This is a genomic window from Pseudomonas sp. 37 R 15, assembly GCF_900004865.1.
Classification (GTDB): Bacteria; Pseudomonadota; Gammaproteobacteria; order Pseudomonadales; family Pseudomonadaceae; genus Aquipseudomonas; species Aquipseudomonas fluorescens_AM.
On sequence record NZ_CVTV01000049.1, the window covers coordinates 389950 to 443650 of the forward strand.

63 protein-coding genes (2 of these 63 running past the window's edge) are annotated in these 53701 nt (G+C 58.0%); 37 read left to right on the plus strand and 26 right to left on the minus strand.

From position 1 onward, the window contains the following. Window positions 1-415, minus strand: partial view of a dihydroorotase gene (gene pyrC / locus BFQ04_RS17060; RefSeq protein WP_065951815.1) — the 5' portion only. 632 nt of this gene lie to the left of the window's left edge; the window shows 415 of its 1047 coding nt (coding positions 1-415); the start codon lies at window positions 413-415; the stop codon falls past the left edge of the window. A 156-nt stretch (window positions 416-571) separates the two neighbouring features. Between pyrC and BFQ04_RS17065 the strand changes: the two genes are divergently transcribed. The 3 genes from BFQ04_RS17065 to BFQ04_RS17075 all read left to right on the plus strand — a co-directional run bounded on the left by BFQ04_RS17065 (window position 572) and on the right by BFQ04_RS17075 (window position 4277). Beyond that, window positions 572-1480 (plus strand): flagellar protein MotY, encoded by a 909-nt coding sequence (locus tag BFQ04_RS17065; RefSeq protein WP_065951816.1) that lies wholly within the window; start codon window positions 572-574, stop codon window positions 1478-1480. 129 nt (window positions 1481-1609) lie between these two features. Beyond that, the gene (locus tag BFQ04_RS17070) at window positions 1610-2827 is read left to right on the plus strand and encodes an argininosuccinate synthase (protein WP_065886002.1); all 1218 of its coding nucleotides are present in this window, start codon (window positions 1610-1612) and stop codon (window positions 2825-2827) included. Between the two features lie 817 nt (window positions 2828-3644). Next, window positions 3645-4277 (plus strand): response regulator transcription factor, encoded by a 633-nt coding sequence (locus tag BFQ04_RS17075; RefSeq protein ID WP_003188986.1) that lies wholly within the window; start codon window positions 3645-3647, stop codon window positions 4275-4277. An 88-nt stretch (window positions 4278-4365) separates the two neighbouring features. Here BFQ04_RS17075 and BFQ04_RS17080 read toward each other — a convergent pair whose 3' ends face one another. The 4 genes from BFQ04_RS17080 to metG all read right to left on the minus strand — a co-directional run bounded on the left by BFQ04_RS17080 (window position 4366) and on the right by metG (window position 8477). Continuing rightward, window positions 4366-4548: a PA3496 family putative envelope integrity protein gene (locus tag BFQ04_RS17080; RefSeq protein ID WP_065951817.1), complete on the minus strand. Its 183-nt coding sequence runs from the start codon at window positions 4546-4548 to the stop codon at window positions 4366-4368. Between the two features lie 107 nt (window positions 4549-4655). Further along, window positions 4656-5294, minus strand: coding sequence for an endonuclease III (gene nth / locus BFQ04_RS17085; protein ID WP_065951818.1), 639 nt, complete (start codon window positions 5292-5294; stop codon window positions 4656-4658). 69 nt (window positions 5295-5363) lie between these two features. Next, on the minus strand, window positions 5364-6338 hold the full coding sequence (rsxB, locus tag BFQ04_RS17090; protein ID WP_065951819.1) for an electron transport complex subunit RsxB: 975 nt from the start codon (window positions 6336-6338) through the stop codon (window positions 5364-5366). Between the two features lie 87 nt (window positions 6339-6425). Continuing rightward, window positions 6426-8477, minus strand: coding sequence for a methionine--tRNA ligase (gene metG, locus BFQ04_RS17095; protein WP_065951820.1), 2052 nt, complete (start codon window positions 8475-8477; stop codon window positions 6426-6428). A gap of 170 nt (window positions 8478-8647) precedes the next feature. Between metG and apbC the strand changes: the two genes are divergently transcribed. Then, window positions 8648-9742, plus strand: a complete 1095-nt coding sequence (apbC, locus tag BFQ04_RS17100; protein ID WP_065951821.1) for an iron-sulfur cluster carrier protein ApbC — start codon at window positions 8648-8650, stop codon at window positions 9740-9742. A gap of 461 nt (window positions 9743-10203) precedes the next feature. On the opposite strand, the gene fdxA is transcribed toward apbC, so the two are convergent. The 10 genes from fdxA to BFQ04_RS17150 all read right to left on the minus strand — a co-directional run bounded on the left by fdxA (window position 10204) and on the right by BFQ04_RS17150 (window position 21226). Next, entirely contained in the window at window positions 10204-10527 is a 324-nt protein-coding gene (fdxA, locus tag BFQ04_RS17105) for a ferredoxin FdxA (protein ID WP_065951822.1), read from the minus strand. A 142-nt stretch (window positions 10528-10669) separates the two neighbouring features. After that, window positions 10670-13261, minus strand: coding sequence for a DNA mismatch repair protein MutS (gene mutS, locus BFQ04_RS17110; protein ID WP_065951823.1), 2592 nt, complete (start codon window positions 13259-13261; stop codon window positions 10670-10672). Between the two features lie 216 nt (window positions 13262-13477). Beyond that, the gene (locus BFQ04_RS17115; protein ID WP_065951824.1) at window positions 13478-13867 is read right to left on the minus strand and encodes a tautomerase family protein; all 390 of its coding nucleotides are present in this window, start codon (window positions 13865-13867) and stop codon (window positions 13478-13480) included. 7 nt (window positions 13868-13874) lie between these two features. Further along, a complete protein-coding gene (locus BFQ04_RS17120; RefSeq protein WP_083217998.1) occupies window positions 13875-14501 on the minus strand; it encodes an FMN-binding negative transcriptional regulator in 627 nt (208 codons plus the stop codon). Window positions 14502-14530: 29 nt separating this feature from the next. Next, entirely contained in the window at window positions 14531-15787 is a 1257-nt protein-coding gene (locus BFQ04_RS17125; RefSeq protein WP_065951826.1) for an NAD(P)/FAD-dependent oxidoreductase, read from the minus strand. Further along, window positions 15780-17081 carry a SidA/IucD/PvdA family monooxygenase gene (locus BFQ04_RS17130; RefSeq protein WP_065951827.1) on the minus strand — a complete coding sequence of 434 codons (1302 nt, stop codon included), beginning with the start codon at window positions 17079-17081 and terminating at the stop codon, window positions 15780-15782. Before BFQ04_RS17130 ends, BFQ04_RS17125 begins: the two co-directional genes overlap by 8 nt. Further along, the gene (locus BFQ04_RS17135) at window positions 17078-18457 is read right to left on the minus strand and encodes a diaminobutyrate--2-oxoglutarate transaminase family protein (protein WP_065951828.1); all 1380 of its coding nucleotides are present in this window, start codon (window positions 18455-18457) and stop codon (window positions 17078-17080) included. The genes BFQ04_RS17130 and BFQ04_RS17135 overlap by 4 nt, the downstream gene beginning before the upstream one ends. A 14-nt stretch (window positions 18458-18471) precedes the next feature. Beyond that, window positions 18472-19515, minus strand: coding sequence for an aromatic ring-hydroxylating dioxygenase subunit alpha (locus tag BFQ04_RS17140; RefSeq protein ID WP_065951829.1), 1044 nt, complete (start codon window positions 19513-19515; stop codon window positions 18472-18474). A 37-nt stretch (window positions 19516-19552) separates the two neighbouring features. Then, complete coding sequence (locus BFQ04_RS17145; RefSeq protein WP_065951830.1) at window positions 19553-20404, minus strand: isocitrate lyase/PEP mutase family protein; 852 nt, start codon at window positions 20402-20404, stop codon at window positions 19553-19555. Between the two features lie 51 nt (window positions 20405-20455). Then, on the minus strand, window positions 20456-21226 hold the full coding sequence (locus BFQ04_RS17150) for a sulfite exporter TauE/SafE family protein (RefSeq protein ID WP_065951831.1): 771 nt from the start codon (window positions 21224-21226) through the stop codon (window positions 20456-20458). 103 nt (window positions 21227-21329) lie between these two features. Between BFQ04_RS17150 and BFQ04_RS17155 the strand changes: the two genes are divergently transcribed. After that, complete coding sequence (locus tag BFQ04_RS17155; protein ID WP_065951832.1) at window positions 21330-22220, plus strand: LysR family transcriptional regulator; 891 nt, start codon at window positions 21330-21332, stop codon at window positions 22218-22220. Between the two features lie 83 nt (window positions 22221-22303). Here the strand turns inward: BFQ04_RS17155 and BFQ04_RS17160 are convergent, their stop codons facing one another. Together BFQ04_RS17160 and BFQ04_RS17165 are read right to left on the minus strand one after the other, a co-directional pair. Next, the gene (locus BFQ04_RS17160; protein ID WP_065951833.1) at window positions 22304-22675 is read right to left on the minus strand and encodes a hypothetical protein; all 372 of its coding nucleotides are present in this window, start codon (window positions 22673-22675) and stop codon (window positions 22304-22306) included. Continuing rightward, window positions 22668-23156, minus strand: a complete 489-nt coding sequence (locus tag BFQ04_RS17165; protein WP_065951834.1) for a Panacea domain-containing protein — start codon at window positions 23154-23156, stop codon at window positions 22668-22670. The genes BFQ04_RS17160 and BFQ04_RS17165 overlap by 8 nt, the downstream gene beginning before the upstream one ends. A 255-nt stretch (window positions 23157-23411) precedes the next feature. On the opposite strand from BFQ04_RS17165, the gene BFQ04_RS17170 reads away from it, so the two are divergent. The 23 genes from BFQ04_RS17170 to recX all read left to right on the plus strand — a co-directional run bounded on the left by BFQ04_RS17170 (window position 23412) and on the right by recX (window position 39755). Beyond that, window positions 23412-24155 carry a LexA family transcriptional regulator gene (locus BFQ04_RS17170; RefSeq protein WP_175413294.1) on the plus strand — a complete coding sequence of 248 codons (744 nt, stop codon included), beginning with the start codon at window positions 23412-23414 and terminating at the stop codon, window positions 24153-24155. A gap of 593 nt (window positions 24156-24748) precedes the next feature. After that, window positions 24749-25087 (plus strand): phage holin family protein, encoded by a 339-nt coding sequence (locus BFQ04_RS17175; protein ID WP_065951835.1) that lies wholly within the window; start codon window positions 24749-24751, stop codon window positions 25085-25087. 19 nt (window positions 25088-25106) lie between these two features. Further along, the gene (locus BFQ04_RS17180) at window positions 25107-25622 is read left to right on the plus strand and encodes a hypothetical protein (RefSeq protein WP_065951836.1); all 516 of its coding nucleotides are present in this window, start codon (window positions 25107-25109) and stop codon (window positions 25620-25622) included. 3 nt (window positions 25623-25625) lie between these two features. Then, window positions 25626-26234, plus strand: a complete 609-nt coding sequence (locus tag BFQ04_RS17185) for a phage baseplate assembly protein V (RefSeq protein WP_065951837.1) — start codon at window positions 25626-25628, stop codon at window positions 26232-26234. A 12-nt stretch (window positions 26235-26246) separates the two neighbouring features. Then, window positions 26247-26579 (plus strand): phage baseplate protein, encoded by a 333-nt coding sequence (locus BFQ04_RS17190; RefSeq protein WP_065951838.1) that lies wholly within the window; start codon window positions 26247-26249, stop codon window positions 26577-26579. Next, window positions 26576-27571: a baseplate J/gp47 family protein gene (locus BFQ04_RS17195; RefSeq protein ID WP_065951839.1), complete on the plus strand. Its 996-nt coding sequence runs from the start codon at window positions 26576-26578 to the stop codon at window positions 27569-27571. Before BFQ04_RS17190 ends, BFQ04_RS17195 begins: the two co-directional genes overlap by 4 nt. Beyond that, the gene (locus tag BFQ04_RS17200; RefSeq protein ID WP_065951840.1) at window positions 27568-28296 is read left to right on the plus strand and encodes a phage tail protein I; all 729 of its coding nucleotides are present in this window, start codon (window positions 27568-27570) and stop codon (window positions 28294-28296) included. Before BFQ04_RS17195 ends, BFQ04_RS17200 begins: the two co-directional genes overlap by 4 nt. After that, window positions 28293-28823, plus strand: coding sequence for a phage tail protein (locus BFQ04_RS17205; RefSeq protein ID WP_065951841.1), 531 nt, complete (start codon window positions 28293-28295; stop codon window positions 28821-28823). Before BFQ04_RS17200 ends, BFQ04_RS17205 begins: the two co-directional genes overlap by 4 nt. Before the next feature lie 47 nt (window positions 28824-28870). Beyond that, the gene (locus tag BFQ04_RS17210) at window positions 28871-29653 is read left to right on the plus strand and encodes a phage tail protein (RefSeq protein ID WP_065951842.1); all 783 of its coding nucleotides are present in this window, start codon (window positions 28871-28873) and stop codon (window positions 29651-29653) included. Window positions 29654-29664: 11 nt separating this feature from the next. Beyond that, the gene (locus BFQ04_RS17215; protein WP_065951843.1) at window positions 29665-29967 is read left to right on the plus strand and encodes a hypothetical protein; all 303 of its coding nucleotides are present in this window, start codon (window positions 29665-29667) and stop codon (window positions 29965-29967) included. Window positions 29968-30054: 87 nt separating this feature from the next. Further along, complete coding sequence (locus BFQ04_RS29685) at window positions 30055-30228, plus strand: hypothetical protein (RefSeq protein WP_175413291.1); 174 nt, start codon at window positions 30055-30057, stop codon at window positions 30226-30228. A gap of 2 nt (window positions 30229-30230) precedes the next feature. After that, a complete protein-coding gene (locus BFQ04_RS17220; RefSeq protein ID WP_065951844.1) occupies window positions 30231-31397 on the plus strand; it encodes a phage tail protein in 1167 nt (388 codons plus the stop codon). Beyond that, a complete protein-coding gene (locus tag BFQ04_RS17225; protein WP_065951845.1) occupies window positions 31397-31903 on the plus strand; it encodes a phage major tail tube protein in 507 nt (168 codons plus the stop codon). The genes BFQ04_RS17220 and BFQ04_RS17225 overlap by 1 nt, the downstream gene beginning before the upstream one ends. A gap of 52 nt (window positions 31904-31955) precedes the next feature. Further along, the gene (locus tag BFQ04_RS17230; protein WP_065951846.1) at window positions 31956-32537 is read left to right on the plus strand and encodes a phage tail assembly protein; all 582 of its coding nucleotides are present in this window, start codon (window positions 31956-31958) and stop codon (window positions 32535-32537) included. A gap of 128 nt (window positions 32538-32665) precedes the next feature. Beyond that, complete coding sequence (locus tag BFQ04_RS17235) at window positions 32666-34888, plus strand: phage tail tape measure protein (protein WP_065951847.1); 2223 nt, start codon at window positions 32666-32668, stop codon at window positions 34886-34888. Continuing rightward, window positions 34888-35271 (plus strand): phage tail protein, encoded by a 384-nt coding sequence (locus BFQ04_RS17240; protein ID WP_065951848.1) that lies wholly within the window; start codon window positions 34888-34890, stop codon window positions 35269-35271. Before BFQ04_RS17235 ends, BFQ04_RS17240 begins: the two co-directional genes overlap by 1 nt. Next, window positions 35264-35476, plus strand: a complete 213-nt coding sequence (locus BFQ04_RS17245) for a tail protein X (protein WP_065951849.1) — start codon at window positions 35264-35266, stop codon at window positions 35474-35476. The genes BFQ04_RS17240 and BFQ04_RS17245 overlap by 8 nt, the downstream gene beginning before the upstream one ends. 9 nt (window positions 35477-35485) lie before the next feature. Continuing rightward, window positions 35486-36487: a contractile injection system protein, VgrG/Pvc8 family gene (locus BFQ04_RS17250; RefSeq protein WP_065951850.1), complete on the plus strand. Its 1002-nt coding sequence runs from the start codon at window positions 35486-35488 to the stop codon at window positions 36485-36487. Window positions 36488-36509: 22 nt separating this feature from the next. Then, window positions 36510-37067, plus strand: a complete 558-nt coding sequence (locus BFQ04_RS17255) for a glycoside hydrolase family 19 protein (RefSeq protein ID WP_065951851.1) — start codon at window positions 36510-36512, stop codon at window positions 37065-37067. Next, on the plus strand, window positions 37055-37555 hold the full coding sequence (locus BFQ04_RS17260; RefSeq protein WP_065951852.1) for a lysis system i-spanin subunit Rz: 501 nt from the start codon (window positions 37055-37057) through the stop codon (window positions 37553-37555). The genes BFQ04_RS17255 and BFQ04_RS17260 overlap by 13 nt, the downstream gene beginning before the upstream one ends. Window positions 37556-37636: 81 nt before the next feature. Further along, window positions 37637-38137 (plus strand): CinA family protein, encoded by a 501-nt coding sequence (locus BFQ04_RS17265; protein WP_065951853.1) that lies wholly within the window; start codon window positions 37637-37639, stop codon window positions 38135-38137. Between the two features lie 83 nt (window positions 38138-38220). Then, window positions 38221-39279 (plus strand): recombinase RecA, encoded by a 1059-nt coding sequence (recA, locus tag BFQ04_RS17270; protein WP_005785454.1) that lies wholly within the window; start codon window positions 38221-38223, stop codon window positions 39277-39279. Window positions 39280-39287: 8 nt separating this feature from the next. Beyond that, window positions 39288-39755 carry a recombination regulator RecX gene (recX, locus tag BFQ04_RS17275; protein ID WP_065886030.1) on the plus strand — a complete coding sequence of 156 codons (468 nt, stop codon included), beginning with the start codon at window positions 39288-39290 and terminating at the stop codon, window positions 39753-39755. A 70-nt stretch (window positions 39756-39825) separates the two neighbouring features. Here recX and BFQ04_RS17280 read toward each other — a convergent pair whose 3' ends face one another. After that, entirely contained in the window at window positions 39826-40938 is a 1113-nt protein-coding gene (locus BFQ04_RS17280; RefSeq protein ID WP_065951854.1) for an LOG family protein, read from the minus strand. A 295-nt stretch (window positions 40939-41233) separates the two neighbouring features. Next, window positions 41234-41668 carry a PA3611 family quorum-sensing-regulated virulence factor gene (locus BFQ04_RS17285; protein ID WP_065886032.1) on the minus strand — a complete coding sequence of 145 codons (435 nt, stop codon included), beginning with the start codon at window positions 41666-41668 and terminating at the stop codon, window positions 41234-41236. 178 nt (window positions 41669-41846) lie between these two features. On the opposite strand from BFQ04_RS17285, the gene BFQ04_RS17290 reads away from it, so the two are divergent. From BFQ04_RS17290 to BFQ04_RS17305, 3 genes are all read left to right on the plus strand, one after another. Beyond that, on the plus strand, window positions 41847-42566 hold the full coding sequence (locus BFQ04_RS17290; protein WP_065951855.1) for a tRNA-uridine aminocarboxypropyltransferase: 720 nt from the start codon (window positions 41847-41849) through the stop codon (window positions 42564-42566). Between the two features lie 252 nt (window positions 42567-42818). Beyond that, a complete protein-coding gene (erdR, locus tag BFQ04_RS17300; RefSeq protein WP_003189050.1) occupies window positions 42819-43469 on the plus strand; it encodes a response regulator transcription factor ErdR in 651 nt (216 codons plus the stop codon). 76 nt (window positions 43470-43545) lie between these two features. Then, window positions 43546-43908, plus strand: a complete 363-nt coding sequence (locus BFQ04_RS17305; RefSeq protein ID WP_003189051.1) for a diacylglycerol kinase — start codon at window positions 43546-43548, stop codon at window positions 43906-43908. Window positions 43909-43911: 3 nt separating this feature from the next. Here the strand turns inward: BFQ04_RS17305 and BFQ04_RS17310 are convergent, their stop codons facing one another. Further along, entirely contained in the window at window positions 43912-44838 is a 927-nt protein-coding gene (locus tag BFQ04_RS17310; protein WP_010212678.1) for a LysR family transcriptional regulator, read from the minus strand. Window positions 44839-44962: 124 nt separating this feature from the next. Between BFQ04_RS17310 and fpr the strand changes: the two genes are divergently transcribed. Then, a complete protein-coding gene (gene fpr / locus BFQ04_RS17315) occupies window positions 44963-45742 on the plus strand; it encodes a ferredoxin-NADP reductase (RefSeq protein WP_003172178.1) in 780 nt (259 codons plus the stop codon). 120 nt (window positions 45743-45862) lie between these two features. Here the strand turns inward: fpr and tsaA are convergent, their stop codons facing one another. The 5 genes from tsaA to rimO all read right to left on the minus strand — a co-directional run bounded on the left by tsaA (window position 45863) and on the right by rimO (window position 49835). After that, window positions 45863-46558: a tRNA (N6-threonylcarbamoyladenosine(37)-N6)-methyltransferase TrmO gene (gene tsaA / locus BFQ04_RS17320; RefSeq protein WP_065951857.1), complete on the minus strand. Its 696-nt coding sequence runs from the start codon at window positions 46556-46558 to the stop codon at window positions 45863-45865. 70 nt (window positions 46559-46628) lie between these two features. Continuing rightward, window positions 46629-47090 (minus strand): DUF1456 family protein, encoded by a 462-nt coding sequence (locus tag BFQ04_RS17325; RefSeq protein WP_005785469.1) that lies wholly within the window; start codon window positions 47088-47090, stop codon window positions 46629-46631. A 70-nt stretch (window positions 47091-47160) separates the two neighbouring features. Next, the gene (locus tag BFQ04_RS17330; RefSeq protein ID WP_065951858.1) at window positions 47161-47871 is read right to left on the minus strand and encodes an rRNA pseudouridine synthase; all 711 of its coding nucleotides are present in this window, start codon (window positions 47869-47871) and stop codon (window positions 47161-47163) included. Window positions 47872-47938: 67 nt separating this feature from the next. Next, window positions 47939-48406, minus strand: coding sequence for a GNAT family N-acetyltransferase (locus BFQ04_RS17335; protein ID WP_065951859.1), 468 nt, complete (start codon window positions 48404-48406; stop codon window positions 47939-47941). 103 nt (window positions 48407-48509) lie between these two features. Continuing rightward, a complete protein-coding gene (gene rimO, locus BFQ04_RS17340; RefSeq protein ID WP_065951860.1) occupies window positions 48510-49835 on the minus strand; it encodes a 30S ribosomal protein S12 methylthiotransferase RimO in 1326 nt (441 codons plus the stop codon). Window positions 49836-50024: 189 nt separating this feature from the next. Between rimO and BFQ04_RS17345 the strand changes: the two genes are divergently transcribed. From BFQ04_RS17345 to BFQ04_RS28685, 5 genes are all read left to right on the plus strand, one after another. Then, on the plus strand, window positions 50025-51644 hold the full coding sequence (locus tag BFQ04_RS17345) for a recombinase family protein (RefSeq protein ID WP_065951861.1): 1620 nt from the start codon (window positions 50025-50027) through the stop codon (window positions 51642-51644). A 64-nt stretch (window positions 51645-51708) separates the two neighbouring features. Beyond that, window positions 51709-51960, plus strand: a complete 252-nt coding sequence (locus tag BFQ04_RS30475) for a DUF1654 domain-containing protein (protein ID WP_065951862.1) — start codon at window positions 51709-51711, stop codon at window positions 51958-51960. A 70-nt stretch (window positions 51961-52030) separates the two neighbouring features. Beyond that, on the plus strand, window positions 52031-52645 hold the full coding sequence (locus BFQ04_RS17355; protein ID WP_139111940.1) for a hypothetical protein: 615 nt from the start codon (window positions 52031-52033) through the stop codon (window positions 52643-52645). A 3-nt stretch (window positions 52646-52648) separates the two neighbouring features. Beyond that, on the plus strand, window positions 52649-52885 hold the full coding sequence (locus tag BFQ04_RS17360; RefSeq protein WP_256544586.1) for a hypothetical protein: 237 nt from the start codon (window positions 52649-52651) through the stop codon (window positions 52883-52885). Next, a complete protein-coding gene (locus tag BFQ04_RS28685; protein WP_083218001.1) occupies window positions 52882-53202 on the plus strand; it encodes a hypothetical protein in 321 nt (106 codons plus the stop codon). The genes BFQ04_RS17360 and BFQ04_RS28685 overlap by 4 nt, the downstream gene beginning before the upstream one ends. Before the next feature lie 38 nt (window positions 53203-53240). On the opposite strand, the gene BFQ04_RS17365 is transcribed toward BFQ04_RS28685, so the two are convergent. Continuing rightward, window positions 53241-53701 carry the 3' portion of a hypothetical protein gene (locus tag BFQ04_RS17365; protein ID WP_065951864.1) on the minus strand. It continues 91 nt past the right edge of the window, so only the last 461 of its 552 coding nucleotides appear in the window; the start codon falls outside the window, past its right edge; its stop codon occupies window positions 53241-53243.

The window sequence follows — 53701 nt, forward strand, 5'->3', positions numbered from 1 at the left end:
CACCGTGGATCAACAGCGGCATGCCCACGTCGGCCATGGCTTCGATGGCCGGCAGGATCTTGTCGATGCTGGTCACGCCGGAGTCGGAGTTGGTGGTCGCGCCGGCCGGGTACAGCTTGGCGGCGTGCACGAAGCCGCTGGCCTTGGCCTCGCGAATTTCCGAAGGCTGGGTGCGGTCGGTGAGGTAGAGCACCATCAGCGGTTCGAAGCGGCTGCCGGCCGGTCGTGCAGCGAGGATCCGCTGGCGATAGGCATCGGCTTGCTCGGCGTTACGCACCGGAGGTACCAGGTTAGGCATGATGATGGCGCGGCCAAAGGTGCGCGCGACATCGGCCACGGTGTGGGGTAACGCAGCACCATCGCGAAGATGTATATGCCAGTCGTCGGGACGCAGCAGGGTCAGGCGGTCGGACATTGGGGATTCCAGGCGGGTCAATCTGGTGGGAATGCTACCGGAAAAGACTCGTGCAGGCACTCGCTATCAAGTTTTGCAGGATGCAACCGATAGCACTGGGTATGCCTTAACGATGTATGACGCTTTGAAGTGTTGTAGAAACCAGTGGAGCCTCCCGTGCGCCAGCATTATCTAGCCCTGCTCAGTGTGTTCGCCAGCCTGCCCGCGATGGCTCTCACGTTCCAGACACGTCTGGAGAATATTGAGTGGAAAGTGGAGGGCGATCAGTTCGAGTGCCGCCTGACCCAGCCGATCACCGATTTCGGCTCGGGCGAGTTCGTGCGCCGGGCGGGCGAGCAGGCGACCTTTCGCCTGAAAGCCTATAGCGGATCGCTCGGTGCCGGCTCCGCCACGTTGCTGGCCGCCGCCGCGCCCTGGCAACCGGGCCGCGGCGACATCAACCTCGGCGCGGTACGCGTCGGCAGCGGTGATGTGCTGTTTAACAGTTCCCAGGCCCAGGCCGGGCGTCTTTTCAGCGGTTTGCTCGAAGGCCGCAGCCCGACCGTGCGGCATTACGGACGCGAAGGCGGTTACTCGGAAATTCGCCTGCTGCCGGTGAAATTCGCCAAGGCCTACAACGACTATCAGCTGTGTACAACCAAGCTGCTGCCGATGAACTACGACCAGGTCAAACAGACGGAAGTCGGTTTCCCCGGTGGCGGCATCGAATTGGATGCAGCGGCCAGGAAGAAACTGTCAGTGATTGTCGCGTTCATGAAAGCCGACCCCACCGTCAACCATATCGAGTTGAACGGCCATTCGGATAACAGCGGCAACCGCCTGACCAACCGTGATGTGTCACGACGCCGTGCCTTGGCGGTAATGGACTACTTCAAGGCCAACGGCATCCCGGAATCCCAGATCACTCTGCGTTTCCACGGTGAAAGCTACCCCTTGGCGCCCAACACCAATGCCGCCAACCGAGCGCGCAACCGTCGGGTCAACGTGCAACTCGAGCGCGTGGCGGCGCCAGAGAAACCGGCACCCCAGGCCGTAGCGCCGAGCAACCCTGCAGCGACCTCGTAAGGTGCGATTATCGGTCGCCCGTTCGACATAATCTGTCGCTTTATCTTCATTTGCTGTCGCGCCCCTGTAAATTCGCGGTTTTGATCGGTAGAATCGTTGCCTTTCCGTACAACCCCGTGGAGTGATGGCATGGCCGACGTAAACAAGGTCGTTCTCGCGTATTCCGGCGGCCTGGACACTTCGGTGATCCTCAAGTGGCTGCAGGATACTTATAACTGTGAAGTGGTGACATTCACCGCTGACCTGGGTCAGGGCGAAGAGGTCGAACCTGCACGTGCCAAGGCGCAAGCCATGGGCGTGAAAGAGATCTACATTGACGACCTGCGCGAAGAGTTCGTCCGAGATTTCGTTTATCCGATGTTTCGCGCCAATACCGTCTATGAAGGCGAGTACCTGCTCGGTACCTCCATTGCACGTCCGCTGATCGCCAAGCGCCTGATCGAAATCGCCAACGAAACCGGCGCTGACGCCATTTCCCATGGCGCCACCGGCAAGGGCAACGACCAGGTGCGTTTCGAACTGGGCGCCTACGCCCTCAAGCCCGGCGTGAAAGTGATTGCGCCTTGGCGTGAATGGGACCTGCTGTCCCGTGAAAAGCTGATGGATTACGCTGAAAAGCATGCGATCCCGATCGAGCGTCACGGCAAGAAGAAATCCCCGTATTCGATGGATGCCAACTTGCTGCACATCTCCTATGAAGGCGGCGTGCTGGAAGACACCTGGACCGAACACGAAGAAGACATGTGGAAATGGACCGTCTCCCCGGAGAATGCTCCAGACAAGCCGCAGTATCTGGAACTGACCTACCGCAACGGTGACATCGTCGCGCTGGATGGTGTCGAGATGACACCCGCCACCGTGCTGGCGACCCTGAACCGTATCGGCGGCGAACACGGCATCGGTCGTCTCGACATCGTCGAGAACCGCTACGTGGGCATGAAGTCCCGCGGCTGCTATGAAACACCAGGCGGCACCATCATGTTGCGTGCTCACCGCGCCATCGAGTCCATTACCCTGGACCGTGAAGTGGCTCACCTTAAAGATGAGCTGATGCCCAAGTATGCCAGCCTGATCTATACCGGTTACTGGTGGAGCCCTGAGCGGCTGATGCTGCAACAGATGATCGACGCCTCCCAGGCCCACGTGAACGGTGTGGTGCGCCTGAAGCTGTACAAGGGCAATGTGATCGTGACCGGTCGCAAGTCCGATGAGTCACTGTTTGACGCCAACATCGCGACCTTCGAGGAAGATGGCGGTGCCTACAATCAGGCGGATGCAGCGGGCTTCATCAAGTTGAACGCCTTGCGCATGCGCATCGCGGCCAACAAGGGACGCAAATTGTTCTGAGTGGTTTGCTGTTGTGAGAAAGCCCCTTTTACAAGGGGCTTTTTTTTGCCCTGAATTTACCCATTGATCGCTCCCTCGCTCCTCGTGGGAACGCATCCCGAGACGTTTCGCGTCGCCCTTGCGCAAGCGCCGGATCTTTCGCTGAAAGCAGGACGCGGAGCGTCCCGGGTGTCATTCCCACGCAGAGCGTGGAAACGATCATGTAAACAGGGTGTAAACCTATTTCAGGACTAGGCATTGAATATTCCAATACAAGCATTAATCAGCGGGAGGGGCGACGTTTAAAAATGTCGGCTGTGTGTTTAAGTATTTTCCTTAAGGTCTTTTTGAGTGTTTTCGATTTCAGACATCTATTTTGCTGAGGAAAGGTTTTTTACATCTAAGCAGGAACCATGTCTTACAGAAATTTCACTCATGTAGGCGCAAAGGATGTGTAATTTGTGGAATTTTCTGTAGGAAAATTGGGTGTATATAAATATGTTAAATGGAACTGAAGTTGATCGGCTTTTTTCAGCCCTTTGTATAAGCCGCAATGGTAAACAAGGAGTATTTCCTGAGAGCCCTGTGCGCCACGTTTACTGCGTAGGCCTGGGGATGGGGATATTTCACGCAAAATATGTACGAGCAGGGAAAGGTCTGAAGGGCTCCATAAAGCCCAATACACTAAAGCTTGCGAATTTTTGTAGGTCAATTCCTTTCTTGTTGTGGGGTGGGTCTCTGCCTGCTGTTGCTCGGGGGGGCATGCTATGCCAACTAGCAGGCGACTAGGCTATTGTGCTTTCTCTAAATAATTCGAACAGCGAAATTGGACTTTCTCATGAATAAAGTGCTGATCGTGGATGATCATCCCGTCATTCGGCTTGCTGTGCGCATGCTAATGGAGCGTCATGGTTATGAGGTTGTTGCCGAGACTGATAACGGTGTCGATGCGCTGCAACTTGCGCGGGAACATATGCCGGACATTGTCATATTGGATATTGGAATCCCCAAACTCGATGGCCTTGAAGTTATTTGCCGGCTGGCCTCGACCAAGCAAGCCGTATCGTTCAAGGTGCTGGTGCTGACGTCCCAGGCGCCTGGTCATTTCTCCATGCGTTGCATGCAAGCCGGTGCCGCCGGCTACGTGTGCAAGCAGCAGGACCTGACCGAGTTGTTGAGCGCCATCAAGGCGGTACTTTCCGGCTACAGCTACTTCCCGAACCAGGCGCTCAACTCGGTACGGTCCACCATGGGCAACGCCAGTGAGGCAGACATGGTCGAACGTCTATCGGGACGGGAAATGATGGTGCTGCAACAGCTGGCCCGTGGCAAAACCAACAAGGAGATTGCCGACGGTATGTTCCTCAGCAACAAGACCGTCAGCACCTATAAGACGCGCCTGCTATTGAAGCTCAATGCCCGGTCACTCGTCGACCTGATAGAGCTGGCCCAGCGTAATGGTCTGGTGTGAGGAGGGGCGCTCCACCATTCTGACCCCGTTGTAAAATTCGGCACAAAAAAGCCTCCGTCAGGGAGGCTTCCGGCTGGCTGCCGGCGGGTCAGAGGTCGAAGTCGTAATCGGCCAATTGTTTTTGCAGGCGTCGCTCTTCCAGAAGATTGTCGATAATCAGGCGTTTGCTCAAATTGGTCTTGGCCACCTCCGGGACGGGCGCCGGCGCATCATCGTCTTCCAGCTCCACCGGTTCGTCATCTACTACCAGTTGTTCTTTCCCAGTGCTCATAAGGTTCACTCCAGGCTAAGACTGCCATTGGCGCTCCTTATAGCGATAATCCGCGAACGCGTAAAAAAGATTTTTTCAATCGACCCATAGGGAAAACCCGGCAACCCTCAATCGTCGGATGTCTTGTCCTTGTATTCGCAAAGATCTTCGATCCGACAGCTGCCGCATCGAGGCTTGCGCGCCTGGCAAACATAGCGCCCGTGAAGAATCAGCCAGTGATGGGAATCGAGCAGATAGGGCTTGGGCACGAATTTCATCAGCTGTTTCTCAACCTCCACCACATTCTTTCCGCGAGCGATGCCGGTTCGGTTGCTGACGCGAAAAATGTGCGTATCCACCGCCATGGTCAGTTGCCGGAACGCCGTATTGAGTACAACGTTGGCGGTCTTGCGCCCCACGCCGGGTAATGCTTCGAGGGCTTCGCGGGTTTGCGGTACTTCGCTGGCGTGCAACTCCATCAGCAGGCGGCACGTCTCGATCACGTTCTTGGCCTTGCTGTTGTACAAGCCGATGGTCTTGATGTACTCCGATAGCCCCTCCACACCCAAGGCATAGATCGCCTCTGGAGTATTGGCCACGGGAAACAGCTTGGCCGTGGCCTTATTGACGCCGACGTCTGTGGATTGGGCCGACAGGATCACTGCGATCAACAACTCGAACGGCGAGGAGTAGGCCAGTTCGGTCTTGGGTTGCGGATTGTCTTCGTGAAACCTGCGGAAAATTTCCAGGCGTTTTGCAGCGTTCATAGGGACGGACGTTTCCTTGCAGGCGATCGACGTAATTGTAGCAATACACAGCGCAGCGTCGGTTGTGGTTCAGGCGTTGGCGTTGCAAGTGGCTTCGGCGTCATGCAGCGTCTGCTCGGCGGCGTCCAGCGCGGCACTCAAGCTTGCCAGTTGCTGTTCGTCAGCCTGTTGATCCTGGGCCTTTTTCAATGCTGCCCGGCGCATTGCCAGCTGGATCTTCGCGCGCTTGACTTCAGCGCTTTTGGTGGTCGGCAGCGGTGGCGGGCGGTTGACTTCCAGCGCGGCAAGCGCCTGCTCCGAAGCTTCGAACTGCCTTTGCAGGACAATCAATTGCGACTGTTGCTCAAAGGTCGGGGGGTGCCCAAACGCCTTCAGGGATTTGTGCAGTTGAGCACGGCTCATGGCGACACTGATTTTGGCGTGCTTGATCGCTGCATCCTGAGCGGCCTGATGGCTATCGACTTGTGCCGTTGCCACGGGCGCAATGCGCTTGGCCCGCGCCAGGCGTTCGGCGAGTTTGCAGGCTTGCTCACGTTGCAGGCGTGCGTTGCGCTGTTCGAAACGCCGACGTGCCCGGTCGCGTTTGAGGCCGCGTTCGCGCCGCTCGTCATCGCTATGCGCCAGGCCACCCACAACAGGCAGGACTTCAGCGAGTGGGCGCATCTCGATGCAGTCGACAGGGCAGGGCGTGACACACAGGTCGCAACCGGTGCACTCGTCGATTATGACCGTGTGCATCAACTTGGCGGCACCAATGATGGCGTCGACCGGGCAAGCCTGGATGCATTTGGTGCAACCGATGCATTCAGCCTCACGGATGTAGGCGATCTGAGGTGGCGCGTCGCCGCGGCTGGTATCCAGGGCCAGTACCGGCACACGCAGCAATTGCGCAAGCCCGGCGATGGTTTCCTGGCCTCCGGGCGGGCACTTGTTGATCGCCTCGCCGTCAGCGATGCCTTCGGCGTAAGGCTTGCAGCCCGGGTGCCCGCACTTGCCGCATTGAGTCTGCGGGAGCAGCGCGTCGATACGTTGAATCAGGTTCATGCTTTGATCATTGCGTTGACGCCCGGCCCGCCGATGTGGGCGGGCTGAAAAGCCCCAGCGTCGATACGCCGGGGCATCCTGCAGGGGTTACTTGATGCGTTGTCCCGGCTTGGCGCCGCTGTCCGGGCTGAGCAGATAGATTTCTGCGCCGCCAGGACCGGCCGCCATCACCATGCCTTCAGAGATACCGAATTTCATTTTTCGTGGCTTGAGGTTGGCGATCATCATGGTCAGGCGACCATCGAGCTTGGACGGGTCCGGGTAAGCGCTCTTGATGCCGGAGAACACATTGCGTTGCTCGCCGCCCAGATCCAGGGTCAGGCGCAACAGCTTGTCGGCGCCTTCCACGGCTTCGGCCTTGACGATCAGTGCAACCCGCAGGTCCACGGCGGCGAAAGCGTCGAACTCGATTTCCCCGGAAATAGGGTCTTTGGCCAACTCGCTGTCATCGGCTGGCGCAGTCGAGCCGGTATCGGTCTGGCTGGCGACCAGGTCTTCTTTCGATGCGTCGGTCATGGCCTGGACTTTCACCGGGTCGATGCGGGTCATCAACGGCTTGAACGCGTTCAACTGATGGTTGCCGAGCAGCGTGGCGTGGTCGTTCCAGGTCAGCGGCGCGACGTTGAGGAACGCCTCGGCATCGGCGGCCAGCAGCGGCAGCACCGGCTTGAGGAAGATCACCAACTGACGGAACAGATTGACGCCGGTGGCGCAGATCGCCTGGACCTCAGCTTCCTTGCCTTCCTGCTTGTTCAGCGACCATGGCGCCTTGTCGGCAATCCAGGCGTTGGCGCGGTCGGCCAGGCCCATGATTTCGCGCATGGCGCGGGCAAAGTCACGAGCTTCATAGGCATCGGCGATGCTTGGCGCGGCGGCCAGGAAGGCATCGGTCAATTCCGGCGCGGCGTTTTCAGCGACCAGCACACCCGCATTGCCCTTGTGGATAAACCCGGCACAACGGCTGGCGATATTGACGACCTTGCCGACCAGGTCCGAGTTGACCTTCTGAATGAAGTCTTCCAGGTTCAGGTCGAGGTCGTCGACGCCACGGCCCAGCTTGGACGCATAGTAGTAACGCAAATATTCCGGCGACAGGTGGTCCAGGTAGGTGCGCGCCTTGATGAAGGTGCCGCGGGACTTGGACATCTTCTGCCCGTTCACCGTCAGGTAGCCGTGCACGGCAATGCCGGTCGGCTTGCGGTAGCCCGAACCTTCGAGCATCGCCGGCCAGAACAGCGCGTGGAAGTTGACGATGTCCTTGCCGATGAAGTGGTACAGCTCGGCAGTGGAATCCTTGCCCCAGAACGCATCGAAGTCCAGCTCCGGCGTGCGGTCGCAGAGGTTCTTGAAGCTGGCCATGTAGCCGATCGGCGCGTCCAGCCAGACATAGAAGTACTTGCCCGGTTCGCCTGGAATTTCAAAGCCGAAGTACGGCGCATCGCGGGAAATGTCCCACTGTTGCAGGCCGGCATCCAGCCATTCGGCGATCTTGTTGGCCACGGCATCCTGCAAGGTGCCGCTGCGGGTCCAGGTTTGCAGCATCTGCTGGAAATCCGGGAGCTTGAAGAAGAAGTGCTGGGAATCCTTGAGTACCGGGGTAGCGCCGGAGATGGCCGACTTGGGGTTCTTCAGGTCGGTGGGGGCATAGGTGGCACCGCATTTCTCACAGTTGTCGCCGTACTGGTCATCGGTGCCGCATTTCGGGCAGGTGCCCTTGATGAAGCGATCGGCCAGGAACATTTTCTTTTCCGGGTCGAAATACTGGGTGATCGAACGCGTGGCAATGTGCCCGGCGTCTTTCAACCGCAGGTAGATCTGGCTCGAAAGCTCACGATTTTCGTCGGAGTGGGTCGAATGGAAGTTGTCGAACTCCACCAGGAACTCGGCAAAGTCGGCGCTGTGTTCAGCCTGCACATTGGCGATCAGTTGTTCCGGGGTGATGCCTTCCTTTTCGGCGCGCAACATGATGGCCGAACCGTGGGCGTCGTCCGCGCAGACATAAATGCATTGATTGCCGCGATGCTTCTGGAAGCGCACCCACATATCGGTCTGGATGTACTCAAGCATATGGCCAAGATGGATGGAACCATTGGCATAGGGCAGGGCGCTGGTGACGAGGATCTTGCGTGGCTCGGACATGGGGCTCGGCTACTTGATGAAACGGAGGTCGGCCACTATAAAGCGCCGGGAAATTTATTTCACCCCGTGGTGCTGTTTCAGAATCTTCCCATCCTGCGAAAGCATGCCGCTGGCGGCCTGGAACGGTTAGGATAGCCGCCTGTTTCAGTCAGTCTTTTCGGGAGTAGCCCATGAGCGCCGTCAATCGCGCAGCGGTGGAAGCCGTGCTTCGCCAGTACACCGACCCCTATTTGAACCAGGACCCGGTCAGTGCCGGCTGTGTGCGGGCCATCGAGGTACAGGGTGACCAGGTATCGGTCCAGTTGGAGCTGGGCTACGCCGCCGGCCTGTTCAAAAACGGCTGGGCGCAGATGCTGCAAATGGCCATCGAAGGCCTCGACGGCGTGCGCTCGGCCAAGGTCGACATCCGCTGTGTAATCGCGTCGCACAAGGCCCAGGCACAGATCCCTGGCCTGGCCAACGTCAAGAACGTGATCGCCGTGGCGTCGGGCAAGGGCGGGGTGGGTAAATCCACCACCGCCGCCAACCTGGCCCTGGCCCTGGCCCGTGAAGGTGCCCGCGTGGGCATCCTCGACGCCGATATCTATGGCCCGAGCCAGGGTGTGATGTTCGGCGTTGCCGAGGGCACACGGCCCAAGGTCAAGGACCAGAAGTGGTTTGTGCCGATCGAGTCCCTGGGCGTGGAAGTGATGTCCATGGCGTTCCTGACCGATGACAACACGCCCATGGTCTGGCGCGGGCCGATGGTTTCCGGCGCGCTGCTGCAATTGGTCACCCAGACTGCCTGGGGCGACCTGGACTACCTGGTGATCGACATGCCACCCGGTACCGGCGATATCCAGTTGACCCTGGCGCAGAAAGTCCCGGTGGCCGGCTCGGTGATCGTTACCACGCCGCAGGACCTGGCATTGCTGGACGCGAAGAAAGGCGTGGAGATGTTCCGCAAGGTCAACATTCCTGTGCTGGGCGTGGTGGAAAACATGGCGGTGCACATCTGTTCCAACTGTGGCCATGCCGAACACCTCTTCGGCGAGGGCGGCGGCGAGAAGCTGGCGACTCAATACGGCGTCGAACTGCTGGCCTCGTTGCCGCTGTCGATGTCGATCCGTGAACAGGCCGATGGCGGCAAGCCCTCCGTGGCTGCCGAGCCCGATGGTCAGATTGCCATGGTGTATCAGGAACTGGCCCGCCACGTGGGCGCGCGGATAGTGCTGCAGGAGGCAAGCAGTCCCGCGATGCCGACGATCACCGTCAGCGACGACTGAATCGCGCTGTAGGAACAGTACCGCATAGGCTTGTGACGCTCTTTTCCCAATCAGTCGTGTAAGCATTCGCTTACCGTCATGTAGGTATTCGGTTTTTTTACCGGGAATGAGCGTCTCGAATCTTCGAACGATATTTCTAACTGTTTGAAATAAAACAATTATTTAATGTCACTTGAGCCCCGCCAATTGGCCGCCATCCGTTTGGATCCCGTTGAACTTATCTTGGGAGGCTCTAACATCAGCCCTGTGTCCACGGATTGGCACAGCCATCAAGGAACGGTGGTTTGAAGGAATGTCGCAGGATGCGATTCATCAGGACGATGAAAAGGATTAAAGGGACTAGGGAAAAAATGTGGGCGGGTCATACCGCCCCTTTTTTCGCCTGTAGAAAAGTGAAAGCGGCTACATGAAAACGCAAAAAAGGCCCGCAAAGGGCCTTTTTTTTGGCAACGACGCTGCTATCAGCGTTCGAGATCTGCAATCTTGCCGGGTTTGCCATCCCACTCTTGCGCATCGGGCAGGGCGTCTTTTCTTTCCGTTATATTCGGCCAGATGTCCGCCAGCTCGGCATTCAACTCAATGAAGTTTTCCATACCCGCAGGTACTTCATCTTCAGAGAAAATGGCGTTAGCCGGGCATTCTGGTTCACACAGGGCGCAGTCAATGCACTCGTCCGGGTGGATGACCAGGAAGTTCGGGCCTTCGTAGAAGCAGTCCACCGGACACACTTCTACGCAGTCGGTGTACTTGCACTTGATGCAGTTGTCGGTGACGACGAAGGTCATTTCTAATTTTCTCCTCAGGCGGCGGCAGCGAAACCCTGTGTGGCAGGGCTCGCGAGGTTCGGGAGCGATAGTCTGCAGGCCAGGCTAAAAGCCCGCAGCATCCCAAACCGCGCGAGAGTCTACCAGCTTGCACGCGTGTGCGTTATATCCGAGTCTTCAGTGCATATAACATTTCGAGTGCTTTACGCGGCGTCACGTCATCCAGGTCAAGCTTGGCCAGCTCATCCAGCACCGGATGGGGCAGGCTGGCGAACAGGTCGCTCTGATGCGGCGCGGCGGTTTTCCTGCTGGCCTTGGCAGGGCTGGCGACCACGGTTTCATGGGGCAGGGCCGTGGTTTCCAGGCGGCTCAGGTGTTCGCGGGCGCGGGTGATGACATCATTGGGTACGCCGGCCAACTGCGCGACCGCCAAGCCATAGCTCTGGCTGGCCGGGCCCGGCAGCACGTGGTGCAGGAACACGATGCGCTCGTTGTGCTCGGTGGCATTGAGGTGCACGTTGGCTACCAGCGGCTCGCTTTCCGGTAACACGGTCAGTTCGAAGTAGTGAGTGGCAAACAACGTATAGGCGCGCAAATGCGCCAGACGCTCGGCCGCCGCCCATGCCAGCGAAAGGCCGTCGAACGTGCTGGTGCCGCGGCCTACTTCGTCCATCAACACCAGGCTGCGGTCGGTGGCGTTATGCAGGATGTTCGCGGTTTCGCTCATTTCCACCATAAACGTCGAGCGGCCACCGGCCAGGTCGTCACTGGAACCGATCCGGGTAAAAATCCGGTCCACCAGGGACAGCTCGCAGCTGGCCGCCGGCACGAAGCTGCCGATGTGTGCCAGCAGCACGATCAGCGCGGTCTGACGCATATAGGTGGATTTACCACCCATGTTCGGGCCGGTAATCACCAGCATGCGGGTGTCGTCGTCCAGCGACAGGTCGTTGGCAACGAATGGCGTGGTCAACACCTGCTCCACCACCGGGTGACGTCCTTGCACGATGCGCATGCACGGCTCGCTGACAAACCGCGGGCAGTTGAGGTCCAGGTTCAGTGCACGCTCGGCGAGGTTACTCAGCACATCCAGTTCCGCCAGGGCGGCGGCGGTGTCCTGCAACGGCGCCAGGCGGCTGATCAGGTCTTCGAGTAAGGCTTCATAGAGCATTTTTTCTCGAGCCAGGGCGCGACTCTTGGCCGACAGCGCCTTGTCTTCGAACGCTTTGAGCTCCGGGGTGATAAAACGCTCGGCGCCTTTGAGGGTCTGGCGACGTTGATAGTCGATAGGCGCCGACTCGGCCTGCTTGCTCGGCAGCTCAATAAAGTAGCCATGCACGCGGTTGTAGCCGACCTTCAGGTTAGCCAGTCCCGTGCGGGCTTTTTCGCGGGCCTCCAGGTCAATCAGGAACTGTCCGGCGTTTTCGCTCAGCGATTGCAGCTCGTCCAGCTCGCTGTCATAGCCGGTTTTCAGCACACCGCCATCTCGGATGATCGCTGGTGGGTTGTCGATGATGGCTTTTTCCAGCAGCGCCGCGAGATCCGGATAGGTGCCGGCGGTGACAGCCAGTTGTTGCAGGTGCGGCGTGTCCAGTTCGGTCATCGCGACTTGCAACTGGGGGAGGGCACTCAAGGCATCACGCAGGCGCGCCAGGTCACGGGGCCGCGCGTTACGCAGGCCGATCCGCGCGAGGATGCGCTCGATATCGCCGATTTCCTTGAGTTGCGGCTGCAGCTTTTCAAAGCGATAGCCGTCAAGCAGGCAAGTAATAGAGGTCTGACGTGCTTGGAGGACGGTCAAATCCCGCAGCGGACGGTTCAGCCAACGGGTCAGCAAGCGGCTGCCCATCGCAGTCTGGCAACGGTCGACCACCGATTGCAGCGTGTTATCACGCCCGCCCGCCAGGTTGGTATCCAGCTCCAGGTTGCGACGGCTGGCGCCATCCAGTACCACGGTATCGTCCAGCCGCTCATGCCGCAGGCTGCGCAAGTGCGGCAGGGCCGTGCGCTGGGTTTCCTTGGCGTAGCTGAGCAGGCAGCCGGCAGCGCCGATGGCCAGGGTCAGGGTTTCGCAACCGAAGCCTTTAAGGTCCTGCACCGAGAACTGCTGGCACAGACTTTTCAGCGCCGAATCACGCTCAAAATCCCACGGCGCACGACGTTTGGTCCCACGGCGCTTCTCTGCCGGCAAGTCCTTGGGCCAATCATCCGGAATCAACAACTCCACCGGATTGATACGCTCCAGTTCCGCCAGCAGGTTCTCCCAGCCCTTGATCTCCAGCACGCTGAAATTGCCGCTGGTGATATCCAGTACCGACAAGCCGAACAGACGCTCATCGCCCAACACTGCAGCGATCAGGTTATCGCGCCGCTCATCCAGCAGCGCCTCATCACTCACTGTGCCCGGCGTAATAATGCGCACTACCTGCCGCTCCACCGGCCCCTTACTGGTGGCCGGGTCGCCGATCTGCTCACAGATCACCACCGACTCGCCCAGCTTCACCAACTTGACCAGATAACCTTCCAATGAATGGTAAGGGATCCCACACATCGGAATCGACTGCCCCGCCGACTGCCCGCGCGCGGTCAGGGTGATGTCCAGCAGCTTGGCGGCCTTCTTCGCGTCTTCATAGAAGATCTCGTAGAAGTCGCCCATGCGATAGAACATCAACTGATCAGGGTGCTGGTTTTTCAGGCGCCAGTACTGCTGCATCATTGGCGTGTGGGAGGACAGATCGGAGGTGTTTTTACTCATTGGGTAGTAGGCAAGTTCGTTGAAAGTGATGGGGCAAAGGGGGCGCTTGGCCCAGCATTTTTTGCGATGGGCTCAAGGTTAACACGCGAGGTCGGGGGTTCGCAGGTTGCAAACGGCTTGGTAAAAACAAATGTCAGGTCAGGGCAAGCGGCAGATTGCGCAAAGCTGAACTGGCCTGAATTCGCCATAGGCTATCGACGAAGAAACGCAGCGATATCAAATGGAAATTGCATAGCCAAAGTCGATCTCGCTCGCCGGTACTCCGCCTCGCATACCCCAGTTCTCGGGCTCTTGCTCGATCAGCAGTATCAACACTGCCTGTGTCGAAATGTCTAGCTGCGCAGCGATCCGGTTACTGATTAATTGATAGAGCTGGCGCTTGGTTTCGAGTTTGCGTCCTTTGAACAGCGTGATTTCAATGTGGATGAACTCGTGGCGATCTCCTGGAGAACGAAAGGCGTTCCTGTCGTAGCACACATAACGTGACTGGAGCTCTTCGTCACTGACCTTGAATACCGATTTCAAGCAGTTGTAGATCGTCTCGATTATGGCGTGCTGGTTATCGGCGTCCCGGTGTACAGGGTCTTCTACTCTAACGATGGGCATACTGACCTCAGTTTGAATGTTGCTGGGTAGCGGCGTGCAGGAGTTCCTTCAGGAACTCGGCATGATCTTGCGTTTGGTTGTCGAGTAACCACTGCAGAGCGGCTGACGTATCCGGTGAGGATTTGTCTTGGGAGAGTTTAAAGCGCCCTTCGATCGTTTCCGGCCGTATGACCAACCCCAGGATATGTGGAAGACTGGATATCACCCTCGGATCACGCTTGTCGACTTGATAGTCAGAGGCCTGCTTCGATAACCGTTTCGCGGTTTGCTCGAGGATCTCCAGTGTTTGGTCTGGAGCGTCCACCACCGTAATGTTCGCCTGCATGTGAACGGCGAGATAGTTCCACGTGGGAAGTTGGCGCGAGACGTAAGCGTGTGGAGGGATATAAGCCGATGGGCCCATGAAGACGATTTGAGCACTCAGATGCTGTTCGCCTTTGAACTGTGGGTTATTACCATCGACATGTCCGAACAACGACCCATCCGGCTGGCGCCATAGCGGAATGTGGCTGCAAAGAAAGTGTCCGTGCTTGTGCGAGGTCATCATTGCCAGCGGAAAAACATCAATGAAACGATTGATCATTTCCGGGTCTGTAGAACGGTACTGAGGGTAATGAAAGGGGCATACGGACATAGTATGTACTCGAATTGGAGTAGATAAGATCAGGACGCGAGCACGGTGCGACGTTGCTTTCGGCGATCAAGTGCGATGACCATTTGCGCCAGCCAGGTCAGGGCGTTACCTGTCCTGAAAGTACCTGATGAAAGCGGTAGACGTAGGCCGTTGATCCCACACAGCCGATCCATCAACGTTTGCCCCATCAGCATTGAAAGCGCGATGCCTCGACCGTTACAGCCACTCCATCCTATGATTCGTTCGTCATGGTGAATCTTCGGCATACCGTCTGGAGTAAGGCCTACCCAACCGGCCCACTGTTGCTCTGGTGCTTGCGCCACAATGCCGTAGAGGCGCTTGATGCGATCCTGAAGCAATGCACTGCACTTGGCAGAGCGCTGAAGCGGTAACGCGAGGCACCCCGTCAGCAGCTTTACGGGCCCCAAGCGGCGTGCAAACCACATGTCCTTGCGGTTATCGGAAAATGGCAGCAGCTGTTCGACATGGCACACCTGCGGTATGGCGAACGTCGCAAGCGTCAGGGCCAGCGGGCTGATTGCTCGCCGAGTCTTACGGCTGGCGGCAGAACCATAGGCATTGCCGGCGATAAATACGCGTCCGGCCCTGATCTCACCCCGCTGAGTTTGCACGGCGACCCAGCGTGCCTGCGGTCGAACATCGACTGCGCTGCAACGTTCGATGATATGGCCACCTTTGCGGTTGACCGTGTCCGCCAGTCGATACACGAATGCGAGGGGATTAATGGCACCCGCGTCGCTGAAAAGGAGGCCCTCGGCATACTCGGTTGTGCCTAAAGCATTCTCCAGCGCTTGCGGCTCCATGGGCTCTACCTTGGCCCCCAGGCGTACCCAGTTCTTCGCCAGTTCGTCCGCCGCACCCCTTGCAGCCCCAGCCATGGGTTGTACCCAGCCTTTGACTGTCAAATCCGATGGGGCGTATTCAATAACCGTCTGCGCTGTATCGCTGAGAGCGGCCAAGAAGGGCGCTGTATTCTCGCCCAGCAAATGTTGGAGTGAAGCGGGCGAGTGCCTTGACGGTATGGGCACTACGAAACCCGAGTTGCGACCGCTTGCCCCGCAGCCCACTTCTCCGGCTTCAAGCACCGTGACCGAATAACCCGACTCAAGTGCCCGTAACGCCGCCGCTAAACCGCCAATTCCCGCCCCCACTATCACGACATCACTTTCAAACGGCAGGTGACCGGCGTGGGCGGTGCGGCAGGACAATTGGGTTTGCCAGCAAGAAGGCGCCATCAGCATTTCGCTCAGGGCCTGGTTATGCATGGGATTGTTCCCTGACTGCCAGGTTGCTGATCAGCGATTGCACAATGTTTTGCGAGCGTAACGCCAGCAAACTGAAGGAGCCTGCATCCCCCATGCCATGCGAAGACTCACACAGCCCGTTGAGGTAAGTGGGTAACCCGTTGCCCAAATCAACGCGATAATCCCTGGCAATGATCAAGGTGTCGATTTCATTTTCGCGGGCGATTGAAGCCAGTAATTTCGGAAACGGTTCTTGACGATCTCCGGCGCCCAGGTCAAGGAAGCCGGTGGCCAGAATAACCAGGTCGAATGATTGGCTATGAATAATCCCTTGAAGATACTGGCGACTATCGATTTGCACCCCATCAGAGGCGGGTGTACAGCCAACCATGTCCTCACACGTTCGTAGCTGCAACAGACCTTCACCTTGCAGCATTTGCTCATACTTACGTACATAGAGCTGGTTCAGGACATCAATGTCTGACGACGAGTAATTGGTATGCACCAGTTCCTGACGTAACCGCGCCTTATGTTCTGCGCTGGCGTTGTGGAACGTGTCGACAAATGAGGGGAAGTAGACCTCATCGGAAAACGGGCTTGTATCCTTCTGGCGATAACCGAAATTACGCGTAAACCCCACGACCTCTCGAACGCCGCTGTGGCAACTGGCGTGAAGCAGAATCTCTACGGCACTCTGACTGCCGCCGATTACGGCTATGCGGCACTGTCCGCCGGTGGCTGCGACCGCTTCGGCCAGGGCAGGCATATAGTCGTTCAAATGGCGTACGCGTCGATCTTTGACGTCCGCGAAAGGTGCAGGAATGTGGGGCGTGCGGCCAGGGGCGAGCACCAGAGAACGTGCAAGAAATACTCGGCCATCGGTGCAGCACACTGTGTAGTGGGCACTTTCGCCATTGGATGGGGTGACTGCTTCTACCGAGACAGCTTCGCAACCGTAGGCGACGATGTGTTCAAAGAAATCGGCAGTCCAGGAAATATATTGGGCATATTCCGCACGCAAGGGATGATGCAACGGAAGGTTCAAGTGCTCATACAGGCGGCCTTGTTCAAACAAGAAATTCGTGAAGGTGTAACGGCTACGCGGATTGCGCGGGGTTACCAGATCTCGCAAGGGGTGATTCTGGATATCCGATCCCGGCAGCAGCATGTTTGGCTGCCACGCAGGGCCTGGACGCTTCTCGAGAAATTGTACGCTCATGCCCGAAGACAATTCTTCCAGGGCGATTGCCAATGCGATGTTTGCCGGACCGAACCCGATACCCAGTACATCAAAGATCTTTTCAGGAGTGCTCATGCCTGCATCTCCCCATGAAGAGCACGTTCAATGGCCCGAGTTGAGCTGACCCTTTGCGAGGCCAGAGCACGGTCAAGCCGCTCTAATACCTGGCCGACTTCAGAGCGGGTGATGACCAGCGGCGGGAGGAAGCGCAGCACTGCGCCATGGCGCCCTCCCGTTTCAATAATCAAGCCCTCGTCAAGGCAGGCACGCTTCACCTGTGCAGCGATGGCTCCAGCAGCCTGCGGGTGACCGAGTGCATCGACGCTGCCATCGGGTTCAATCATCTCCATGCCGAGCATCAAACCCCGGCCCCGAACGTCACCGATGCAGGGATAGCGTTTCTGAAGCTGCAACAAGCCTTGACGTAGCTGTTCACCGACGACGTTGACATGTTCCAGCAGTCCTTCTCTTCTGATGAACTCCAGGGTCGCGGCTCCGCTGACCAACGCGATCTGATTGCCCCGGAACGTACCGGTATGTGCGCCGGGCTTCCATTGATCGTACTGATCCAAATACAGCAACACTGACAGCGGATAGCCACCACCGATGGCCTTTGAAAGCAGAATGGCGTCAGGCACGATATCCGCCTGCTGGAACGCAAACAGGTCTCCACTGCGACCAATACCGGCTTGGATTTCGTCAATAACCAGTGGCACATCGTAACGTTGGGTGATTTGCCTCACCTGGCGCAGCCAGTGCGCGCTTGCTGGAATGCAGCCTCCTTCACCCTGTATCGCCTCAAGCAAAACCATTGCCGGTTTTCCAATGCCGCTTTCCGGATCGCTGAGAGCGTTTTCCAGGCAAATCAGACTGAGTCGTTCTGTCTCCTGCGCAGGGGTGCCCGCGCCAAATGGACTGCGATATACGTAGGGATAGGGCAGAAAATGCACTTCCCCAGGCAGACCACTAATCTCCTGTTTAGGTGCCAGATTGCCCATCATGCCCAGCGTGCCGTGAGTCATCCCGTGATAAGCACCCTGGAAGACGATGATCGGTCGGCGTTTTGTCGCGATTTTGAACAGTTTCAGGGCGGCTTCGGCGGCGTCGGCTCCCGTAGGCCCACAGAACTGAATCTTCGCTCGTTTGGCAAACTCCGGGGGGAGCATCTCGTAGAGCTCCTGGACGAAATGCAGCTTTGCCGGGGTCGCTATATCGAGTGCCTGTTGCAACTGGCCGGATTGCAAAAAATCGATGACGCGTTGTTGTACAAATGGATGATTGTGTCCAAGGGGAAGAGCCCCCGCGCATGCAAGGCAATCCAGGTAACGGCGCCCTTCACTGTCGACAACTTCAGTGCCTGAACCTTGGCTCAGCACTTTTGGGATGTTTCTGGCATACGTCCGGGCATTGGATTCCCGACGTGTAAGAAAGTCGATGGAGGATTCAGTCATGGTTGACGTCCTTGTCAGATAGAAACAGATTCAATGACTTGTGTTTGTTGATGGGTGGTCGCGGCCTCGCCCAGGTCACGAATCCAACGGCGGTACTCAATCCCCATTCGATCACTGACCACATGCATTTCCGCCTGTGGATCCAGTGGCAGGCGGGCGGGGCGCTGGGATTCGACAATGCGGCGATCCTGTTCGAAAACAGTGTTCTGCCGAGAAAGGATCTGTTCGAGTGTGAGATCCTGGCCGAAGTTGATAGCGACTATCAGCCAGATAATGCATTGCGATTCATCGACCGGAGTGGCGTTGAAAAAGGTACAGAAGCGCTCCGTTTCGCCCGTCTTTTTGACGAAATAGGCAGTCGTGGGATTCAGCACTGAATAGGTGTAGCGGGCGTTAACCGGTATCCCACGATGGTCGCCGTACGGTTGAAAGACGCAAATTTCAGAAGAGTGCAGACCACGCTCGTCTTCCGTCACGTTGTATCGCTTCAGCGGTTCAGGCGCGTCCGGCAGACCATTGAGATGGGCATGCACAAAGGGAAAATGGGACGCATCGATAAAGTTTTCGAGTGAGCGTAACGCGTTTGCGTTGTAAAGGTAGGGGCCCGCAAAGACCTTGCGGTAGCTTTCATCTTGCCACTGTGGCAGTTCTGGCAGCGGTCGCAATGGTTCCTCCAGGCTCACCCAGATGTATCCGTAGCGCTCTTGCGCGAAGTGGCGAAAAATGAGGCGCTGTGATGAGGGGCCTTTTCGCTCCGGGTGTGCAGGAACCAACGTGCATTCGCCTTGGCTACTGTAACGCCACCCATGATAAGGGCATTCGATCTGCCCCTGTTTGATGCAGCCCAATGACAGTTTTGCACCCCGATGACCGCAGTAATCCTTCCAGGCATTCACTTTTCCCTGGTCGTCTCGCCATAACACCAATTCTTCGCCAAGTAAGCGCACCGCTTTGGGTTGGTCACTGCCTACATCCGAACTCTGACATACCACGTGCCATTGCCCGGCGAGCGCGCGATAATCGAGTTCATTAGAGTTCCATTCGCCCCTGTATAACATGCCATCTCCTTGTCGTGCTTCGTGCTGGAATTGAGTTCTACAAATTGTCGAGTGCCAGGAACTTCGCAGTTTGAACAATCAACTCGCGTTCGGAAAAACTGGTCAACTCATCCGCCATCGCATGGCTATCCCCTGAGCGCTGCAGTTCAGCCAGAGTTTTTTGCATAGCATGGATGGCTGCGCGTTGCAGATCAGATGGCACAATGACAAGTTGGTAGCCGAGTTCTGCAAGTACTGGCAAAGAAACGAGAGGCGTTTTGCCACCGTAGAACATATTCATGAGCTTTGGCCCAGGAAGCCGTTGGGCAATAATCTGAATTTGTTCGAGGGTCTGCGGCGCCTCCACAAAAATCATGTCGGCACCCGCCTCAACGTAACGTTGCGCCCTGACCAGCGCCGCGTCGAAACCCTCAATTGCTATTGCGTCGGTGCGCGCAATTACCAGGCAATTAGTGTCTTGCAAACTGGCACGCGCAACTTTGATTTTTTGACACATGTCATCGACGTCAATCAGCGACTTGTTATCCAAGTGCCCACAGCGTTTAGGGAACGTTTGATCTTCCAGATGGAAGGCTGCTACACCGATCCGCTCCAAGGCTCTCACGGTACGTTGTACGTTGGCAGTTCCGCCAAATCCGGTGTCGGCATCTGCGATAACGGGAATCTCGCTGGCTTCGACAATTTTCTCGATCCGCTCGACAACTTCTGAAAAGCTCAGCAAGCCGATATCCGGATAACCGGATGCTCGGGCGATAGCACCACCGCTGGCATACACAGCGTCAAAGCCCGCCAGACTTACCAGCCTTGACGACAGTCCGTCATAGGCACCAGGTGCCATAACGGTTTTTCCGGAATTTAATAAGTCACGAAGAACTTTTGCACTTTTCAATTGCAAATCTCACTGTATGAAGTTGGAGTAGAGAAGTTGTATTTCATATAGTTAATTGATGCCGAGGCAAGCTCGGTACACAAGCGTAATACCGCTGGCCAATATAATAATGTTTATGAGTCTGGTGAATGTATGGCGAGATATTTTGAACGAAATGTGCTCGCCAGCCCACAGCCCCAACAATAAGGCTGGCAATAAGTAGAGGGCAGTTACCACTAATGCAAGATCGGCATAGGCTCCTGCCAGGGTGAGCATCGCCATACGTACCAGCGTACTAATTCCAATCAATGTGCTCTGAGTGGCGCTCGCTTGCTCTTTAGTGTTTGTTCTGCCGTTCAGATAGATCGCGTAGAGGAAGCCGCCGCTCCCAAATAAAGCGCCGAACAGCCCGCCACCAGCGCCCAGGGGCATTGCCCATGTCGCAGATAGATGTCGGGTTCCTATTGGTTTTGTGAGCGTGTACACGGCATATAAAGTTACAAAGCAGCCCATCGCGAGCATTAATACGTCAGCTCTTGTATTGAGGAGCAGCGCTATACCCGCCACGCTACCCAGCATCATGAACGGCAGCAGCCGGGTGAGTTCAATGCGCACCACGTGCTTATGCATGCGCGCCAGTTTTCCAAATGCAGCCACGCAGTCAAGGAGTACCAGTAGAGGGATCGCTTGCGACAGCGGCATGTAATTTACCAGCACCGGCCCCGCTACCAATGCCGTCCCGAAACCCGCAATAGAAAAAATGATGTAGGCCAGGCTGATGGTCACGAACATTATTGCCAAGGTCGCATTGTCGAAAGGGGCGTGGAGAAAAGCGTCCGGCATTATCGTGGGTCCATGACGTGATATTTGGTAACCCTACCCAACAGGACAAAAATCTACTAATATGAAAATAAGAAATTACTGATCACATTTTGGCATAGCTATTATGATATCAATGAAGCAGTTGCGATATTTTGTGGAGATCGCAGAACATGGAAGCTTCAGTGTTGCAGCGCAGAGACTATTTATTGCTCAGTCAGCACTCAGTCGACAAATGAAGGAGCTGGAGAACAACCTGGGTACGCTTTTGTTTGAGCGCACCGCAAGGCAGCCCCATCTAACGCCCGCTGGGCTAGCCTTTTTGCCAAGGGCCAAAGTTATCTTGAGTGACGTCGATAGTGCTGCTCGGTTGGCGACTTCGGTAGGGAATGGTCAGCGGGGTGCTTTACGCCTTAGCCATGCCAGCACGGTGCCGCTCACCGGGAAGTTGAAAGATGCGCTTGGGCTTTATCTGGAGCGTATGACCGATGTGTATATTGAAGTGTCGGAGGAATCTTCAGAAACACAACTCATGAATTTAGTTGATAATCGTATTGATGCGGGTCTGTTCAGGCTGCCAGTGTTGCATCAAATGAATAATATCAAGCTTCTTCCTCTGTTTAGTGAGAAAGTTGTTGTCGCCGTTGGCTCTACCCATCCGCTCGCATCGAGAAGTTCAATATCACTTGCTGAGTTGCGGGATGAAGCATTCGTGTCGATAGCCCACCCAAAACGCGGAGGGCTTAGTTATCTTTCATTTGAACTTTGCGCTCGCGCAGGATTTGCTCCGAAGTCAGCGCAGGTTTATTCGTTGAAAACGACACAGTCGTTGTTGATCCAGGCAGGATTCGGTATTGCACTGCTTCCCGTTTCAATGGTTAAAGCTACTTCGTTGCACGCTATTGATATAAGTGATGAAGGGTGTGAAAGCGAGGTCGTTCTTGCCCATCACGAACGTGACTCAACGCTGGTAGAGACTTTCGTTGAGCACTTTCGAGAGGCATTTTACGTCGATTGAAGGTTGATCGTTGTGACAGAGAAGCTGGGTTTCCCGGACCGCCAGACGGGGGCAAACCAGCGATCCATACCCATGGACACCGGCTATCTGGACTTACGCCCACTGGCCGGAAACAACCCTCTGATCACCCCAAGAAACGCCGCAAACAAATTGATTGAAGTCGCCGTAGTGATGGCAATCAGCACGTTATCCGAGAACGGCGCCTTACCCGAGTAATACGTCGACCACCCATTCCACACCAGCAGCACCGCCCAGAAGATCACACCACAAGCCGCAAACCAAAATGCGCGTCCCGCATATTTCTTGCGCAGTTGCCGTTCGGCCTTCTGGTCTTTGAGGTTCTGGTTTCTTTCATCGTCGGTGCCTGTGGCTTGTTCGCCACCGGCTTGGGAGTCCTGGTCAGGCCCTGCCACCGGGGGCAGGGTCAGTTCCAGGTTGTCGAGTTCTTCACTCACGGATGCGGCTCTTTGGGTGAATGAGTGCTGCCATGTCTTCCCAGTCAATGGCGGACCCGTCGGCGCCCTTGAGGGCCCAGGCTGTGCCGTCCTCGTGGGAAAGGTTGGACAGTTGGGTGCCGGACCACTTGCCGTATTTGTTAATGATCCGGTCAATCAAGCGATGGGTGTAGGTATCGCTCTCAGGAACCCTTGGTGTCACGAAGACAATGTCTTCGGCGTCGGGCTTCAGGTTGCTGAGCAGCGACGTCACCGGGCGATTACCGTAGGATTTCAACTCATGGTACAGCGACGGGATGACCGGGCCATATTGCCAGCGGGCGAAGTGATCATCCATCAGCGGCTGATCCCGTTCACGCAGATGCCAGGACTGCGTGTAGAACAGCAGTTTTTGCAGTTTCATGGGCGTCAGGCCCGAAAGCTTGCCTTCCTTCGCGCGTTCAATGAAGGCGTTAGCGACAGCTAGCGCTGAATAAGCCATGAGCACCTCCGTCGTTGCTGGCCATGTTGTTCAAGAGTCTTATACATAGGCCCTGAATTGTCGATAAGCAAGGGCGCCTGTCCGTCCGCTCGGTGTGGCATCAGGCTACCCTGCGGCGATAGCAAACGGTTCTGAATGATAGAAAACAATTAACTGTTTGCCTACACAGTGTTTTGTTTCAATCTAAACAAAATTGTGTGTTTAATGCATAAATATGCAAATTAGCATTTGCCAACCTTCAAGACTCCCGTCAATATCCGCGTTATGCAAAAACGCAACGTTTCTACCGTCTTGAAAGAGCTGCTGGATCGCGATCGGATCTCCCCCACGGAGCTTCACCGACGCACCGGTGTGCCTCAATCCACACTGTCCCGGATCCTCAGCGGCAAGATCGTTGACCCGTCGGACAAACACATCTCTCGCATCGCCGAGTATTTTCGCGTCAGCACCGATCACCTGCGCGGGCGTGCCGGGGTGGGTGCTTTGCGAGATGATGGGCGCGACCCGATGCATTCGGAGCTCAAGGACATAAGCCTGTGGGACGACGACACACCCGTTAATGATGACGAGGTGTCGATCCCCTTTCTGCGCGAGGTTGAATTGGCTGCTGGATCAGGAAGATTCGTCATCGAGGAAAGTGAGAAAGCCAGCCTGCGCTTTGGAAAGCGCAGCCTTCGGCATAACGGCGTGCAATTCGACCAGGCCAAATGCGTGACGGTGCGTGGCAACAGTATGTTGCCGGTACTGCGCGATGGCGCGACGGTAGGGGTAAATGCCGGCAAGAGCGGGATTGGTGACATTGTCGATGGTGACCTGTATGCCATCAATCACAATGGCCAGCTACGGGTGAAACAGCTCTACCGTCTGCCTTCCGGGATTCGCCTGCGTAGCTTCAACCGTGATGAGCATCCAGATGAAGACTACAGCTTCCAGGATATTCAGGACGAGCAGATCAGCATCCTCGGTCATGTTTTCTGGTGGGGCATGTATGCCCGCTAACCTCCTCGCGTAGGACGAAACCCGCCCATGAGCGGGTTTTTTTTCGCCTGCAGAAACCCGCCCAACCCCAAGCCCGCAAGGCTTTGAATGCATTCGTGCATTTACTTAGGCAAAATAAATGCATTCATGCATTGACTGTATATGCATACATGCATATTCTTCATCTCAAGCCAGCCAACAAGGCCTGGTGGAGGTGGCAAGGATGCTGCCAAGGAAGACAAGGAAGGCACGCAATATCGGCAAGGACGCCATCAGAGCGATGGCAGGGATGCCAGGTAACACCGGCAAGGATGCCGACGCTCTTTAGTTTCACCCCAGCTTCAAGAACAGGCAGCGATGAACCGGCCTTAACGGTTCAGAGGGTTGGCAACTGACCCGGGTGTGCAGCGTAAAGCACCGCAAGCAGTTATCCGGCAGACAGGGATCGTGGTCGGAAAAACATTCAGGAAAGGACCGTACCGCGCCAGTAGCGCCGAAAGTCCGAGGACATCATTACTGAAAAGCCCGGGCTACCGGGCTTTTTGGAATGCCTACCTATCGAAGTGTGTGTAATTGAAAAACGGACTATTCAGTGCTCAGCCAGGAGGCGTGACATGACAAACGAACAACAAGCGTTAGCGGAAATGCCTATCTGGCTGGTGATCATATTGGCCTTGATCGGCGGCGTTTCCGGCGAGATGTGGCGCGCCGACAAGGAGGGCGCCCGCGGCTGGTCGCTGATCCGCCGTCTGGCGCTCAGGTCCGGCGCGTGCATGGTCTGCGGGGTTTCGGCCCTGATGCTGTGTTATGCCGCCGGTATGTCGATCTGGACTGCCGGCGCCATTGGTTGCCTGACCGCGATGGCCGGCGCCGACGTGGCCATCGGCCTCTATGAGCGCTGGGCGGCCAAGCGCATCGGGATCAATGAAGGATCCCGCCAGGACCCGCCGTAATCGCAAGGACGCTACCCAAATGACCCTTATCGAAAAGCCATCCCAACTTCCCCAGGCTATCGGCGTGGCGCTGCATGCGGCCTTTCCGGACCTCAAGGTCGGCAGCCACCGGGAATTTCAGAGTGACCTGGAGAAAACCGGCGTAATGATCACGGTTGAAGGCAATGGCCCGGGTCTTCGCTCCCGCGAAGGCCGCAAGGCCCATGTCCTGGCCATTTCGCTCAAAGCCATGGTGGCTCCCGGCGCATTGCCGTTCCAAGCCTGCGACCTGGCCAGCCAGCTGATGGACCTGGTTCTGGATAACCGCTGGAGCCTGCCTCAGGCCCAGTGCGATTTGCCGACCCATATTGTTGCCGCTCCCGCTGTGCTGACTACCGCAGCAACGGACTACGACACCTGGACCGTTTCCTTCACGCAAATCCTCTACCTCGGGCCCGAGTTACTCAACGATCCTACAGGCCGAGCGCTGTATGCCTGCACCTGGGACGTTTTGAACATCGATGACCCCGATCAATACAAGCCACTGGCGGAGTAGCCCATGTTCGACGCGCTGTTACGCATGCAACTGGGGCCGATCGTCGAGCGCCTCGCGGAAATGGAGGCCCAACTGGAAGACCTGTACCGACGCGCTGAAAGCTTCTGCCGGATTGGCGTTTGCCAACAGGTCGACGCCGCCAGCACTACCTGCCGGGTCAGTCACGGTGAGTTGCTCACGCCGGCCATCCGCTTTTTCAACCCCAGCGCCGGTGCGCAAACCGAAACCCGTATTCCGTCCGTGGGCGAGCACTGTCTGTTGCTCAACTACGGCGGTGGGGAAGGGGGCGCGCAGTCCGTGGCTTTGTTCGGCCTCAACAGTAGTCTGTTTCCGCCAGTCTCGACGGTTCCCTCCGTGACCCGGCGGCGCCATCAAGACGGCACCCAGAGCGACTACGACGACGCCAGTCACACCTTCAACTGGGCCAACGGGCCGACGATGTTCACCGGTTCTCGCGAACAGGTTGACCTCAAGGTCGGTGCCGCCAGCCTGACCCTCAATCCGCAGGGCATCACCCTGCAAATCGGCGGCACCGCACTGTTGCTGGATGCCGGCGGTGCTCACTTCAGCGGCCCGGTGATAGACCACCAAGGTCGGGTCATCAGCCCCTGATAAGGACATCTCATGATTGGCATCGATCGCAACACCGGGGCAGCCGTCGATGACTGGCCGCAATTTGTGCAGCGCGCCACCCGAGCGCTGACCACACCCGTTGGTACACGGCAGAAGCGCCCGCTGTATGGCTCGCTGATCCCGCAGTTGCTCGGGCAGAACCTGGGCGACGACCTGCTGCTGCTCGCCCAGAGCCATGCCGCCCAGGCGTTCTACAACGCCCAGAACGGCATCGGCGACTTTCAGCCCCAGGTCATCGTCGCCACCCGCCAGGGCGCCGGGCTGCTGCTGCGTTTTGCCGGCACCTGGAAAAACCGCCAACAATCCTTCGAGGTCGTGACATGAGCATGCTGATCCCTGGCCAGAACCAACTGGCCGAGCCGGCGATTATCGCGGTCGATGCGTTCGAACCCTTGCTGGCTGAGTTCAAGGCGTTCGTGGTCGACTATGTCGCAGCAAGTGCGCCGCAAAGCGCGGCCAAACTCAAGGTCAGCCTCGACAACGAAAGTGAGCTGCTGACCCTGGCCCTGGAAGCTTTTTGCGTGCGCCTGCAAACCCATGAGCGCAAATACAATGCACGCATCAAGCAGATGCTGGCGTGGTGGGCCACCGGCAGTAACCTGGATGCACGGTTGGCGGATATGGGCCTGGAACGCCAGGTACTCGACCCCGGTGACCCTGCGGCTTTCCCGCCCGTGCCGCCGATCCTGGAAAGCGATGACGATGCCCGCCTGCGTTACTACCTGGCACCCCACGCCCCGGCGGCGGGCTCGCGGATGCAGTATCGCCGCGAAGTGTTCACCCTCGGCGAGCGGCCGGTGGTCAAGGTTCAGAGCGCATCGCCGGGCGTGGTGACCGTCAACTACACCTTTGATCCGGACGGTTATGCCGCCCAGGTCAAGGACGGTAACGGCCGACGCATCGCGCCCGGCGAAGTGATGGTCACCGTGTTGTCTCGTGAGGGCGACGGTACCCCATCTGCCGATTTGCTTGACGGTGTGCGTCGACATTTCGCACGGCCGGATGTACGCCCGGAAACCGATCTCGTCACCGTCCAGGGCGCACAGATTCAGCCCTACAGGATTCGCGTCATCGCCAAAATCCACGCCGGGCCTGACTCGGGCTTGACCCAAGTGGCGGCGCAGCAACTGCTGCAGACTTACGCTGACTCCTGTCATCGCCTGGAAGGGCGCGTCGACCCCAGTTGGATCGACTACGCCATTCACAGTGCGGGGGCGGCGCAGCTGCACATCCTGGAGCCGCTGGCGCCGATTGTCAGCAGCGCGTTCCAGGCCCCGTATTGCACGGGCGTCGAGGTGGAGGTGCGCACGCTATGAATGACCCCAAAGCGAGTGTGTTGCCGGTCAACAGTTCACCGCTGGAGAAGGCGCTGGATATAGGGTTCGGCAAGCTGCTTGACCGGGTCGCACCGCCGTTGCCAGCGTTGATGAACCCGCTGCAAACCCCCAGCGAATTTCTGCCTTACCTGGCCGCCGACCGAGGTGTCAGCGAATGGGATGCCCAAGCCAGCGAATCGGAAAAGCGCCTGACCGTGGCCTTGTCCTGGCAGATCCAGCGCCAGGCCGGCACACCCAAGGCCTTGAGCTATGCCGTGGAGTCACTGGGGTTTACGCCCAACATCAGCGCCTGGTTTCAGCAGCGGCCAACCGGCACGCCGTATACCTTCGACGTGCAGGCGATCATCGGGCGCAGTTGGTCCAGTGGCGACCACAACCGGCTGATCCGTCGCATCAACGCGGCCAAGAGTGAGCGCGATCAGGCCACGATTACCCTCGTGCATGAAACCTACCAAGGGCTGCGACTGGCTGGTGCGGCTGATCCTGGCTTGAGCATCGGCGAAGACAGCCCGCCCGGCGCCTTGCCCGAAATGAAGTTACACGGTGCGTTCTCCCTCAACAGCGCCACTCACGCCCCGCTCAACGATGGCGAGTTGCTGCTTGAAGGCGTGCTGCCGGAACTCGGGCTGGGCGCCCGGCTGAACAGTGCCGGGGTTGCCCGGCACTACACCATTAACGACTACGACCTCAGGGCGCAGCCATGACAGATGAAATCACGCGCCTGGTGCGCTTCACCTCCAAGGGTTTGGATGAAGTGCTGCAGGCCAGGAACCAGGGCCTCAAAGGCGAAATCACCCACATCGGCGCCGGTACCGGCCGCTACACCCCCGACGGCACGGAAGTGGCGTTGCGCGATGAGCGCCAACGGGTCGCCATTGTGGATTACGAAGACCTGGGCGAGCGCCAACTCAGGATGGCCGCGCTGTTTGACGGTGACGATGAGTATGAAATTGGCGAGTTCGGCTTTTACCTCGCCAGTGGGACCTTGCTGGCGGTGTATTCCGTGGCAGGGAAGTTGCTGACGTATAAAGCGGCGGCGGCTCGGGTACTGCAGAAATTCACGCTGGATATATCGCCGTTGCCGGCTGATAGCGTGACGATTGTGGTGGGGAGTGAAAACCTGAATGTGTTGCTGGCTGAGGAAATCGCCATTATGGCGGCGGCGTCGGTGGGCAATATGTCGCGGCACGTGGATTTGATGTTTCGAGTGATGCATCTCGAAGCGAAGTAGTTGCACTGACAACAGTGCTGGAAAGGTTAACTGACAGGGAGTCAATGATGGGAATTGAAACGACTATTACGAAGGTTGTGGATGCGTGCAATAAGCTGACGGAGACGGTGACTAATCAGATTGGCAAGATTGATGCGCGGGTAGAGGCGGCGTCGAGTCAGTTCACGGCGTGGCGTAACAGTGTGCAGGCGAAGGATATCAATGGGCGCGCGCTTTATAAGCAGGAAATTGATCTCACTGGCTTGTCGACGGAGGTGCTTTATCCTGTTTGGTGGACGATGCCCGGTAACGAGGCGGGTGAAACAGAAATCACTGTCTCCCGAGTATATTTTCGAGACAGTGAAAAAGCGCCCTTTGGCGAAGGGATATATCACATTGCCGGCTTGAACTTGCAACTTGAGGGTGTCGGGTATCTATGGAACGGAGATGCTAACTTCTTAGCTATCAAACGAGTTTCTCAAACCTACCGTGAAACGGTACGGGGTATTTCATTCGGAATGATTTGTACCGCTCGTGCTGTTACTGGACTTAAACCGATGTACCTGGGGTTGGTCGCTGGTCAAATTACAAATGCCCCTCAGTTTTCTGGGATGTACTTGAGGGGCGGGCTAAGTTACACCATTACCAAAACCTTTGACTATCCGGTGAGTTACAGCAAGTTAGACGCTGAAGTGATAATGAAAGATGACGTTAATCCCGATTGGGAAGTACGTTGGGCGGTGAAGCCTTACACGTTGGCTCAGGCTGATGCTGTGCTCGGGAAGGCCCTTGAAGAGAAGCGTCTGGCCTATTCCCACGATAACGACATTCGATATACCGCCAAGGTTTAAGGACTGATCAAATGACTTTGTTTATTGAAAAGTTGGTAACCCCTGCTGGTGACTCGTTGATCAACGTGCCTGCTAGTACGCAGACCCTTAAAGGCCTGGGCTTTAGTGATGCGGCTGGCCAGGTGCTCATCGAGAACGCTACTGCAGCTGCCGCACTCGCTAGCACAATTGCGGCTCGCCGCTCTGCCTATGTCAGCGAAGCTGACCCGATGTACCTCGAGTGGCAATTCGACGGTACGGCTGAAAAGGAGAAAGAGTGGCGAGCTAAGGTTGCTGAAATCAAAGCGCGCTTCCCGTTGCCGAAAGACAAGTAGTCACCCACCGCGAAAGCGGTTTTTTTTCGCCTCCCCAAAGCCCCTCTTGCAGGGGCTTTGGCATTTCTCACCCGGAGAACCCTACCCATGCCCACGCGCCAAACCTACACCGTCCTCATCCCTTTCCCCACCGGTAACGGCCATTGGTCTACCGCTGGCGAGGAGCTGGAACTGCTGGACGTCGAAGCATCCGCCCTGCGCACCGCCGGCCGCCTGGAACTGACCAGCGTCCTCAATTCCACCTCCAAGAAGGCTGATTAATCATGGCTGAGGTTTTGAACTTCGAGCACAACGGCATTACCGTCAATGCCACCGAATCGCCCGAGGCCATGGGTGGCCTGGGCGATAATGTCATCGGCCTGGTGGGCACCGCCCCCAATGCCCATGCATCGATCCCGAAAAACGCGCCGTTTCGCATCAACAGCTTCACCACCCAGGCGCTGCTCGACCCTACCGGCACCGAGTCGGGCACCTTGTTCCAGGCGGTTTACCAGATCCTCAAAGTGGTCAAGGTGCCGGTCTACGTGGTGATTGTCGAAGAGGGCGCCACCCCGGCCGATACGATTAACAATGTGATCGGCGGCAACGACCCGGTCACCGGTCGCAAACTCGGCCTGGCTGCCCTGAGCAGCGTGCCTGAAGACCTGACCATCATTGGCGCTCCGGGCTTCACCGGCACCAAGGCCGTGGCCGGCGAGTTCGCTTCCTTCGGCAAGCGCATCAAGGCCCGTGTGGTACTCGATGGCAAGGACGCTTCGGTCGCCGACCAAGTGACCTACAGCGGCGAACTGGGCGGTGCCGACCTGGGCTTCGACCGTTGCCTGCTGGTGCACAACATGCCGTCGGTGTATTCCAAGGCTGCGAAGAAGAACGTATTCCTGTCGCCCTCCTCGTTGGCTATCGCTGCGCTGGCCAAGGTCAAGCAGTGGGAAAGCCCAGGTAATCAGGTGACCTTTGCCGAAGACGTTTCCCGCGTCGTCGAGTACAACATCCTCGACACCTCCACCGAAGGCGACCTGCTCAATCGTTATGGCGTGAGCTACTACGCCCGCACGGTGCTCGGCGGTTTCTCGCTGCTGGGCAACCGCTCCATTACCGGCAAGTTCATCAGCTATGTCGGCCTGGAAGACGCCATCAGCCGCAAGCTGGTCAAGGCCGGCCAGAAGGCCATGGCCAGGAACCTCACCAAGTCCTTCATGGACCAGGAGGTCAAGCGCATCAACGACTGGCTGCAAACCCTGGTGGCCGACGAAACCATCCCTGGCGGCAGCGTCTACCTGCACCCGGAGTTGAACAGCGTCGAGAAGTACAAGAACGGCACTTGGTTCATCGTCATCGACTACGGCCGCTACGCGCCGAACGAACACATGGTTTATCAACTCAACGCCCGCGATGAAATCATCGAGCAGTTCCTGGAGGACGTTCTCTAATGTTTACCAACCGAGTCAGACAGGCCATTGCGGCCACCCTCCAAGGCCTGCCGCTGTCGGCCACGGTCGATTCCTTTACGCCACCGAAGATCGAGTTCGAAATGGACCCGATGACCGGCGGGCGCTTCATTGCCGAAGAAGTGGCCAAAAGCGCCAAGGTGCTGGGCGCAACCCTGGTACTGCAAGGGGCTGGTGCAGAAATCCTGCTGGCGCTTGGCGTCACGCAGGGCGATGACATCCTGTTGAACGTGCGCGAAGCCGGGCAGGATCAGGATGGCAAGACCTACTTCACCTACCACACCGTGGGCGGCAAGTTGAAGTCGTTGACCGAATCCGCGCTGACGATGAATGCCAAGCCCGTTACCACCCTGGAACTCTCCTGCCGCACTTATAACCGTCTGGAAAACGGCATTCCGGTGATCGATATCGACGTGCGCACCCAGAAGTTCGTGCTCAACGGTGTCGACATTCTCGGCGATGCCCGCCGCGCCGTGCTGATGCCGTAACCACCCAGGGGGCGGGTCAGCTCGCCCCCACACCCTGTCAAGGAATCACCCCATGGCCTGGATGCCTGCGCTACACGTCCTGCTGTCCCCGATCACCGCCGACACCGGTGTTGTGATTGAGCAGATTCAACTCAAACCCTTGTTCTACGCGCCACAGAAAGACGCCCTGGCGCGCGCCGGTGACGACGAGGATGAGCAGTTTTTCGAACTGGCCAAGCTCGCCACTGGCCTGTCGGAAAAAGAACTCGACCAACTCAAGCGCCCGGACTACGTCAGCATCGCGCAATACGTACACGAGATGTCGACCCAGCCTGCATCGTTTTTTCTCGATCAGGCCGATGTGCCGCGCCAATCGCTGACCAGCGAGGAGGTCGCGCTGCTGCTTCCCCTTCAAGCAAGCGGTCGCACGCTCACCCACGTCACCCTGGAAATGCCCGCTCTGCGCGCCACCAAAGTGATGAAAAAACTGCCCACCAACAAAGAGCGTGCCGAGTTCATCACCGCCCATTGCGCCGGCCTGATGATCCCCGATCTCGCCGGCTTGACGGTGCCCGACTGGACCGAACTGCAGGGGCGCATCGACGATTTTTTAAACAAACCGGCGGACTTCTTTCGGAACGCGACATCGAAGTGATCCTCGATGTCGTACCGCTGGTTTACTCAGTAACCGAAGCGGAAATCCTCGATTGGGACGCCGGCAAGGCCTTGCGCCGCTACGACATTGCGATCAGTCGCCTTGGCGTTAAACAGGAGTAGAGCGGGATGGCAGACCGTAATAACCAAGCTGAGTCAGCCATCGCCAGGGACGGCGTGATGATCCAGCGCTCACCCGTAATGGCCGGCGCACAGGCCAGCCTCAATCCGATCGCGCCAACCCTGGCGAGTCCGGCTGAGGCGGTGCCGGGAAGTGCCGCGAACCTGGCGTTGGCATTGGCCGATGCCAGCCTGCAAATCAATCATCTGGCCGAGAGTCAGGCCCGGCTTGTGGATACGCTTGAGCTGTTCAACGCCTCGTTGCTCAAGGTGATGGACGCCCGCCAAGCCGACGCCATCGAGGCGGTGGGCACGGGCGATACGAGCACCCGCACGACGGCCCCAGCGGGTACGCCATCGCAGGCACTGGATGCCGCGATGACCGACCTGGACCAACTGCTGCAATTTGTCGGGCGCGAGCGCAAGTCACTGCGCGAAGCCAACCTCGCCATGGCGACCGAGCCGATGGTGGCGGCCAGTGGCGCGAGCGCCGTGGACTTGGCGAAGGTCGAGTACGTAGCGGCCAAGTCGGGTATTGGCAGCAGCCGCGTTGATGCGTCAGGCAATATCGACCAGGCCGGACGCCAGGCAGACCTGCAGCAGTTCGCCCGCGATGCCGCGATCATGGCGACGGCGTTCAAAATCGATGTGAAGCATGCCGGCGAACTCATGGGCGGATGGCGTGAGTCACTGCACCTTGACCGCGCCCAAGCCCTGGATCTGGCCGACGCGACAAACGTGCTGGGCAGCGATGTCTCGCTCAAGGCCGAGGCAGCGGACATTGCAGCGATCGTGCAACGTCGCGGCGCCACCGCAACGGCTGCGGGCATGCTCCCCGAGCAGGCGGCGGCGCTTTCGGCGGTGTTGTTGAGTGCCGGTAACAGCAAAGGTGCTGCGGAGCTCGGGCTGGAAAAAATCAGTCTCGCCCTGGCCAAAGGCGACAGCGCTTCTCCCGCGCAGCGCAGTGCCTGGGCAGCGCTCAAGCTTGATCCCAAAGAGCTGGCCAGTGGCATGAAACAGGATGCCCCGCAGACCCTGCTTTCCGTGCTGGAAGCACTCAAGTCACAACCGGCTGAAAGGCAGGCGGCGCTGGCGGCGCAACTGTTCGACGGTAACCAGTCGATTCTGAGCCTGGTGCCGATTATTGACAGCGTGAAACACGCCTTTTCGCAGGTGGCCGAAACGTCCACCTACGCCACCTCGGCGCTAGGCGATCAAGGCTCTGTTCAGCGCGTTGCAGCGATTCGCGCCGATTCCTCCCAGGCTCGACGGCAGGCCTATGAGGCCAGTACCACGCGCTTGCAAACTGCCTCCGATGTGGCCCTGGCGCCCGTCGTGGATACCTCGCTGACGGCGATGACCGGTTTGGTCAACGGCGTGGGTGGCTTGGCTGAAGCGCTGCCTCACACTACCGCCGCCGTTACGGTGGCAGGGGCTGCACTGGGGGCTGTGCTTTCCGGCGTATTCGATGCCGTGAAGGACAAGGTGTTTGAAAAGGTTGCGGGGAAAATTTTCCGCGAAGGACCTGCCGCTGACCCTACCGCCCGCCCGCAGCACACTCAAGGTAATGACGCCCATACAGGCAAACGCCCGCCAGATCCGGCGTCCGGTCCTGACCGCCCTAGCAAAACAGTGAAGGCCAACAAATTCGCCAAACGGGCTTCGTTGGGCCTGGTGCTGGCACAGGCCGGAGTTGATGTCACGCAGGGCGCGCTGACGGGGAATCCGGGTCAAGCGCTGGGCTCCAGCGTGGGCTCGGTAGGCGGCGCCGTCGCTGGTGGCGTTGCCGGTGAATTCGCCGGCATGGCGATTGGTCGAGCGGTCGGCACGCTTGCCGGAGCGGTGATCGGTTCGGTGGTGCCGGGTGCCGGTACGCTGCTGGGCGGGGTCATGGGCGGCGTCGCCGGTGGCGCGATCGGCAACGTGGTGGGCGGCGCCGTCGGTACGTTTGTCGGCAGTGACGTGGGGGCATGGCTTGCCGAGAAAGTAATGGGATCCGGGGATCGCTTGCCGTCTCCCACGGATGTCAGCAATAACCTCAACAACCCTCAAGCCGATAACCGCCAACTCAATTTTGCCCCGCAAATCACTATCAACGCGCCGGAACAAGCCAGCTATCAGCAATTGGCGACACTCGTGGTGCAACAGATCGAAGCGCAATTTACGCCGCTGTCGATGGACAACCTGCTGGCGACGCGACGTGGCGCGGCACTGACCGATGGAGCTGTGTAATGCGACAACAGATGGTGTTGGGCACGTTTATTTTCGGGCTGTCCCGCGGGTTCGCCTACGACAGCCTTGATCGTGGCAGCAGTGGTGGGTGGGTGAGCCTGGACATCATTGCCGGCAAACCCAAATCCAGCCAGGTGGGGCAGGGCCTTGAAACATTGGCAGTTGGCGGCAAGGCCGCGCGTGCCAAGGGCATGCAACGCCTGGATGAGCTGCGAGCCCTGCAGGACCTGCGCGTGCCGTTGCCTCTGGTGGATGGCCTGGGGCGTAACTGGGGGTTATGGACCATCAAGTCGATCAGCGAAAAACAAACCAGCGTCATCGACGACGGTACCGCGATGGCGATCACCTGGTCGCTGGTATTGGAGGAATTCGTCAATGCGTAGAGTCCGAAGTATTGCGGGCGATTCAGTGAACCTGCTGCTCTACCGAGAGCTGGGCCGCTGTGATGATGCTGCGGAGGAGGCGCTGTGGCGCTTGAATCCGGAGCTGGCGGAGCAGGGCGCACTATTGCCGGCCGGCGTCAGTGTGCTGGTGCCCGAACTGGATGCAAAGCCTGTCGCGAGCCGGCCGGTTTCAGCCTGGGATTAAGGAGCGATCATGGCACTTGGATTCACACCGGTAGTGGAGCTTTACGGCGCCAATGCCGCATTGTTCAATGAGCGGCTATTGGAGTGGGAGCATATTGACGCAGCGGGATTCGTGTCCGACCAACTCAAGTTGACCCTCGATATCGAGGGCCTTGAAGGCCTGCCCGATCTGGGCGGGAAAGTCGGCTTGCGCGTCGGTTATCGGGAGTCCGGTCTGGTGGATAAGGGCGCGTTCAAGATCACTCAGCGTACACCGTCGCTGTTCCCGATGCGCCTGGTGCTGGTGGCGACGGCGGCGCCGTTCGATGAGCATGAGTTCAAACAGCGCCGCACCGCCAGCCATGGGCCGACAACCCTGGGCGCACTGTTTCGTCAATTGACCAGCCGCTACGGGTTCTCCCCGCGCGTGGCGCCTGAGCTCGATGGCGAGCCGATCGCGCATATCGATCAGACCAACGAAAGTGACATGGCATTTCTGACCAGGCTGGCCAAACGCTTCGATGCAGTGGCCAAGCCTGTGGATGAGCTTTACGTGCTGGGCCGTAAAGGTCAGATCAAGTCGTTGTCGGGCAAGGCACTGCCGGATGTGCGCTTGTCCGTCACCCGTGACAATCACCCGGGCGACCACGCCTTCATCAGCGCCAGCTTCACCGAGACCAGTCGCGCCAAATATAACGGCGCGCAGACGGCCTGGTGGGATGCGGCGGCCGGCAAAAAGCATGTCGTAGAGGTGGGCATCGCACCGTTCAAAGTGGTGACGCAGCGCTACCAGAGCGAGGACGAAGCGCGCTCGGCGGCGCAGGGCGAGATGCGGCGTGTGGGGCGAGAAGGGCTGCAGATCAATGTGGTGTGCCCCGGTAATCCGTCGCTGGCCGCTGAAGGGTTGCTGCTGCTGGACGAGTCGTGGCCGGGCTTCATGCAGGGGCGCTGGTCGATCAAGACGGTGACGGCCAGCGGTAACCGCACCGGCGGCTACCGGTGCACGATCCAGGCCAGTGGTTTGTCGGTGTAGACATTTTTTCAGAGTAGATCCCATGCAGATTACCCTTACCCAGCTAATTGATGTGATGCCTGGGGCCCGCCTTCGAGCGGGCATTTTTTTGTCCCCGTTAAATGCAGCCTTCGTTCGGTATGAGGTCAACAGTGCCAGGCGCATCGCCGCCTTCCTCGCTCAAGTCGGCCACGAATCCGCCGAACTGCGCTACGTACGCGAACTGGGCAGCGATCAATACCTTGGCAAGTACGACACCGGCACCCTGGCCGCCCGCTTGGGCAACACCCCCGAGGCGGATGGCGATGGCCAGAAATACCGGGGCAGGGGGCTGATCCAGGTCACGGGACGGCGCAACTACCTGGCATGCAGCCAGGCACTGTTTGGCGATGAGCGCCTGTTGCAACAACCGCAGTTGCTGGAACAACCGCAGTGGGCGTGTGAGTCCGCCGCCTGGTTCTGGCACAGCAACGGCCTCAACGAGCTGGCGGATAAAGATCAATTCACCACCATTACCCGACGTATCAACGGCGGCGTTAACGGCCTGCAGGCGCGTGAGCAATTGTGGGCACGGGCGAAGGCGGTGCTATGCGTTGGCTAGGCACATTGCGTTGGGTCGGCGTTTGCCTGCTGCTTGCACTGGTGTGGCAAGTACAGGCCTGGCGCTATGGCGCGCAACTGGAGCGTCAGGCGGCCGGGCAGGCGCTGGCGCTCAGCCAGCAACACCAGGCCGCGCTCGAACAGCAACAGGCAGCACAGCAAAAGCGCCTGGCCCTGGAGCGACAACTCACTACCCGCGATCAACAACACATTCAGGAGTTGAGCGATGCCCAGCGTCACCAAGCTGCTCTGCGCGACCGCCTGGCCACTGCTGATGTGCGGTTGTCAGTCCTTCTCGACGCCACCGATACCGCCGGCTGCACGCCAGTGCCAGCCGCCGCCACCCCCGGCGGCGTGGTTCATGCAACCCCACGCGCCGGACTTGACCCGGCGCATGCTCAACGAATTATCCGCATCACCGACGACGGCGATAACGCCCTGATCGCCTTGCGTGCCTGTCAGGCGTATGTGCGGGCCGTCGCGCGTTAGCCTTTTGATGCATTCTGCAACTTGCATGACCGATGGGCTGCTGTAGGGTAGGCAAACCCCCGCCCATTCCTGGAGACGACCGTGAAGGAAATCACTCAACTGGCTGCTGAACTGGGGCGCCGTTTGCAGGTGCTCAATGCCCATGTCACCACCGCCGAGTCCTGCACCGGCGGTGGTATTGCCGAAGCCATTACGCGGATACCGGGCAGTTCGGCGTGGTTCGAGGCGGGCTATGTCACCTATTCCAACCGGCAGAAGACCCGGCAATTGAACGTGCCGGAAAAGCTGTTTGCCAACGTTGGCGCCGTCAGCCAGGAAGTGGTGGAGGCGATGGCGCGCGGGGCGCAGGAAAAAAGCCTGGCGCGCTTTGCCGTGGCGGTCAGCGGCGTGGCGGGCCCGGACGGTGGTTCGCCGGACAAACCGGTGGGCACGGTATGGCTGGCGTTCGGCGTGGGCGATGAGGTCACGGCCGAGCGTGCGCACTTTCCCGGCAACCGTGACGAGGTCCGCCGACAAACGGTAAAGGCCGCACTGGAAGGCTTGTTGCGACGAGCTGCAGCAGAAATAGACAATCAGGGGTAGGCGATCTTCGATCTTTGTGGAACAATACTGTCTACTTATACAGGTGTTGGCCGTCAGGCCTTATTGATTACGTGAGGACTTTAATGGACGACAACAAGAAGAAAGCCTTGGCTGCGGCCCTGGGTCAGATCGAACGTCAATTCGGCAAGGGTGCCGTAATGCGTATGGGCGATCACGACCGTCAGGCGATCCCGGCTATTTCCACTGGCTCTCTGGGTCTGGATATCGCGCTCGGCATTGGCGGCCTGCCAAAAGGCCGTATCGTTGAGATCTACGGTCCTGAATCTTCCGGTAAAACCACCCTGACCCTGTCGGTGATTGCCCAGGCTCAGAAAATGGGCGCCACGTGCGCGTTCGTCGACGCCGAGCACGCCCTGGATCCTGAATACGCCGGCAAACTGGGTGTCAACGTTGACGACCTGCTGGTTTCGCAGCCGGACACCGGTGAGCAAGCCCTCGAAATCACCGACATGCTGGTGCGTTCCAACGCCATCGACGTGATCGTGGTCGACTCCGTGGCGGCGCTGGTACCGAAGGCAGAAATCGAAGGCGAAATGGGCGACATGCACGTGGGCCTGCAAGCCCGCCTGATGTCCCAGGCGCTGCGTAAAATCACCGGCAACATCAAGAACGCCAACTGCCTGGTGATCTTCATCAACCAGATCCGTATGAAAATCGGTGTGATGTTCGGTAGCCCGGAAACCACCACCGGTGGTAACGCGCTGAAGTTCTACGCTTCGGTCCGTCTGGATATCCGTCGTACCGGCGCGGTGAAGGAAGGTGACGAGGTTGTCGGTAGCGAAACCCGCGTTAAAGTCGTGAAGAACAAGGTGGCCCCGCCTTTCCGTCAGGCAGAGTTCCAGATTCTTTATGGCAAAGGCATCTACCTGAACGGCGAGATGATCGACTTGGGCGTACTGCACGGTTTTGTCGAGAAGTCCGGTGCCTGGTATGCCTACAACGGCAGCAAAATCGGTCAGGGCAAGGCCAACTCGGCCAAATTCCTGGCGGACAACCCGGATATCGCTGCCACGCTTGAGAAGCAGATTCGCGACAAGCTGCTGACCCCGGCACCAGACGTCAAGGCCGCCGCCAACCGCGAGCCGGTTGACGAGATGGAAGAAGCCGACACTGACATCTGAAACAAACGATGACTGTGGTACTGGATACACTCGTCGCCGTTCGGCGTACTGCGATGGACCTGCTCGCGCGCCGCGAGCATGGTCGAGTCGAACTGACGCGCAAATTGCGTCAGCGCGGCGCAGAGCCTGAAATGATCGAAACGGCCCTCGACCGGTTGACGGAAGAGGGGCTGTTGTCGGAATCCCGATACCTGGAAAGCTTTGTATCCTACCGCGCTCGGTCCGGTTATGGTCCCGCGCGGATTCGCGAAGAATTGAGCCAGCGTGGCCTGCAACGTGCCGATATCGACCTCGCTTTGCGCGAATGCGGTATCAGTTGGCAGTCGCAGTTGGAAGAGACCTGGCGGCGCAAGTTTGCTGGGCATCTGCCGATTGATGCCAGGGAACGTGCGAAGCAAGGTCGTTTCCTGAGCTATCGCGGGTTTTCGATGGACATGATCAGTCGCTTGTTAAGCGGCCGGGACATGGACGACTGAACGCCACATTGATCGCAAAACAAAAGGCCCACTATGAAAATAGTGGGCCTTTTTTTTCGCCTGCAAAAAATCACGCGGGCTGAGGCACTCCTCGCTGTTGCACCTCACCCTGAGGCTGCACCCAATTTTCCGGTAAATTGATGTAGTCCACCAACTCGCGCAATCGCCCCTGGTCTCGGCCATTGAAGTTGAAGACCAGCCGCGTCAAATGACTGAACCTGGGTTCGTCATGCTCCTGGCCTGTGTAGGCAAGCTGCTGGAATTCTCCGCTCAGTCGAAGGCTGGCAAACTCATCCTGCAAATGGGCCAGGGCTTGATCACTGAGCGGATGGTTCATACGCACGACAAATTCACGCTTCAGCCACCGCGTTGAATGGAAATTGGCATAAAACCGGTTGATCTCGTCCACGGCTTCTTCTGCGCTGTAGACCAGGCGTATGAGCTTGAGGTCGGTCGGCAGGATATAGCGGTTAGCCTCCAACTGGCTGCGGATAAAGTCCAGGGCGCCTTGCCAGAACCCGCCGCCTGGGGCATCCAGCAGCACTACCGGTACCAGCGGGCTTTTGCCGGTCTGGATCAGGGTCAGCACTTCCAGGGCTTCGTCCAGGGTGCCAAAACCACCCGGGCACAGAATCAGTGCGTCGGCTTCCTTGACGAAGAACAGTTTGCGGGTAAAGAAAAAGTGGAAGGACAGCAGGTTGTCGGTGCCATCGATGGTTGGGTTGGCATGCTGTTCAAACGGCAGGGTGATGTTGAACCCCAGGCTGTGCTCCAGGCCCGCGCCTTCATGCGCCGCGGCCATGATGCCGCCGCCACCGCCGGTGATGACCATCAGATCGGAACGTGCCAATGCTGCGCCGACCTCTCGAGCCAATGCATACAGGGGACTTTCCAGTGGCGTGCGTGCGGAACCGAACACCGTCACCTTGCGTCGTCCCTTGAATTGTTCGAGCACGCGGAAGGCATGGTCCAGCTCACGGATCGCGCGCAGGGTGATCTTGGCGTTCCAGCGGTCACGGTCGTCCTGCGCCATGCGCAGGACCGTGAGAATCATGTCGCGATAAAGGGGAATGTTCGGGCTGTTTGGCGCGACCAGCTGGAGTTGCGCATCAACCTGCTGGGTGAGGTCGGTACCGTTTTGTTCAAAAAGATCGAGCAGGGGGGTGTTGGATTCATGAGGCATTCGACTTTCTCCTTCTTCACAGGGCCTGGGTCGCCGACGAGCGTCGTCAGGGGCCACGACACTGCATGTGTCGTTGCTTGCCGCAGGAGGGCAGGCCTCTTTTGCCCTGAAAGTATTACAGAACAGCAGGGAAAGACTGCTCTGGCGGGCGCATGGAATGACCTGATCATGGGCTGAAAAACCCTTGGCTGGCAACCGCTTATTGGTGATTGATCACGGCGTTCAGGTGCAGGCGGGCGCTGGAGCGGGGGAGTGGCGCGTCACCGGGCAGCAACGCGCGAGGTGCAAGGCAGGGTTACTTTTTCTTCTTGGACGGAGCCGGGCAGTCGGCTTCGGCGAACTTGACCGATGCGACAGGACGGTTGGTCTTGTTCTCGGTGATTTCGTAGCGCATGACCGCGCCCTTCGCCATCAGCTCGCGGTAGCCTGGGTTGGTGCAGACACTGCGACCCAATTGGAAATACACGGCCTTGGGGTTGGCACGCATCTGTTCGGCGCGGTCTGGCTGCACGCTGAGATGATCGATCAGTTGCATACCTTCAACGGTATAGGCCACTTCCAGGGTTTTCTCATCGATTTCCCGGGGCAGGTCCTTGTTGCTTTCGGTCGCGACGCTTTGCAGCTTGCGGTTCATTTGAGCCTCCAGCAGCGAGGCCGCGTGGGCGCCCATGGGCAAGGCCAGCGCAATAGCGACGGATGGGGCAACGAGGCGCAGCATGGAACGCAGCATCAAACTCTCCTGATTCGGTTACTGGTGCATAGACCAGCCACTGCGCTGTGCGTTCAGTGGCGCGCAATTATAGGTGAGCGCCGGCCACTACAGCCAGGCGTATCGCTGGTAAACTGCGCCCACTTCAATTGCTTTCGAGTTATCCCGTGTCGATTGACCCGTCTCTGTGGCGCATCCAATGAGCCACGCTGTCTCCCGCTTGCGCACCCAGCGCCTGGCCCGAGCCGTCAGGCCTTTCCTGAATCGGGGATCGCGTGCCGAGCGGTGCACTGGCTGCCGAGTGATTCCCGAGTACTGCCTGTGCGCGTGGCGACCAACGGTTGAAGCCAAATCGGCGATGTGCCTGTTGATGCACGACGTCGAACCGATGAAGCCCAGCAACACCGGCTGGCTGATCGCCGATGTTATCGACGACACCACCGCGTTCGCCTGGTCGCGCACCGAGGTCGACCCGGATCTGCTTACCTTGCTCGCCGATCCGCAGTGGCAGCCGTACATCGTGTTTCCCGGCGAATTCGTGACGCCTGAACGGGTGGTCAGCGTGGTGGATGCACAGGAGGGCAAGCGCCCGCTGTTCATCCTGCTGGACGGCACGTGGAGCGAGGCCCGCAAGATGTTTCGCAAGAGCCCGTACCTGGAGCATTTGCCTGTGCTTAGCCTGGCGCCGGAGCAGTTGTCACGTTACAAGTTGCGCCGTTCCAAACGTGATGATCATTTCTGCACCGCCGAGGTGGCCGCGCTGTGCCTGGAGTTGGCCGATGATCAGGTGGCCAGCGAAGTCCTGGACGCCTACCTCGATGTCTTCAGCACGCACTATCTGGCCGCCAAGTTTCAGTTGCCCCTGGATGAGACGGACATTGTCCACACACGTTTGGCGCCCTATATCCCGGCGCCATGACCCGTCGACGCTTGCATGATGGCACCTTAATCACGCAACCCGCTAAAATCCCCATGGGCGTAGTGCTTGACCCCCCAGGCTGCGCTGGGCATGCTGGGCGCCGATTGGGGCGCTACCTTGGTTTTTCGGCGTTGTTTTGCGTGTTTTTGACGTTGAGCGTGCCCCGTGGCGATGGCTGCCTGGCCGTTGCCTTGTGTACTGGCGAACCCTGAACCCATCAGGGCTCCCGTAAAAAACAGGATCATTTAATCAATGGCCACATACGAAATCCTGATAGCCGATGACCACCCGCTGTTTCGCAGTGCGCTGCATCAGGCCGTAACGCTGGGCCTTGGCCCGGATGTGCGACTGGTCGAAGTCGCCAGCATTGCCGAGTTGGAAGCCCGCTTGACCGAAAAATCCGACTGGGACCTGGTGCTGCTCGACCTGAACATGCCCGGTGCCTATGGTTTTTCGGGGCTGGTGTTGCTGCGCGGGCAATATCCGCAGATCCCCGTGGTGATGGTCTCGGCTCAGGAAGAGGCCGACGTGGTGGTGCGTTCCAAGGAATTCGGCGCCAGCGGCTTCATTCCCAAGTCCAGCGCGATGGAAGATATCCAGAAGGCTGTGCGCACGGTATTGGACGGCGATGTGTCCTGGCCGCCGCAAGCATTTGAAGAAATCAACGTGTCCGACGAAGCCAAGGCAGCCCGTGATGGCCTGGCCAGCTTGACGCCTCAGCAGTTCCGCGTGTTGACCATGGTCTGTGAAGGCCTGTTGAACAAGCAGATTGCCTACGAGCTGAGCGTGTCGGAAGCGACGATCAAGGCCCATGTCACCGCGATTTTCCGCAAGTTGGGCGTACGTACGCGGACCCAGGCAGCGTTACTCCTGCAACAACTTGAGTCAATTTCGCAGCATTAGGCTGTCACCGATTCACGCTTTTTTGACTTTGCGTGCTCTAGTTTCCCCACTCCTTTTGGTTCAGTTGCCTACATCTATGTCGCCTTTCAAGGGTCAAACCGGTATCAAACGTATCTTCAACGCAGGGGGCTATTCCCTGGATGGCCTGCGCGCGGCCTTCACCGGCGAGGCGGCGTTCCGTCAGTTGGTGCTGCTGAACGTCATCCTGATTCCGTTGAGTTTTTTCCTGCAGGTCAGCCGCGTCGAACGCGCATTGCTGATTGCCGTGTGCCTGCTGGCCCTGATCGTAGAATTGCTCAATTCAGCCGTGGAGGCGGCCATCGACCGTATTTCCCTGGACCGCCACCCCTTGTCGAAAAACGCCAAGGACATGGGCAGCGCCGCGCAATTCGTGGCCTTGACCATGATCACGCTGGTGTGGGCGGTAATTCTGATCTAACGGTCAGGCGATGCTCGGCAGCACGATCTCGTCACTGCGCTGAACCCCGGCGGTAAACGCGCGGCACAGCTCCAGGAACTCGCGCATCGCCGACGTCTGGTACTTCTGTTTATGCCAGATGAAGTAGAACTGCCGGGCCAGGTCCAGGTCCGGGGTCTCTACCGGCACCAGGCTGCCACGACGAAACGCATCGCGCAGTGCCAGTCGCGAAATGCAACCAATCCCCAGACCTGATTCCACTGCCCGTTTGATCGCCTCGGTGTGTTCCAGCTCCAGGCGGATATTCAATGCGCTGCGGTGATGGCGCATGGCCTGATCAAACGTCAGGCGCGTGCCCGAGCCTTGTTCGCGCAGGATCCACGCTTCATGGGTCAGCTCATCCATGCTTGCCACGCCACGTTTGGCCAAATGATGCTGGGGCGCGCAAAACACCACCAGCTCATCCTCCACCCAGGTTTGCACCTCGATGTCCGGGTGGCTGCAGTCGCCTTCGATTAGACCCAGGTCAATTTCGTAATGCGCCACCTGATGCACGATATGGGCAGTGTTTTGCACATGCAGCTTCACCTGGCTCTCTGGATGCTGCTGCATGAAGCTGCCGATCAACAGGGTCGCCAGGTAATTGCCGATCGTCAAGGTGGCGCCCACCGCCAGTGAGCCGAAGCCGGACTTGCCATTGAGCAGGTCCTCGATCTCCTTGGCCTGGTCCAGCAGCGCCACCGCCTGCGGCAACAGTTGATGACCGAGGGCGTTGAGGCTCAGGCGTTTACCGGCGCGGTCGAATAATTGGCAGCTGGATTGGCGCTCCAGCTCGGTTATCGATGTGCTGGCGGCGGATTGAGATAAGGCCAGCAGGCCAGCAGCGCGGGAGACGCTTTCCTGCTGGGCGACGGCGACGAAGACTTGCAGTTGACGGAGAGTAAATCGCATATCGATATAACCGATAACCCTTATCTTAATAATCCAGTTAACAGATATTGTCGCCGCCATTAGAATGCTGTGCAATTGCGCACTTCACATTTGGCGCAGACCCATTTCCAGGAGTTCCCCGTACATGAGCAACATGAACCACGAACGTGTCCTCAGTGTTCATCACTGGAACGACACTCTGTTCAGCTTCAAGTGCACCCGTGATCCGGGTCTGCGCTTCGAGAACGGTCAGTTCGTGATGATCGGCCTGCAACAGCCCAACGGCCGCCCGCTCATGCGCGCTTACTCCATTGCCAGCCCGAACTGGGAAGAGCATCTGGAGTTCTTCAGCATCAAGGTGCCGGATGGCCCGCTGACGTCCCAGTTGCAGCACTTGAAGGAAGGCGACGAGATCATCATCAGCAAAAAACCGACAGGCACCCTGGTGCTTGACGATTTGAAGCCGGGTAAGCACCTGTACCTGCTCAGCACCGGTACGGGGCTCGCGCCATTCATGAGCGTGATCCAGGACCCGGAGACCTACGAGCGCTTCGAAAAAGTCATCCTGTGCCACGGCGTGCGTTACGTCAACGAAGTCGCTTACCGCGAATTCATCACCGAGCACCTGCCGCAGAACGAATTCTTCGGTGAGGCCTTGCGTGAAAAGTTGATCTACTACCCGACCGTGACCCGCGAGCCGTTCGAAAACGAAGGTCGCCTGACCGACCTGATGCGCAGCGGCAAGCTGTTCAGCGACATCGGCCTGCCACCGATCAACCCCGAGGACGACCGCGCCATGCTGTGCGGCAGCCCAAGCATGTTGGACGAGACCAGCGAAGTGTTGAACAGCTTCGGCCTGAAGGTTTCGCCACGTATGCGTGAGCCGGGTGACTACCTGATTGAGCGTGCGTTCGTCGAAAAATAAACGCGATCAAAAAATGTGGGAGGGGGCTTGCTCCCGATAGCAGTGTGTCAGTCAACTCATCTGTGACTGATCCATCGCAATCGGGGGCAAGCCCCCTCCCACATTTAGTTTCCGGTCCAGTCAGTTAGCTGGCAGTACTTCCAGCACACAAATCATTCCCGGTTCGGGATAGTGCCAACGCACATCCACATCCCAGAACTGCGCGCCATATTCGCGCTCGGGCCCAGGCGTCTGGTAGGCCGGTCGCGGATCCTGTGCCAGGCACTGATCAATCAGCTCCACCAACGGTTCACCCAGACGCTGGGCATGGCCCTGCGCCTGTTGCAGCGCGGTCTTGAGCCACTGCACGCCAATCAGGGGCGGCGCGCCACTGGCGATGCTGTTGGTGGCCGTGTCGATGATATCGGCGTACGGCACATACGGCTTGATATCCAGCACCGGCGTGCCATCGAGCAGGTCAATCCCGGAAATCCACAACCGCCCCGGTTCCACCTTGTCCAGTTTCACCACTGACTGACCAATGCCGTTAGGCCGATGGGTGGCGCGGGTCGCAAACACGCCCATGGACGTATTGCCACCCAGGCGCGGCGGTCGCACTTTCAGGCGTGGCTTGTCCTCCAGGGCCTGATGAAACAGAAACAGCAGCCACACATGGCTGACCTGCTCCAGTCCCTGCACCGCCTCGCCGCCGTCGAACGGCGCCACCAGTTCCAGCACACCGCGGGCGGCCGGCGCCAGTTGCGGCTGGCGCGGGATGGCGAACTTCTCCTTGAAGCAGGAGCGTACGAAGCCGACGGGCGAGACCTGATAGGCCATTACTGGAGCCTCAAGTGGCAAGCCGCAAGCCACAAGCTCTTATCTTGCGGCTTGAGGCTTATGGCTGTTGTTAGGCTCTGACGCGCAGCGTCAGACCCTTGAGGAAGTTGCGCAACAACTGATCGCCACAGGTGCGGTAGTTGGTGTGACCGAACTTGCGGAACAGCGCGCTCAGCTCGGGCTTGGACACCGGGAACTCGGCGGCCTTGAGGATGGCGTGCATGTCGTCTTCCTTCAGTTCGAAGGCCACGCGCAGTTTTTTCAGGATAATGTTGTTGGTCACCGGGGTTTCGATCGGCTGCGGTGGACGGCTTTCATCCTTGCCGCGCTTGAAAATCACCAAGCCGTCGAGGAAATGCGCCATCACCTCATCCGGGCAGAACACAAAGCCTTCTTCCTCATCTTTCTTGAGGTAGGTGAGCAGGTCTTCCTTGGTCACGTCCATGCCGCCGAGCTTGATGATCTCGACCATCTTGTTATCGCTGATGTCGAGCATGTAGCGCACGCTGCGCAGTACGTCGTTGTGAATCATGGTGGGCAATCCTGGTTTTCAACGGGGTAGACACCGCCCAATCAGGCAGTGTCGGGAAAAAGGCAACGGCTTAGAATTTCTCTTTGCCGGACAGGTAACGCCATTGGCCCACCGGCACTTTGCCAATGGACACGCCACCAATGCGGATGCGGCGGATGGCGACGACTTTCAAGCCAACGGCTTCGCAGAACAGCGCGATAACGCCTGGCTGCGGGTTTTTCAGCGCGAAACGCAGGCGGTTTTCGTTCTGCCAGCTGGCTTTCACGGCCGGCAGCTCCTTGCCTTTGTAGGTCAGGCCGTGGTTCAGGCGGTTGAGGCCGTGGGCGACCATGTCGCCTTCGACTTCCACCACGTATTCCTGCTCGATCTTGGCTGCATCCGCGGTCAATTTGCGCAGGATCTTCCAGTCCTGGGTGAACACCAGCAGGCCGCTGGCCTTGGCTTGCAGGTCGGCGCTGGCGGTCAGGCGCAGGAAGTGGCCTTTTAGCGGGCGCTTGCTGAAGCGGTGTTCTTCCGACAAGGTTTCGGCGCTGATCGACGCCATGGCCGTCTCGGCATCCATGCCCGCCGGCGCGTGCAACAGGATGGTCACCGGCTCTGGCACGGTGGCCTTGGCTTCGGGGTCCAGCTCGACCTTCTGGGTGGTGACCTTGAACTGCGGTTCGTCGATCACTTCACCGTCCACCGAGACCCAGCCGCCTTCGATAAACAGCTCAGCCTCCCGACGGGAGCAACCGACCAGTTCGATAAGGCGTTTGGAGAGGCGTATGGGGTCAGTCATGACATGGGCCGTAACAAAAGGGGGCGGCTATTGTACCTGCCTGGCGCCGGTTAATCCCGGTCCCATTTCAGCCACTGCGTATTTGCTGCTGGCGCAGGCGCATATGCAGTAACGGATAGGGCTGGCCCAGGCCATCGTGCTCTGTGCGTCCGATCACCTCAAAGCCTTGCTTGAGGTAAAAACCCAGCGCCTGCGGATTCTGCTCATTCACATCCAGCTCATCGGCATTCATGCAATCGATGGCATAGCGCAGCAACTGCCGGCCCAGGCCCTGGCCACGGTGCAGGGGGTCGATAAACAGCATTTCCACCTTACCTGCCGCTACGCCGGCAAACCCGGTAATGCGCTGGGTCGAATCCTTGGTACACACGAGCATTACTGCATCCAGATAGCGAGTCAGCACCAGGTCTCTGAGCAACACGATGTAACTCTCCGGCAAAAAGTCATGAGTGGCGCGCACCGAGGCCTCCCAGATTCTCGCCAGCTCGGGGTAATCGCTATTGTTGGGGGTGTGGATAACCGAATGCTCACGCATGCCCGCTGTCTCTTGTCGAAATAGGTGTTGATGGGCAAAACGATAGACCTAAAAAAGCCCCGCATCTTGTCCGGAAGCAGGGCTTTTTCAATTCTTTACAGCTTTAGTCGCGCTTTTGCGCCCACAGGTCGTACTCGTCGGCATCGGTCACGGTGCACCAGACCTTGTCACCCGGCTTCAAACCGCTGGCATCGTCGATAAACACGTTACCGTCGATTTCCGGTGCATCGAAGAAGCAGCGGCCAACCGCGCCTTGCTCGTCGACTTCGTCGATCAGCACTTCGATTTCCTTGCCGATGCGCAGTTGCAGGCGCGCCGAGCTGATAGCCTGCTGGTGCGCCATGAAACGCTCCCAACGGTCCTGCTTGACGTCATCCGGCACCACGGCCAGGTCCAGCAGGTTGGCCGGAGCGCCTTCGACCGGCGAGTACTGGAAGCAGCCGACGCGGTCCAGCTGGGCTTCGGTCAGCCAGTCCAGCAGGTACTGGAAGTCTTCTTCGGTTTCGCCGGGGAAGCCCACAATGAAGGTCGAACGAATAATCAGATCGGGGCAGATTTCGCGCCAGTTCTTGATGCGCGCCAGGGTCTTGTCTTCGAAGGCCGGGCGCTTCATGGCCTTGAGCACTTTGGGGCTGGCATGCTGGAACGGGATGTCCAGGTACGGCAGGATCTTGCCGGCGGCCATCAATGGAATCAGCTCGTCCACGTGCGGATACGGGTAAACATAGTGCAGGCGCACCCACACGCCCAGGCTGCTGAGCGCTTCGCAGAGTTCGGTCATGCGGGTTTTCACCGGCGCGCCGTTCCAGAAGCCGGTGCGGTATTTCACGTCGACGCCGTAGGCGCTGGTGTCCTGGGAGATCACCAGCAGCTCTTTCACGCCGGATTTGACCAGGCGCTGGGCCTCGTCCAGCACATCGCCCACCGGGCGGCTGACCAGCTTGCCGCGCATCGACGGGATGATGCAGAAGCTGCAGCTGTGATTGCAGCCTTCGGAAATCTTCAGGTAAGCGTAGTGGCGCGGCGTCAGCTTGATGCCTTGCGGCGGCACCAGGTCAATCAGCGGGTTGTGGTCCTGGCGCGGTGGCACCACGTCGTGCACGGCGTTGACCACCTGCTCGTACTGCTGCGGGCCGGTCACGGCGAGCACGCTTGGGTGGACGTTGCGGATATTGCCTTCTTCCACGCCCATGCAGCCGGTCACGATGACCTTGCCGTTTTCCTTGATGGCTTCGCCGATCACTTCCAGGGACTCTGCCTTGGCCGAGTCGATGAAACCACAGGTGTTGACCACCACCACGTCCGCGTCCTGGTAAGTGGACACGACGTCATAACCTTCCATGCGCAGTTGCGTGAGAATGCGCTCGGAGTCGACCAGAGCCTTCGGGCACCCTAGCGATACAAACCCTACACGTGGATTATTACTCATATACTCACAGCCTGCAGGGTTAGCCCTGGTCGAATTTCGTGGCGCGCGATTCTAAGCGTTGATCAAATAATGCGCAAAAACAATTGTCGCTAACGAGTATTGTTCGCATAAGGAGGTTGGGGTGTTTACTATTGAAGGGCTGGATAAGCTGGAGGGGGTCTCTGGACGTGATAAAAGCGCTGGTGTCTCATTTTGAACAATACGGGCCAAGTTTACAGCTATTTACGGTTCTCTGATCCACGCCAAGCAATAGGAAGTAGTGCGGATCGTCAGCTTGCATACGCCGCATCCTGGGCCGCACAGCGAGGTATGGCTCTGGATGCAACGTTGACATTGAAAGACGAGGGGCTCTCCGCCTATCACCAGCGTCATGTCAAACAAGGGGCGCTAGGGGTTTTTCTTCGTGCGATCGAGGACGGCCGCATCGCCAGCGGGTCAGTCCTGGTAGTTGAAGGTTTGGACCGCTTAAGTCGGGCGGAGCCTATACAGGCCCAGGCTCAGTTAGCGCAGATCATCAATGCAGGTATTACAGTCGTAACCGCCAGCGATGGTCGTGAATACAACAGGGCAAGTTTGAAGGCCCAGCCTATGGACTTGGTGTATTCGCTCTTGGTGATGATAAGGGCGCATGAAGAGTCCGATACAAAGAGCAAGCGTGTAAAAGCCGCAATCCGTCGTCAGTGCGAAGGCTGGGTGTCTGGCTCATTCCGAGGGTTGATTCGCAACGGGAAAGATCCCCAGTGGGTGCGCCTGGCCAATGACGGGTGGGAATTAATCCCGGAGCGTGTCGCTGCAGTAAAACGAGCGCTTGAACTTTACCGGCAGGGGCTTGGCGCTGGTCGCGCTGCGACCGTCATGCATGAAGAGGGTTATCAGTTAACCGCAGGAGGAATTTCCGGGCTGCAGATATACCGCACGATCAAATTGCCTGCACTACGCGGCGTGAAACGCCTAAGTCTTGAGGGTGAGGACTACGAGCTGGAGGAGTATTACCCACGGATTCTATCCGACGAGGAGTGGAGTGATTTGCAGCACCTGGCCGGCCAAAGGTTGCGACGCAGAGGGGCTGGCGAGATACCGGGCATCATCACCGGTGTCGGATTAGCGTACTGCGGTTACTGCGGCACCGCACTAGTTGCGCAAAACATCATGAAACGTCGGCGTTCTGATGGGAGCATCGCAGATGGCAATCGCCGTCTGCAGTGTACTTCTTACAGCAAGAACGGCGGTTGTTCCGCCGGTGGCAGTTGCAGTGTCGTACCTATTGAGCGTGCTTTGTTGAGCTTCTGTTCTGACCAGCTCAATTTACAGCGTCTCTTGCAAGTGGGTGACGACGGTAAAGGTGTCCGTCAGAAGTTGCTTGTATCCCGCGCCACATTGGAAAAGATCACTACACAGTTAGGGAAAATAACGGACGCCTTGCTGGCGGACGAAAGTGGTGCGTCCCCAATTTCGTTCATTCGTAAGGCCAGAGAGCTGGAAGGGCAGCAGGGTGTTGCAGAGCAAGACGTAAAGCGACTTGAGTTTGAGTTAGCTGCAATGTCTTGCGTAGCCCAGCCAGCGCAAGCCGATCGGTGGGAGGAGCTGGCAGCACAAGTATTTGCCGACGACTACGAAGCGCGGGAGAAGGTCCGGCAACTGATCATGGATACATTTGAGCGGATAGTGGTTTACATGAGAGGAATGAGTGCTCAGGACCGCAAGGGGCAAGCAATCGACGTACAGTTGCTCTCGCGTACTGGTCAGCACCGTTTGATTCAAATCAATCGTCGCACGGGCGAGTGGGTAGCGAGTGAGGATTGGGGATAATCTTGTAGGGCAGCAAGTGGCTACCATATACTGTTTATATATACAGTAGTGGCAAGGAGCATTTATGTTGCATAGCGCCTGCATCCCGCAGAAGCCCCGTTCACCCTATGAGCTACTCAGCCATCGCATTTACCGCCAGGTGAACAGCCCAGCAGCTCAATGTCGACGTAGGACAGTGATCACGCGGCAGTCAGGAGAGTTGGAAGCCGATTGGGACTGTCTGCTGGAGCAGTTGGGCATAGAGGACAGCGTGCGTGTGATCCCGTTAGAGGACGGGGTCGTTCAGTTGAGTTGGACCAACCAGCATCCTAGCTGATCAAGAATTTACCAGAGGTTAATTTAATATACCGGCGGTGTTGATTTTTTTGGTTACCTGCGGTTAATCTATGTCCGATGTCATTCCAGCGCATGACGCTGTTCTATTTGTATCGGAGGTTCACCGCATGCATGCCCTGTATTTACCATCCGCTTCCCGGCAGAGGCTTTCCCACCAGGTCACCCAAAGCGGCGTGTTCCTTCATCACCTCTACGATGACAACGGCGTGAGCTGTGCGATGGCTACTGTAGCTATTGAGCAGTGCGAGCGCGCCGTATCGATGCGCGTTGAACTGGGCGACAGTATTAACAGCATTACACTTGCCAAGCATAAGGACACAGGAGACCGGGCTCTTAGGTTTCTTGAGGATCTGCTGAGTGGCGTGACCATCAGTGCGGTATCTGAAACTGATGGACACCTGCCGGTGAGCGATCTGGAGTTGACTCTAAGGGAGGCGCTGCGGCTACAGCAAGGTAACTATGAGTTACCTGTCGAGGGCATTGAAAGCTTGTGGCTAATGCTTCGACCAAGTGTCAGTAAATCAGCATGTACGGTTTTCCATTTTGAGTTAGATAGTGTTGGCATCACCTTGCCGCTTCGGCTTCCAAATGACCGACTTCAAGCCTACGAGCTTCTGTCTGCTTGTATTCAGGAGTTTGTTGCTACTTACCGTAGAAGGGGTTGAAGAATGCTCAAGGATAACGAAGGTATGACCATTGCTATTTCAGCGCTGGACAAGCGTTTGCTTGAAAAAGGAGTTGCTGGTTGGAGAGGCGCCAACGCCAATATCGATACAGCCATCTTGTCTGCAAACTGGGGCGCAATTGAACGCGCTCAACATGATCGGTTTCTGCACGCAAACATGATCGCGCTTATTATTCATAAATACAGTAACAATACGCCAGAGCAAGGGGCACACCCATGATTGGTATTCCAACAACTGGCACCCTGGAAAATGGCTGCATCAGTGCAAATGTCACCAGTGGTTATCAACTCACCACCGCCGATGGCCGTCCAGCCCGACTTGCGATCATTGATGATCAGGGAAATATTGTTGAGTCTGGCGACACTGTAGCTCGTGAAGCATGGAACGTTTGTATTACAGTGATTAAAAACTTCAAAATAGGACAGGGACATATAGTCGTTCACAGATCGCCACCAGGTCTAGATTTGAGTAAACCTAAAAGCTTCTCTGCTGGCAATGCGTCTGTGAAGTTATCTACTGCAAAAACCTTGTCATGAAAACAATAATCTATAAGACTCGTAATGTGGGTGCTAGCTCATTCATAGCGTCGGCAAATTCGGTGCTGAAGCTGCATCATTTGCTTTGTTATGTTCCTATAATCCCTCATGTCCCTGGGCGGGAGGGTGATCTCGCCATGCTGATAGGCCAAGTCGCCCTTGTTGAGTATTTGAAAAGACCTGCTGGCGAGGTGCAGGTAGCGCGTTACATCAATGTCGTCCACCAACGAACGACGGATGTTGTCGACTTGACGGCCGCAGTATTCACGGCGAGGGTCTGGAAGGAAGAGCGTTGTTTGCTCCGGAATAGGACGGGGTGTCAGGTCGACAATATTCCCTTGCACATCCTGCCAGACAGCGTGGAACTCGGCTTCAATGTAAACGTCTGCGACGTCCCAGATAGCCCAGCCTATCAGTTGTTTTCCGCCATGCGCGACGACGTGCTCTGGAACAATATTGAAGCATTCTTGCATTGGCTTTCCGAACACAGGCTTGTGCG

What these genes read in the sequence shown, in the direction of transcription:
- BFQ04_RS17070 (WP_065886002.1), top strand. Translation starts at nt 1,610, where the DNA reads ATGGCCGACGTAAACAAGGTCGTTCTCGCGTATTCCGGCGGCCTGGAC.
- BFQ04_RS17075 (WP_003188986.1), top strand. Translation starts at nt 3,645, where the DNA reads ATGAATAAAGTGCTGATCGTGGATGATCATCCCGTCATTCGGCTTGCT.
- BFQ04_RS17080 (WP_065951817.1), bottom strand. Translation starts at nt 4,548, where the DNA reads ATGAGCACTGGGAAAGAACAACTGGTAGTAGATGACGAACCGGTGGAG.
- nth (WP_065951818.1), bottom strand. Translation starts at nt 5,294, where the DNA reads ATGAACGCTGCAAAACGCCTGGAAATTTTCCGCAGGTTTCACGAAGAC.
- rsxB (WP_065951819.1), bottom strand. Translation starts at nt 6,338, where the DNA reads ATGAACCTGATTCAACGTATCGACGCGCTGCTCCCGCAGACTCAATGC.
- metG (WP_065951820.1), bottom strand. Translation starts at nt 8,477, where the DNA reads ATGTCCGAGCCACGCAAGATCCTCGTCACCAGCGCCCTGCCCTATGCC.
- apbC (WP_065951821.1), top strand. Translation starts at nt 8,648, where the DNA reads ATGAGCGCCGTCAATCGCGCAGCGGTGGAAGCCGTGCTTCGCCAGTAC.
- fdxA (WP_065951822.1), bottom strand. Translation starts at nt 10,527, where the DNA reads ATGACCTTCGTCGTCACCGACAACTGCATCAAGTGCAAGTACACCGAC.
- mutS (WP_065951823.1), bottom strand. Translation starts at nt 13,261, where the DNA reads ATGAGTAAAAACACCTCCGATCTGTCCTCCCACACGCCAATGATGCAG.
- BFQ04_RS17115 (WP_065951824.1), bottom strand. Translation starts at nt 13,867, where the DNA reads ATGCCCATCGTTAGAGTAGAAGACCCTGTACACCGGGACGCCGATAAC.
- BFQ04_RS17120 (WP_083217998.1), bottom strand. Translation starts at nt 14,501, where the DNA reads ATGTCCGTATGCCCCTTTCATTACCCTCAGTACCGTTCTACAGACCCG.
- BFQ04_RS17125 (WP_065951826.1), bottom strand. Translation starts at nt 15,787, where the DNA reads ATGCATAACCAGGCCCTGAGCGAAATGCTGATGGCGCCTTCTTGCTGG.
- BFQ04_RS17130 (WP_065951827.1), bottom strand. Translation starts at nt 17,081, where the DNA reads ATGAGCACTCCTGAAAAGATCTTTGATGTACTGGGTATCGGGTTCGGT.
- BFQ04_RS17135 (WP_065951828.1), bottom strand. Translation starts at nt 18,457, where the DNA reads ATGACTGAATCCTCCATCGACTTTCTTACACGTCGGGAATCCAATGCC.
- BFQ04_RS17140 (WP_065951829.1), bottom strand. Translation starts at nt 19,515, where the DNA reads ATGTTATACAGGGGCGAATGGAACTCTAATGAACTCGATTATCGCGCG.
- BFQ04_RS17150 (WP_065951831.1), bottom strand. Translation starts at nt 21,226, where the DNA reads ATGCCGGACGCTTTTCTCCACGCCCCTTTCGACAATGCGACCTTGGCA.
- BFQ04_RS17155 (WP_065951832.1), top strand. Translation starts at nt 21,330, where the DNA reads ATGATATCAATGAAGCAGTTGCGATATTTTGTGGAGATCGCAGAACAT.
- BFQ04_RS17165 (WP_065951834.1), bottom strand. Translation starts at nt 23,156, where the DNA reads ATGGCTTATTCAGCGCTAGCTGTCGCTAACGCCTTCATTGAACGCGCG.
- BFQ04_RS17175 (WP_065951835.1), top strand. Translation starts at nt 24,749, where the DNA reads ATGACAAACGAACAACAAGCGTTAGCGGAAATGCCTATCTGGCTGGTG.
- BFQ04_RS17180 (WP_065951836.1), top strand. Translation starts at nt 25,107, where the DNA reads ATGACCCTTATCGAAAAGCCATCCCAACTTCCCCAGGCTATCGGCGTG.
- BFQ04_RS17185 (WP_065951837.1), top strand. Translation starts at nt 25,626, where the DNA reads ATGTTCGACGCGCTGTTACGCATGCAACTGGGGCCGATCGTCGAGCGC.
- BFQ04_RS17190 (WP_065951838.1), top strand. Translation starts at nt 26,247, where the DNA reads ATGATTGGCATCGATCGCAACACCGGGGCAGCCGTCGATGACTGGCCG.
- BFQ04_RS17195 (WP_065951839.1), top strand. Translation starts at nt 26,576, where the DNA reads ATGAGCATGCTGATCCCTGGCCAGAACCAACTGGCCGAGCCGGCGATT.
- BFQ04_RS17200 (WP_065951840.1), top strand. Translation starts at nt 27,568, where the DNA reads ATGAATGACCCCAAAGCGAGTGTGTTGCCGGTCAACAGTTCACCGCTG.
- BFQ04_RS17205 (WP_065951841.1), top strand. Translation starts at nt 28,293, where the DNA reads ATGACAGATGAAATCACGCGCCTGGTGCGCTTCACCTCCAAGGGTTTG.
- BFQ04_RS17210 (WP_065951842.1), top strand. Translation starts at nt 28,871, where the DNA reads ATGGGAATTGAAACGACTATTACGAAGGTTGTGGATGCGTGCAATAAG.
- BFQ04_RS17215 (WP_065951843.1), top strand. Translation starts at nt 29,665, where the DNA reads ATGACTTTGTTTATTGAAAAGTTGGTAACCCCTGCTGGTGACTCGTTG.
- BFQ04_RS29685 (WP_175413291.1), top strand. Translation starts at nt 30,055, where the DNA reads ATGCCCACGCGCCAAACCTACACCGTCCTCATCCCTTTCCCCACCGGT.
- BFQ04_RS17220 (WP_065951844.1), top strand. Translation starts at nt 30,231, where the DNA reads ATGGCTGAGGTTTTGAACTTCGAGCACAACGGCATTACCGTCAATGCC.
- BFQ04_RS17225 (WP_065951845.1), top strand. Translation starts at nt 31,397, where the DNA reads ATGTTTACCAACCGAGTCAGACAGGCCATTGCGGCCACCCTCCAAGGC.
- BFQ04_RS17230 (WP_065951846.1), top strand. Translation starts at nt 31,956, where the DNA reads ATGGCCTGGATGCCTGCGCTACACGTCCTGCTGTCCCCGATCACCGCC.
- BFQ04_RS17235 (WP_065951847.1), top strand. Translation starts at nt 32,666, where the DNA reads ATGGCAGACCGTAATAACCAAGCTGAGTCAGCCATCGCCAGGGACGGC.
- BFQ04_RS17240 (WP_065951848.1), top strand. Translation starts at nt 34,888, where the DNA reads ATGCGACAACAGATGGTGTTGGGCACGTTTATTTTCGGGCTGTCCCGC.
- BFQ04_RS17245 (WP_065951849.1), top strand. Translation starts at nt 35,264, where the DNA reads ATGCGTAGAGTCCGAAGTATTGCGGGCGATTCAGTGAACCTGCTGCTC.
- BFQ04_RS17250 (WP_065951850.1), top strand. Translation starts at nt 35,486, where the DNA reads ATGGCACTTGGATTCACACCGGTAGTGGAGCTTTACGGCGCCAATGCC.
- BFQ04_RS17255 (WP_065951851.1), top strand. Translation starts at nt 36,510, where the DNA reads ATGCAGATTACCCTTACCCAGCTAATTGATGTGATGCCTGGGGCCCGC.
- BFQ04_RS17260 (WP_065951852.1), top strand. Translation starts at nt 37,055, where the DNA reads ATGCGTTGGCTAGGCACATTGCGTTGGGTCGGCGTTTGCCTGCTGCTT.
- recA (WP_005785454.1), top strand. Translation starts at nt 38,221, where the DNA reads ATGGACGACAACAAGAAGAAAGCCTTGGCTGCGGCCCTGGGTCAGATC.
- recX (WP_065886030.1), top strand. Translation starts at nt 39,288, where the DNA reads ATGACTGTGGTACTGGATACACTCGTCGCCGTTCGGCGTACTGCGATG.
- BFQ04_RS17280 (WP_065951854.1), bottom strand. Translation starts at nt 40,938, where the DNA reads ATGCCTCATGAATCCAACACCCCCCTGCTCGATCTTTTTGAACAAAAC.
- BFQ04_RS17285 (WP_065886032.1), bottom strand. Translation starts at nt 41,668, where the DNA reads ATGCTGCGTTCCATGCTGCGCCTCGTTGCCCCATCCGTCGCTATTGCG.
- BFQ04_RS17290 (WP_065951855.1), top strand. Translation starts at nt 41,847, where the DNA reads ATGAGCCACGCTGTCTCCCGCTTGCGCACCCAGCGCCTGGCCCGAGCC.
- erdR (WP_003189050.1), top strand. Translation starts at nt 42,819, where the DNA reads ATGGCCACATACGAAATCCTGATAGCCGATGACCACCCGCTGTTTCGC.
- BFQ04_RS17305 (WP_003189051.1), top strand. Translation starts at nt 43,546, where the DNA reads ATGTCGCCTTTCAAGGGTCAAACCGGTATCAAACGTATCTTCAACGCA.
- BFQ04_RS17310 (WP_010212678.1), bottom strand. Translation starts at nt 44,838, where the DNA reads ATGCGATTTACTCTCCGTCAACTGCAAGTCTTCGTCGCCGTCGCCCAG.
- fpr (WP_003172178.1), top strand. Translation starts at nt 44,963, where the DNA reads ATGAGCAACATGAACCACGAACGTGTCCTCAGTGTTCATCACTGGAAC.
- tsaA (WP_065951857.1), bottom strand. Translation starts at nt 46,558, where the DNA reads ATGGCCTATCAGGTCTCGCCCGTCGGCTTCGTACGCTCCTGCTTCAAG.
- BFQ04_RS17325 (WP_005785469.1), bottom strand. Translation starts at nt 47,090, where the DNA reads ATGATTCACAACGACGTACTGCGCAGCGTGCGCTACATGCTCGACATC.
- BFQ04_RS17330 (WP_065951858.1), bottom strand. Translation starts at nt 47,871, where the DNA reads ATGACTGACCCCATACGCCTCTCCAAACGCCTTATCGAACTGGTCGGT.
- BFQ04_RS17335 (WP_065951859.1), bottom strand. Translation starts at nt 48,406, where the DNA reads ATGCGTGAGCATTCGGTTATCCACACCCCCAACAATAGCGATTACCCC.
- rimO (WP_065951860.1), bottom strand. Translation starts at nt 49,835, where the DNA reads ATGAGTAATAATCCACGTGTAGGGTTTGTATCGCTAGGGTGCCCGAAG.
- BFQ04_RS30475 (WP_065951862.1), top strand. Translation starts at nt 51,709, where the DNA reads ATGTTGCATAGCGCCTGCATCCCGCAGAAGCCCCGTTCACCCTATGAG.
- BFQ04_RS17355 (WP_139111940.1), top strand. Translation starts at nt 52,031, where the DNA reads ATGTCCGATGTCATTCCAGCGCATGACGCTGTTCTATTTGTATCGGAG.
- BFQ04_RS17360 (WP_256544586.1), top strand. Translation starts at nt 52,649, where the DNA reads ATGCTCAAGGATAACGAAGGTATGACCATTGCTATTTCAGCGCTGGAC.
- BFQ04_RS28685 (WP_083218001.1), top strand. Translation starts at nt 52,882, where the DNA reads ATGATTGGTATTCCAACAACTGGCACCCTGGAAAATGGCTGCATCAGT.